Source organism: Arcticibacter svalbardensis MN12-7 (genome assembly GCF_000403135.1).
Lineage (GTDB): Bacteria > Bacteroidota > Bacteroidia > Sphingobacteriales > Sphingobacteriaceae > Arcticibacter > Arcticibacter svalbardensis.
On the sequence record NZ_AQPN01000106.1, the window covers coordinates 1 to 56,526 of the forward strand.

Genomic DNA, 56,526 nt, shown 5'->3' on the forward strand with positions numbered 1-56,526 from the left:
ATAGCGATAGAACTAAAGTTAGCAAAGCCACATAAAGCAAAACTAGTGATCACCAATGTTTTAGGTTCTATAACTCCTTGAACTTTAACAAGGTCTAAATATGCAACAAACTCGTTTATAACCATCTTGGTACCCATAAGCGATCCTGCAGTATGGATATCTTTAAAGGGTACACCCATTGCCCAGGCAAAGATCGAAAATAATGAACCTAGAATTTGATTCAGACTTAAGTGATTGATGTCTATTCCTACAAATGAAAGCGACAAACCAATACTGCCCAGCATAGAGCCAATTCCACCCAGTACATAATCTACCAAGGCGATGATGGCTATAAAACCGATTAGCATAGCAATTACATTTAAGCCCACTTTTAAACCATCACTGGCACCATGCGATATAGAATCAACCAGGTTAGCGCTAGTTTTTTTAATCTCCAATGATACTGCACCTTTCGTTTCTGATATTTCAGTTTCAGGCCATACAATCTTAGAGATTACCAACGCTGCCGGAGCTGCCATGATGCTTGCTGCTAATAAGTATTCGGCAGGTACACCAAATGATATGTAAATGGCCATCACACCACCAGCGATACAAGCCATACTTCCAGTCATGGAGGCCAGTAATTCGGACATGGTCATTCCTTTTAAATAAGGCTTAATCATGATTTGAGCTTCAACCTGTCCCACAAACGCACTGGCAATATTAGATAATGCTTCAGCACCTGATACACCCATAAGTTTGTAAACCCCAAAGGCAAGCACCTTCACGATCCTTTGCATGATACCCAGATAATAGGCCACACTAACCAGTACAGCCACAAAGATTATGGTAGGAACGATGTTAAAAAAGAATATCGTATTTACACCAAATGCAGTATTAAGCGCTAGTCTATTGGCTAAAGGACCAAAAACAAAATCTGCTCCAGCATGAGAGAAATCAAGAATCTTGGTCACACCTGCTCCAAGCCAGGAGAAAATTAATTTTCCTGCAGGAACTTTAAGAATAAAAATAGCCAGAACAAGCTGAATGGCTATACCAGAGAAAACTAAACGATAATTAATTGCCTTACGGTTGTTAGACATTAAAAAAGCAATGGCGAAAATTAGTAGTATACCAATCAAGCCGGTGAATCTTTCCATTTATTATTTGTATAAGGTTATTTTATGCTGTAGGAATTGGACTAAGTTATGAAGACTTTCTTTTGGATAGTTCATCTCTTATTTTTACTGCTTTTTCATAGGCCTCCTCCAATAAGGCTTGTTGAAGTTTCTCTTTTAGCTCTTCTACGCTGAAGGACGAGTATCCCTGGGGTGTTACTTCAGGTTTATCATCAGCCGTATTCGGATCAATATTTTCTAGAAAAACAAAATCATTTCCCTCAATCATGATTCCCGCAGTGGCCAAAATGAACTCATATGTATGTATAGGACATTCAAAACGAACGGCTAGAGCCACTGCATCCGACGTACGTGCATCAATTTCATGCAAATGTTCCCCGTCACTACAGATTAACTTGGCATAAAAGATCCCATCTACCAGATTATAAATAATTACTTCTTGTACATTGATATGAAAAGATAATGCAAAGGACTTAAACAAGTCATGAGTAAGAGGACGGGTAGGTGTCATCTTTTCAATTTCAACAGCAATAGCCTGAGCCTCAGATCCCCCAATAATAATAGGAAGGCGACGTCTACCGTTGACTTCCCCCAAAACCAAGGCATAAGCGCCAGATTGAGTTTGACTATACGATAACCCTACAATATCTAATTTTATTTTTTTCATTCCGTTTACCCTTAATCGCCTGTTTTGTTTTATTTTGCAAAAATAGATTAAAAAAGCATTTAATTATAATGAACAACGACCGATTACAAAAGCTTTTAGCTTTTTTAGATAATGATCCTGCTGACCCTTTCATAAAATACGCCCTTGCAACTGAATATATGAAACAAAAAGATCAGAAACAAGCTCTTATTTATTATGAAGATCTTTTAATGAATAATGAAAATTACGTGGGAACCTATTATCATGCAGGAAAATTATACGAAACGATGGGCAGACCTGCAGAAGCCATCAAAGTATATGAAAAAGGAATGGCTATAGCAAAGACGGCTAATGATATGCATGCATTTTCGGAGCTTCAAACCGTATATTTATCCGTAACAGGGCCAGATTACGAGAATGATTAAGCTTAGCGCAAAGAAAATTTTATTCCTCAGAGATGTAACACTTTTTACATTCACTGCCTTTGGTGGTGCTCAGGGTCATTTAGCAATTATGCTCAAAGACTTTGTTATGAAGCGGAGATATATTTCTGAATCGGAACTTTTAGAACTAAATGCCATGACGATGGTGCTTCCCGGACCATCGTCCACGCAAACACTCGTCGGAATTGCCTATAAAGTAGGAGGGTTTTGGTTATCCATATTGACCTTTCTGATATGGGTTACTCCTTCCGCCGCTGTACTATGTGGTGTAGCCACCATGTATTCTTTCCTGGGAGCTAAAAATGAGTTCAATCAGGTAATGACTTTCATTCAACCTATTGCGGTAGGAATTGTAGGGTCTGCCGCCATCACTTTAGGACTTAAACAGCTCAAATCCAAGCTTTCCCTATGGCTTGCCTTTTCTGCTGTAGTAGCTACACTGATCTTAAAAAATGCATTCGTTTTCCCTATCCTAATCTTGTTAGGTGGCATTTTATCCTCAGCGATTGAGGATACACAGGAAGAACCAAATCTTCAAAGCAATTTGTTTAAGAACATCAATCAGAAAAAAATCTTTTACTTTTTAGGCGTACTGCTTCTTTTTGCTTCCCTGGGAGCTATTATTAACCAAACATCGCCCTTTAGTTTACCAATAAGACTCTTTGAAAATTTTTATAGAAACGGTATTATTATTTTTGGTGGAGGACAGGTTCTCGTTCCTTTGATGTTTACGGAATTTGTGGAAATGAAGGAATACCTTACTGCCGACCAGTTTCTAAGTGGTTACGCATTTCAGCAGATCTTACCCGGACCAACCTTTTCTTTTACCTCATTTGTAGGTACTATGGCGATGCAAAATTCAGGTAGTGGACTTGGCGGACAGATTATGGGAAGCATTGTTGCCACTTTAGGAATCAATTTGCCAGGCGTAATTCTGGTTCTCTTCTTTGTTCCATTCTGGAATGATTTAAAGAAGATAGGAAGCATTAAAAGATCATTGTCGGGTATAAATGCAGTTGCGGTAGGTTTCGTAATAGCGGCCTTTATTTTCTTACTTCGGCCTTTACTGGCTAATTCTACTTCACACGCACTATTAGACCTGTCAATCGTTAGTGCTACCATCTTGATTTTACACTTCACCAAAATCAGAACCCCATGGCTAATCTTAGCAGGATTCCTTTTAGGTCTCCTGATTTAAAATGGTGCTTCATCTTCCATATCATCCATTCTTGATGGTCTGATGATGAAGTTTCCAGGCTTGTCGAAGTCAGCAGAAGGAGCCATACCCGCAAACTGATCATTGCTTTTAGCAGGGGAAGAGCCTACATTAAAATCATCTTCTAAATCGGTAAATTTCACATACTTACCTATAAATCGAAGTGGAACTGTACCTGTTTCTCCATTACGGTGCTTCGCGATAATTACTTCACCTACACCAATTGTTGATCGTCCTTCTTCATCTTCAGTCAACCCGTAATATTCAGGGCGATATAAAAACAGTACCATGTCGGCATCCTGTTCAATTGATCCAGACTCACGTAAATCGGATAACATCGGCTTTTTATTTGCACCCGGGCGACTCTCTACCGCTCTACTTAACTGAGACAGGGCAATCACAGGAACGTTAAGTTCTTTCGCAACAGACTTCAAAGCCCTGGAAATACTACCAATTTCCTGCTCACGATTTCCACCTTTACCTTCTCCTTTTCCATGCATCAGCTGCAAATAATCCACAATAACCATTTGTATATCATACTGAGCCTTTAATCGACGACACTTCGCTCTGAATTCAAAAATATTCAACGCAGGCGTATCATCTATAAATAAAGGAGCTTCAGTTAAGGTACCAATTTTTGAGTGCAACTGTTGCCATTCCCATTCAGCCAGACTTCCTTTACGTATTTTTTCCTGTTCAATCTCAGTTTCACCGGAAATTAAACGATTGACCAGCTGAACAGAGGACATTTCTAATGAAAAGACGACTACCGGTTTATTGAACTGAACAGCAGCATTACGGGCACAGCTTAACACAAACGCCGTTTTACCCATCGCTGGACGTGCGGCTATAATAACAAGATCGGATGGTTGCCATCCTGAGGTGATCCTATCCAAAGCGGTGAATCCCGATGGAACACCAGTTAAACCGTCTTCCTTATCGCGCAATTTTTCAAGAGAATCTAATGATTCACGAATGATATCATCCATTTTTCTTGAATCTCGACGCAGGTTATTTTGTGCAATATCAAACAGGTTTTTTTCTGCGTGATCTAATAAGTCAAATATGTCTGTTGTATCTTCATACGCGTTCTGAATGATCTCCGTAGAGATTCGGATCAATTCACGCTGAATAAATTTTTGAGATATTATACGTGCATGATATTCGATATTAGCAGCCGAAACAACACGATTTGTCAGTTCTGTTATATAATAAGCACCTCCAACAATCTCAAGCTCACCTTGTATTCTAAGCTGTGAGATGACGGTTAGAATATCAACTGGAGATGATTTTTGAAATAAAGTGGAGATGGCCTGAAATATTTTCTGATGCGTTTCTTTGTAAAAAAGCTCAGGTTTTAGAATATCAATAACGGCGGACAGAGCATCTTTTTCGAGCATTAAAGCACCAAGAACAGCTTCTTCAAGATCAATAGCCTGAGGAGGCAGCTTTCCAAGGCTACTCACTGTATTTGTAAGACGAGTTCGCCTGTCTGTACCAGTACCGCTTTTAAATCCTCCGTTCTCCATTTCTAAACTCATACTGCAAAAATACACAATCACGTTGTGTAATGTGGTATACAACTAATAAAGTCATTCAATTTTTTATATACATTTTTAATCACTGAGGTTTGAAAATTGATAATTAGTATGTTGATTCTATTCCTATTATTGCTTCGAAACTATTAGTTTAGCAGGATTTGAAATATGAATAAGATGTGTATAACTATTTCAGGATTATGATGGGGTATAGAGACAAGGGGAAGCGAGGGTGTCAGGCAAAGGAAGGGAAGCACTCTGTTACGTAATGTGTAGATATCTGCTGCGATGTTTGTTCGTTAGCACTCCCTTGGTGCACCCTTGCTCGTTCGACTCGAGGCGAAGCTTTGAGGGAGCACGAAGGAGCATGTAGCGAGCATGGTTAGACTTTTGGATACAGCTGGGCCGTTCTTAGGATACGGCCGTATGGAAACAATATAGTGTTACCTCTTATTAAAAGAGGGTTAATAAGGTGTTGAAGTAAAGCTCTTAAAAGGTATTCAGATGAAGCTTTATAGAAGTTGAAATATTATATTACAAGTTATTTAAGCGTTATATGGTCAAAAAATCGGTAATTTGTTCCATAATTATTTTTGAATGTATACAAATTCTGAAAAAGTCCGTAGAGAGCAAAATCAAATGATCTTTGGCATACGTGCTTTAATTGAAGCGATTAAGAGTGGAAAAGATATTGAAGCGGTTTATGTGCAGAGGGGCCTTACAGGGGCACTTTTTAATGAACTACGCGTACTGCTAAAGGAGGCGGAGATTACCTACCAGCAGGTTCCGGTCGAAAAACTAAACCGCATTACAACTAAAAACCACCAGGGTGTGGTAGGTATGATATCACCGGTTACCTATCAGAATATTGAAGATATTGTTCCTCAGATTTATGAAAAAGGCCAAATTCCACTATTGATTATTTTGGATGGAATAACGGATGTGAGAAATATGGGAGCTATTGCCCGTACGGCTGAATGCTCTGGTGTGCAAGCGATTATCGTTCCGGTTAAAGGCTCTGCCCAGATTAATCCGGATACTATTAAAACCTCTGCCGGTGCATTATTCAATATTCCTGTTTGTCGTCATGAAAGCCTTTTAAAGGTGGTTCGTTTTCTGCAAGCTTCAGGAATACAGATTGTTGCCTGTACGGAGAAAACAAATGACCTTTTATATAAAGTAGATTTTAAAGTTCCTACAGCTATTGTAATGGGATCGGAAGAAGATGGGATTTCTTCTGAAATCATTCGCATTGCTGACCATTTATCAAAAATACCAATGAGTGGTACAATTGGATCTTTAAATGTTTCTGTTTCGGCTGGAGTAATCCTTTACGAAGCAGTGAGACAGCGATTGGACTAAAACCTAAAGGCTTTATTGGAAGGATAGAGTCAATAAATTTTATTGAGTTGAAGGATTTTTATTTATTTATAGATACTGAAACGTCTGGGTTGCCTAAAAAATGGGATAAACCTTACTCGAAGATAGGCAACTGGCCTTATATTGTCCAGGTATCCTGGGTGGTATATACTAAAGATGGCCATGAAGTAATGCGCAAAGATCATTTTATAAGTGATGATGACTTTGTGACCTCTTCTGCGTCTTTTAAGATACATGGCTTCTCGGACGAGTACCGTAAGAAAAATGGTCAGCTGAGGAAAGAGGTAATGACTGATCTTTCTTCAGATCTGATGACTTATCAGCCAATGATCGTGGGGCATTTCACAGAACTGGATCTCCATATGATTGGATCAGACTTTTATCGCGCACATGTAAAGAATCCGGCACCGGATTTACCTGCATTTTGCACCATGATGGCGACAGTAAAACTGGTTAAAAATCCTAGAGCTAGTTTTTTAAGATTAGGTGAGCTGAATGAAACACTCTTCAATAAAAGTCTTGAAAACCCTCATAATGCCTTAGCCGATTCAATAGCAACGGCTAATTGCTTTTTTGAATTACAAAAAAGAGGACTGATTAATGATGAAATAATTGCATCACAGGAGGCTGGCTTGAATAAGGTGAAGTTGAATTCTAAACGATTTGCTTTTGTATTACCAGTTCTAATTGTATTTATTATTACCATACTAATATCTTTCCTTATATGACACGGGTCGAATTTTTAAAAAACGTTATCCCTTTCAACCTATTACCAGAAGAAGTTTTAGTTGGAGTTGCCGACTTATTTCATGAAGTGAAATATGTAAAGGATACGGTCATTTATCAGCAGGAACTGACTAAAATGAAAGGCATTGATATCATCGTTGAAGGTGAGTATGAGTCATTTTTTTACGATAGCTCACATTCCCGCCGACTGCTGGAGCACCATCATGGGGGATTTTGTTACGGGGGCGTGTCCGTTCTGCTGAACAGAAAAAGATCACTCCGCACAGTAATTGCAAAAAAAGGAACGGTTATTTACTTTTTACCACGAAAAGATTTCAGGGCATTATGCAATGGTTACGAAGACTTTTTCCATCATTTTACAACTGATTTTGGGAAAAGGATGCTCAATGAGGAGTTTGCACATTTTGCAAAACATCCTACCTCTTTTGAAGAAAGTTATATTGCATCCGAGCAGCTATATTCGCGTAAGATAGAAAGTATCGGGTATAAGGATATTGTGTATTGTGATTCGCTGACGCCAATTTTTGAAGCTGCATTAATAATGGCTGAACAAAAAACAAGTTGTCTGATTGTTAGAGATCAGGAAAATAAAGTTGCTGGATTTATTACCGACATCACCTTGCGCGACAAGGTCATAGCGAATAAGAAAGATCCAAACGGACTTGTAATTGATGTTGTAGATAACCCGGTTATGACCATAAACAGTCAGGCCTATGTGTATGAAGCCGTATTAATGATGTTTACCACCAAGACCAAGTATCTTCTTGTTGAAGATAAGGGTTCATTGAAAGGTATAATAAGTAGAAATAGATTATTAAGTGAGCAGGCACAGTCGCCATTGGTTTATATACAATCTGTTAAACTAGCCGTATCATTGGAGGAATTGAAGTCTAAGTGGGAACAGGTCCCTCAAATGATCACTCAATTACTCGGCAGGGGAGTAAATGCGGAGATTATCAATCAGATCATCTCCACTATTGCAGATACTATTGCTCAAAAGGTGATTGAAGAGGTGATCAAGGAAATTGGAACACCACCTGCGGAGTTTGTATTTATGGTTTTAGGAAGTGAAGGCCGCAAAGAACAAACACTTAAAACGGATCAGGATAACGCTATCATTTATGAAGATAAGGCAAATGAACAAAGGGAACTTGTAAGGGAATACTTCTTGAAATTTTCTACAATTGTTTCTGACCGATTGAATTTTATTGGATTTGTGTATTGTACGGGAGGTTTTATGTCAAGCAATCCAAACTGGACCCACTCTTTGTCGCATTGGAAACGTAATTACGAGAGCTGGATTGAAGATTCTTTGCCTGAGACTGTAATAAAATTTTCTACTTTTTTTGACTGCAGATATATTTATGGCAATAAGAAGATCATAGATGAACTTCAGGAGTTTCTGGATGAAAAACTGCAACAGCCAATGGGAAAATTATTTTTCTACATGGCAAATAATGCCGTTCAGTATCAGCCACCTTTAACGTTCTTCAAAAACATTAAAACGATAACCATTGGCTCGCATGAAGTGTTTGATATCAAAAAGTCAATGACACCCATAGTTGACCTGGTTCGGTTATACGCTTTAAAGAACAGGATCTTTAAAACCAATACAGGCGAAAGGATTAAAGCATTAAAGGATGCAGGTATATTTTCGGAAACGGAATATCACGAACTTACTCAGTCCTATTATTATCTGATGGCAATGAGACTAAGAAAACAGGCCAGTCAGATCATTCATGATAAATCTCTTCCCGAGAATTACATTGATCCGAATAACCTGACAAAAATTGAACAGGTAACACTAAAAGAAATATTTAAAACCATTGAAACTTTTCAATCTAAACTAAAAGTGGAGTACACAAACAGCCTGTTTGGCTAATAAAGAGGTTTATGATAACCATCATGACGATTCCTGATGACTGTCACTGAATATTTGCTTCTATAAAAATACCTTTATAGCACAAATTACTCATTGATTATTAAAACCAGTAATATCATGAAATTAACAAATGCAGAAAAGCTTCTTCAAAAAATTGAAAAAGTCCGTGAAGCACAACGATTATTCTCCACTTACACACAAGTACAGGTAGACGAAATCTTTAGACAAACTGCGATTGCAGCAAACAACGCCAGAATTTCTTTAGCTAAAATGGCCGTTGAAGAAACAGGGATGGGAATAGTGGAAGACAAAGTAATTAAAAATCACTTTGCCTCTGAATATATCTACAATCAATATAAAGACACATTAACTTGTGGTGTTATTGAAACAGACGAAGCATTCGGAATAACCAAAATAGCAGAACCAATAGGAGTTATTGCTGCCGTTGTACCAACAACAAATCCTACCTCTACAGCTATTTTTAAGGCGCTTATTGCTTTAAAAACCAGGAATGGAATTATCTTCTCTCCACATCCAAGAGCTAAAAACTCTACAATTGCAGCCGCTAAAATTATTTTAGATGCAGCAGTAGAAGCAGGGGCACCTAAGGACATTGTCGCATGGATTGATGAACCAACAGTTGAGTTATCTCAAATATTAATGGGAGCTTGTGACTTGATCTTAGCTACTGGCGGACCAGGTATGGTTAAAGCAGCATATTCATCAGGAAAACCTGCCATTGGTGTAGGAGCTGGTAATACACCTGCTATTATTGATGAAACAGCCCATTTAAAAATGGCTGTAAACTCCATTCTTCTTTCAAAAACTTTTGATAACGGAATGATATGTGCATCTGAACAATCTGTTATTGTTATAGATAGTATCTATGATGAAGTAAAACAGGAATTTGAAGATAGAGGTGCATACATCCTGAAACCAGATGAAGTAGAGAAAGTACGTAAGGTCATCGTTGTAAATGGTGCCTTGAATTCTCAGATCGTTGGACAATCAGCTTTTAAAATCGCACAATTAGCTGGTGTTTTAGTTCCCGAATACTCTAAAATTCTTATTGGAGAAGTAGAATCAGTAGAAAAAGACGAAGAATTTTCTCATGAGAAATTATCTCCGGTTTTAGCTATGTATAAGGCTGAAAGTTTCGAAAAGGCACTTGACAAAGCAGCGCGGTTAGTACAATTAGGTGGTTTTGGCCATACATCTGTTCTTTATACAGACGAAAATAAGTCTCATGACCGTATCGAACAATTTGGTGCAAGAATGAAGACCGGCAGAACAATCATTAACATGCCATCATCTCAGGGTGCAATAGGGGATATCTTTAACTTTAAGTTATCACCTTCACTTACATTAGGATGTGGTAGCTGGGGAGGAAACTCTGTTTCAGAAAATGTTGGTGTTAAACATTTATTAAATATTAAAAGCGTAGCAAGTAGAAGAGAAAATATGTTATGGTTCAGAGTTCCACCGAAGATCTACTTTAAATATGGCTGTATGCCTGTTGCTTTAAGAGAGCTTAAGGAACTTGGTCGTAAAAAAGCATTTATCGTAACAGATAAAGTGTTGTATAAATTAGGCTTCATCGATCCCGTAGTTAAGGTTTTAGAAAGTTTAGGTATTGAACATACCGTATACTTTGATGTAGATCCAGATCCAACATTGGATACTGCACGTAGAGGAGCTGCTGAGATGGCAATTTTCCAACCGGATACCATTATCGCACTAGGTGGTGGTTCTCCAATGGATGCTGCAAAAATCATGTGGGTATTGTATGAGCACCCTGAGGTTCGTTTTGAAGACCTTGCCATGCGTTTCATGGATATTAGAAAAAGAGTATATCATTTCCCTAAAATGGGCCAGAAAGCAATGATGGTGGCTATTCCAACATCTGCTGGTACTGGATCTGAGGTTACTCCATTCGCAGTAATTACAGATGAACATACTGGAATGAAATATCCATTAGCTGATTATGAGCTTACTCCTAATATGGCAATTGTGGATGCAGAGCTAATGATGAAAATGCCAAAGGGCTTAACTGCTGCTTCTGGTATTGATGCGATGACACATGCTCTTGAAGCGTATGTTTCTGTTTTAGCATCAGAATATACAAATGGCTTAGCACTAGAAGCAATCAGATTGATATTCAAATATCTTCCTCAGGCTTATAATGAAGGAACTACTAATGTTAAAGCAAGAGAGAAAATGGCTCATGCTGCAACTATTGCAGGTATGGCCTTTGCGAATGCATTCTTAGGTGTTTGTCACTCTTTAGCGCATAAACTTGGTGCAACTCACCATGTACCTCATGGTGTAGCTAATGCCATGTTAATTACTGAAGTGATCCGTTATAATGCTGTTGATAATCCAAGAAAACAAGCAACATTCCCACAATATAAATATCCGAATGCTAAATGGAGATATTCAAGGATTGCTGATTACTTGAACCTGGGTGGCAATACAGAAGATGAAAAGATTGAATTGTTAACTGCTGCTCTAGAAGATCTGAAAACTAAAATTGGTATTCCTACTTCAATTAAAGAGTTTGGTGTAACTGAAAAAGCTTTTTATAGTTCTTTAGATACCATGTCAGAACAGGCATTTGATGACCAGTGTACTGGTGCAAACCCTAGATATCCATTAATAAGCGAACTGAAACAGTTATATATTAATGCATACGAAGGAAAACAAAATGATTTGACTAAAGATGAGCTCAAACTGGAAACAGAAATTGTAGCCTAATTATTAATTATTAAGGAAAAAACCGGGAGCCTAGCTTCCGGTTTTTTTGTACCCTTTTTGGGCTTTTTTTTAAATTTTTTGTTCATTATATTTACTATAAATTAAATGAGCAAACAAAACTATATGGCCTACAACTTTTTCATTGTTCTTATTGATAACATACCAACAAAGTTTGAAAAGAACAGAATTATAGAAATAACCCCTCAGGATAACGGTGGTTCAAAAATCATAATGGACGCTTCTCATGAATCTGAAGAACCTATCATTTATTTCACTTCTGAGGCTTATGATGATGTAATGAAGTCTTTTTTGTCTTAAAAATTAGTAGTTTTATCTATCGTATGGATTTAAACTACAAAAGGATTGTAATAAAAGTTGGGTCAAATGTTCTTACTCAAGCAAATGGACTTCCGGACTTACATCGCATTGAACATTTAGTTGAACAAATTGCAGCAATTAAGAAACAAAATAAGGAAGTGATTTTAGTTTCATCGGGAGCAGTAGCCTTTGGAAGAAGTTTGCTTTCTGTATCTGATAAATGTGATGCTGTGGCAACACGCCAATTATTTGCATCAATAGGACAGGTTAAACTGATTAATACGTATTCAGATCTATTTAAAAAACAAAATCTGGTATGTGCCCAGGTATTGGTCACCAAAGAAGATTTTCGGGATAGACTTCACTACCTGAATATGAAAAATTGCTTTGACATATTAATTCAACATAATGTAGTCCCTGTTATAAATGAAAATGATGTCATATCTGTAACCGAACTTATGTTTACAGATAATGATGAACTTGCAGGGTTGATTGCCTCCCTGCTTAATGCAGATGCCTTAATCATTCTAAGTAACGTGGATGGAATTTTTAATGGTGATCCTAAAAACCCAGACTCCAAAGTAATAGAGCATATCGATCCTGATTTCAACAATTTCTCTGAGTTTATTTCGGCCAAAAAGTCGCAGTTTGGAAGAGGAGGGATGATTACTAAGTCAAGTATGGCTCATAAAATTTCGGGACTAGGCATCGCTGTTCATATTGCGAATGGTAGTACCGAAAACGTAATTGCTAAAGTTTTAAAAGAGAAGGTCATTAACACCCGATTTGCTCCACAGAAAATTGCTTCGGGTAAAAAGAAATGGATTGCCAACTCTGAAAATTATGTAACAGGTGTTGTTCGCATTAATGATGGGGCTAAACTTGCACTGACTTCTTCTAAAGCGAGTAGTTTACTGCCTGTTGGTTTGATTGGGATTGAAAAAGATTTTAAAAAAGGGGATATCATCCGCTTAATCGATCAGGACAACCTTGCTATAGGACTTGGCATTGCTGAGTATAATTCCGAAAAAGCGAAAGAAAGAGTAGGCTTAAAAAACCAAAAAGCTTTAGTACATTACGATTACTTATTTTTGACTCACTAAATTAATAACCATGAATCTTCAGCGTAATTTCGAAAATGCTAAATATGTCACCAAATTCTTATCTGAATTATCTGATGAAAAAATAGCTTCTATATTAGTTCAACTTGCCGATGAATTGCTGAAAGAGCAATCTTATATTATTGAAGAAAATCAAAAGGATCTTTTATTAATGGATCCGGAGGATCCTAAATTTGATAGGCTTAAACTCACAGAAAACAGGATAGCAGCTATATCAAAAGATTTGGTGAACGTTGCTAAGCTTAAAAGCCCTCTGCGAAAAGTATTGATGGAAAAAACATTACTCAATGGTTTGAATTTAAAAAAAGTGAGTGTTCCCCTTGGTGTGGTAGGTGTAATTTATGAAGCTCGTCCCAATGTAACTATAGACGTATTTTCTCTATGTATTAAAACTGGAAATGTTGCTATTTTAAAAGGTGGAAGTGATGCATACTTCACCAATCAAGCACTTATTTCAATGGTTCACTATATACTGGAACTAAATTATGTAAGTAAGTTTATAGTTCGATTACTTCCTCCAGAGAGGAGTTCTACTGAAGCTCTTTTAAATGCGGTTGGCCTTGTTGATGTGATTATCCCCCGAGGAAGCAATAGTTTAATAAAATACGTAAGGGAGCATTCAAAAGTACCGGTAATTGAAACAGGTGCTGGAATTGTGCATACTTTTGTTGATGAAACAGCCGATATTAAAAAGAGTCAGGCTATCATTTTCAACGCAAAGACAAGAAGGGTAAGTGTTTGTAATTCACTGGATTGTTTAATAGTTCATGAACAAAAGCTTAATGATCTTCCATTTCTAACCGAACCACTAAGTAGTGCCAACGTAATCATATATGCAGATGAACAATCTTTTGAAGCATTAAAAGATCATTATCCAACCCATTTACTTTTCCCGGCAAAGGAAGAGCATTTTGGTATTGAGTTTCTGGATTATAAACTTTCTATTAAAACAGTAACTGATTTGGAATCAGCTCTTGATCATATTGCAAAATACAGCTCCAAACATAGTGAAGCTATTCTTTCAGAAAATGAAGAGAACATTAACAGGTTTCTTTCTCGTGTAGATGCAGCGGCAGTCTACGCGAACGCATCAACGGGCTTCACAGATGGCGCACAGTTTGGACTTGGTGCCGAAATCGGTATAAGTACTCAGAAGCTACATGCAAGGGGCCCTATGGGCTTAGAAGAGCTCACAAGTTATAAATGGATTATTGTAGGAACAGGACAAATAAGGAATTAACTTGTTATTACATTCGAAAGAATTTGTATTGGACCTTAAAGATGGGATAAACAATAAGGGTTTTACTTCCTATTTTACAATAGCAAGTTTAGGATAACTTTTTTCCAGTAAATAGAAACTTCCAAACAATAGGGTTCCATAAATCGCATCAGCAATCAGCATGTTTCTTAAGAACGGCAAGCCCATGATATAAGATTGAGCAATTCCACTTAAGTTATGCGGATACCAAGGGTAAAGAAATGCAAAATTTGTGATTAAAAAGAATAGGATAGAACCTACTATTGAGGCGATAGCTATTTTCGCAGGAGTAACCTTATTTTTAATTGCTACTCCACAAAGCACCATAACGATGAAACCGATGTAAACAACGGCATTGAATCCACTACCTAGAAAAAAATCAGATATGGCCATTGCTGTTAATGGAACGATAAAGCCCATTGCCCTATTTTTAAATTGAGATCCAGCAAAGATAGCTAGAGCACCTACAGCAGTAAAATTCCAAATATGGGGAATATAAACAGGTAAAGCCCTTGTACAAGCGGCAAGTAAAATAAGAAGGCTTAGCACTATATATCTGGAAGAATGTACCTGTTTTATCATGTTCAAAGTTAAATGTAAAAAATCAAACAGAAAAGGGTATTCATGCATTTAGTGGTTTCATAGCGCAAATATCAACCGTATAATTGAATAATCGATCCTTTTTTAACCGGTTAATGAATTCTAATCGACCTTTTATAAGACAAATTTATATCCCTTTATTGTTTTAATTCCCTTTAATTAATAGCGACTATAAACTATTTTCAATCACCACTAATCGGAGCGTTTCAATCCATATTTCTCTATTTTACTATATAGATGACTTCTTTGAATATCAATATCGTCAGCTGTTTTTGACACATTCCAATTATTCTTTTGAAGCTTATATTTAATGTATTCTTTTTCTGATTGATCTTTATATTCTTGAAAATTGGAAAACTGATCAAAATTAACCTGAGGACTTTGTACAGAAACAGGAACTGCAACTACATCCTGAGGACCGGATGGATTAGCGAAAGTGCGCACATCATTTTCAGTGATTACCTTTTCACTCAGAATAATTAAGCGTTCAATCATATTCCTAAGCTCTCTAATATTACCGCTCCAGGGTAGATCCATTAATGCGTTCATTGCTCCGTCGCTAATCTTTTTAACAGGCATTCCATAATCAGAACAGATTTCATTACAAAAGCTATGCGCTAAGATTGGGATATCATCTTTTCTATCACTCAAAGGGGGAACATGAATCAGGATCACGCTAAGCCGATGATAAAGGTCCATACGGAAATTGTTGGCATCAATCTCTTTTTGAAGGTCTTTGTTTGTAGCAGCAATAACACGTACGTTTACTTCTATTTCTTTTTCGCCGCCAACACGTGTAATCTTATTCTCCTGTAAAGCCCGAAGAACTTTTGCCTGAGCTGAATGGCTCATATCTCCAATTTCATCAAGAAAAAGTGTACCACCATTGGCCTGCTCAAATTTTCCTATCCTTTGTTTTACGGCAGAAGTAAAAGAGCCTTTCTCATGCCCGAATAGTTCACTTTCAATCAATTCTGAAGGGATTGCAGCACAGTTGACTTCGATCATAGGTCCATTTAAACGTGAAGACTTTTCATGGAGCCATCGGGCTACGAGTTCTTTTCCACTACCATTAGCACCGGTAATTAACACGCGGGCATCAGTAGGAGCAACTCGCTCAATCGTATCTTTAATTTTTGATATGGCTGCTGAATCACCTAATATTTCGCGCACCTTACTTACCCTACGCTTCAGAACTTTAGTTTCGGTAACTAGGTTTCCTCTTTCTAAAGCATTTCTAACTGTAATAAGTAAACGGTTTAAGTCGGGGGGTTTAGAAATAAAATCATAGGCTCCCTTTTTACTGGCTTCAACAGCTGTTTCTATAGTACCGTGGCCGGATATCATGATAAAAGGCAGGTCAGGTCTTATGGAAAGCCCCTCAGATAGTACTTCCATACCATCCATTTTATTCATCTTTATATCACAAAGAACCAAGTCAAACTCTTCCTTTTTAATTAAAGAAAGACCATCAATTCCATTGTCTATATCCTCAACTTCATAATTTTCATATTCAAGTATTTCCCGTAATGTGTTACGAATAGCACGTTCATCGTCAATTATTAAAATCTTTGCCATAGTGTTCTTCTTTCGAACGTAGTAAAAATAAATTAGTTTGCTAATGTATACAAATATATACAGTTTAGATATGGATTTTTGCTATTAATTAAGAAGCTGTCCATGTGAGACAGCTTCTTAAAATTTAAGGTCTGTAAGCCGGGTTCTGTTCCTCAAGTAAATGAGGCTTCTATCATTTATCTAGCCTTGCCATCGCTGACAAGTTCAAACGACCTACCCACTGATGTATTCGCAAGAAGCAAATAAAGGACGAGCAGCCCTTAAACATCAGCATATTTGGTCTTTCAACTCCTGGGGTTTACCGCAATGCTTGTTACCAAACAAGGCCGTGAGCTCTTACCTCGCGTTTTCACCTTTTCCAACGATGCATAACACCTTTGGTAGTTTATTTTCTGTGGCACTTTCCGTTCATATTACTATGCCCTTCCCGTTAGGAAGCAGGATGCTCTGTGTTGCCCGGACTTTCCTCCTGATAATGTATCCGGCGATAGAACGACCTTAAGACACAAAGTTAGTTTATTTATTACTCATTTATACACTTCTTCACACTTCTTAAGATCAACTGATGCCTGATTTACCTCATATAAGCCTTGCTGATTTCCAAAGCTATTACTAATGTAGGTCACAAGAGCAGCAATATCAATATCGGCAAGCTGTGAATTTGGAGGCATTTGCTCCGCATAAGTAACTCCATGCACTTTAATTATATCGTTTATTCCGAATTTAATTGTGCAGGCAATACTGTTTATATTTTTCTGAATGTACAGGGTATCAGTTAGTGGCGGAATTAGCTGACCAAGCCCTTCACCATTTTTTCCATGACAATTCTGACAACTTATATCATACAGTTTTTTACCGTTTGTATAATATCGGGCATAGTTTAATTCACGTTCAGACTGGCAGGAGTATACCAAAGAACAAACCGCAGTAAACATGAATATTATAAATAAACCTCTATTTTTATTCATCTTTTTCTTTAAGAAGTATATCCATATCATCCATTAAAGTCGAAACCTGATCTTCTTGTGTGCCATCATAGGCCCCGCGTAACCTTCCTTTGCCATCTACTAATATGAACCAACCTTGATGAACGAAACCTCCAGGCGCATTTTTGTCTTCGTTTACAGCAACCAGATAGCTCTTTTCTGCCAAAGTATAAACTGAATCCCTGCTTCCCCTTAAAAATTCCCATTGAGTACCCTCAACACCTAGTTTAGTGGCATATGCCTTTAATTTTTCCGGAGTATCTGTTTTATAGTCGATCGTGTGAGAGGCAATTTTAACCTGATCGTTCCCTTTATATTTATCATAAAGCTTCAGCATATTTCGATGCATCACCGGACAAATAGAAGGGCAGGAGGTAAAGAAAAAATCAGCTACATATATTTTCCCTTTGAAGTCCTTCCCTGTTACCACCTTTCCATCCTGATTGATAAATCGAAAAGATGGAATCGTTTGGTAAACAGTATCCGTATACGATTTGCCATCAACAATTTTCGTAACTGCTTCCCGGTTTCCTAAAATTGGCAACCTGGTTGAATCTGAATTACACGATGTAAAAAAACTAAAGAAAATAAAGCACAGAAATGTAAAAGCAATGGAGGTACGATTATTCATATGAGCAAATTTAATGTATTTAACAACAATGCAGAATGATTGGTTTAGTTTATCTTTTCGATAAGTTCTACATTTGCATTATGTCAGCAACAATCAAAACAATCAGTCTGGAAGGGATTCGTTTCTTTTCTTTTCATGGATTCTTTCCAGAAGAGCAAATTTTAGGAACACCTTTTCTAGTTGATGTTTTAACAGAAATGAACAGTAAAGATGATGATTCAGATGATCTAAACCTAACGGTCAACTATGGGCGGCTTTTTGAGATCACTGAGGAAGAAATGAAAATACCCAGAAAACTATTAGAAAAAGTTGCATCATCCATCCTAAATCGCATCAAACATGAATTTCCGGAGTTAACTAAGATTAGCGTAATTATTAAAAAACTAACTTTACCTGTTAGAGGAGAAATGCAAAATGCCAAGGTCATGTTAACTTATACCAGGTAATTTAGTCATCGGGCCAAAGTGCACGATTGTTCCTATAGCTAAATTCAGAAAACAGAGGAAAAAAAGCTATTAATAGACTTAAACATATCTAACTAGATACTCCTAAAGTTATAATAATATTTCCCCTATTCCAGATACTGATTAAATAAAAATTTAAATTTTCAATTGTATAAATCACCTAATTCTCGTCAACTTGGCTCCTTATATGAACAAAAAATTATTAAACCTTATAAATATATAATAAGCTAATTCTCTTCAACTTGGCTCCTCATATGAATAAAAAGTTATTAAATTCTATAAATGTTCAATCAGATAGTTTTTGTCAACATGGTTCCTGATCTGGATAAAAAACTGTTAAACTTTATAAGTCTTCAATCAGATAGTTCTCTTCAACTTAGTTCCTGATCTGAATGAAAAACTGTTAACCTTTATAAGTCTTTAATCAGCTAGTTCCCATCAACCAGGTTCCTGATATGAATGAAAAATCAGTCAAATTTATAAGTCTTTAATCAGCTAGTTCTCGTCAACTTGCTGATTAACATAAATTAAAACATCTTACTCCCATAGTCAGCTAGTTTCCCCAATGAAATAGTTTAATAAATATACTTCAATTTTTGACTACAGCAGTCGGCAATCCTCATTTCTCTGCCAATCTTACCTCTTCGTAAACCTTAATAAACAAGAGCCTCAAAATCAATCATTTTCTGTCGTTCTATAGCAGGGATACGCTCAGGCTTGTTTGTATTATAATTAAAAAAAACACATACTGTCTTGCCCGTTGTACACACATCTTCTTCGCCTGCATGTAGAATGGTTAGAATATAGTCGACTTCAAAGCTGCAATTCCTCAGGTTTGATATCTTCACATAAGCAAATAACTCATCATTGAAACGAACCGGTTTTTTATAGTTAATCTCTGCATTCTGAATAATTATTCCTTTTGAAACACTTTTCCAATTGACTATTTGTCGCCAGTACCCCGAATGAGCCATTTCAAAATAAGTCAAAAAAACATCATTGTTCACAACGCCAAAGGCATTTAAATCACCAAAGCGGATAGGAATATTGGTTTTATAATGATATGAATCTATGTTCATAAAATTGAGATGAAGGGGGTTACACTTATATTTAATCAAATACGAATCATTTAATTGTGTAAATCATAAACGATAGATCATACCCCTTTGTTTCATTAGATTCATTTTCTTTTAAAAAATTAAAAACACTTCTCTTTTTTGCTTCTGATAAATCAAAAAGGTAATTTTGGGAATGCTGAATGATATTCCAGAAACAAAAAGAAAGGCACTTAAGATTAATTTAGACCCAACAATCTATGGCACATTTGCTGAGATTGGTGCCGGACAAGAAGTTGCAAGAAACTTTTTTACAGCAGGTGCAGCCTCCGGAACCATTGCAAAAACAATGTCTGCTTATGATATGGTTTTTAGTAATGAGATCTATGGTGCAGAATTATCAGGACGGTATGTAAGCAAATCGCGCCTGAACAGAATGTTAAGTCATGAGTTCGATCTGCTTGCTGAAAGATTGGACGGTAAATTATATGATAGAAGACGTTTTTTTTCATTTGCTAATACCGTTACCACTTTAAATTATAATAAAACAAACGACCCTCATGGTTGGGTAGGCATCCGGTTTCAATCAGAGCCTCATGGAGAAGCCAATGATATCATCATACATATCCGATTGCTGGACAGTGATTCAAGTTTACAGCAAAATGTACTTGGCGTTCTTGGTGTGAACTTGGTTTATGCTGCCTTTTTTTTAACAGATGATGTTCAACTCATGATTGAATCATTAGTGCACAACCTGTCAGTGGGATCAGTAGAAATTGATCTTATCAATTTAAAAGGACCTGTATTTAAAAATGTAAACGACTGTTTAGTCAACTTATACCTAATTGCCAAAGGTTTCTCAAGTGCTGCTATCTTTAATGAAATAGCAGAAATTCAGCAATCAAAAGATCTTTTGTACAAAAAGAATATTATGATTCTACGTACTAAGTTCCGACAAAAATCTATCCCTAACTTTGATCTTTTTAACCGTGCTGTAGAGCAATTCAAACGGACAGAAGGAATTGACGACTCCAACCTGATCGTATTAATTGAAGTGCTGATGTCTAACAGGTTCGATCAACAAACAGAAATAAGCAGATCAGATTTAGAGGAATTCGCAAAAAGAGCACAAGAACTGAGCGCAACGGGGAACCATGTCATCGTTTCTAACTTTTCCCGAAATCATAAACTAGCCCAATACCTTGCTAAATGCAGTCCTAGCAGTGTTGGAATCTCCACTAATATTGCCAATTTAAAAAAGATCTTTGATTCCAATCAATATGAAAAGAATTACACAGATGAACTTTTAAGTTACATAAGCGATCTGTTTAGTAAAAATGTGAAGCTTTACGCTTATCCCTACTTAAATAAAGACAATAAGGAAATCATTACAACCGCTAATATGCCGGTATCCCCACAGGCAAAACCCTTGTATGACTTTCTTATTCTGAATAATTACATCACTGATATTGAAAGCTACGATACCAAGGACGTGAAGACCATTTAAACTCAACTTCTTGGATGAAATTGCCTGATCGTATCTTGGAGATAGCTCTTTTCCAGGTGGGTGTAGATTTCTGTAGTGGTAATACTTTCATGCCCAAGCATATCCTGTACAGCTCTTAAATCTGCGCCACCTTCAACTAAATGCGATGCAAAGGAATGCCTGAAAGTATGCGGACTAATATTTTTATTTAAATTAATCTTCTTAGCCAAATCTTTAATCATAATGAAAATCATTACCCTACTCAGTGCTGCACCTCTTCTGTTTAAAAACACATAGTCCTCATAACCATACTTCAGTGTCTGGTGAACTCTATATTCATTGATATAGATTTGTAAGAACTTTATAGCTTCAGTGCCAATAGGGATGACACGCTGTTTGTCACCCTTTCCTATAACTTTAATAAATTCAATCTCCAAAGACAAATCTGAAAGCTTCAAATTAACTAGTTCAGACACCCTTAAGCCACAACCATACAACACTTCAATAATCGCTTTATTACGCATCCCTTCCGGTTTAGAAAGATCGATAGCTGCTATTAGGTCTTGTATTTCAATAATATTCAGGACATCAGGGAGCTTCCGTAATAACCGTGGACCTTCCATAAGTGCAGCAGGATCTGCAGTCAGGTTATTTTCAAATACCATGTATTGGTAAAATATTTTTATAGCTGATAGAATTCGGGCTTGTGATGACGCAAGTATGTCCAATTCGCTAAGCAAGCCAAAGAAAGACCTCAGATCATTTGTAGTAATAGATTCCGGTGTCTGATTCTTTAATCCCTTACAATATTGAGCCAGCTTCTTAACATCACCTTCATATGCTTCCAATGTATTTGATGATAATCCCCTTTCCAGCATCAAGTAGGATAAAAATCCTTTAATCGACGTATTCCAATCCATATGAACTTATTCTTACTCTATATTTCGATTAAACTAGTATGTTTGAAAATAATATAAATGTCAAAGGCGAAACAGCAATAGTAATGAAACTATACATCATTAATGGTCCCAATTTAAATTTACTGGGAATCCGCGAAAAAACAATCTATGGAGAATCAGGCTTTGAGCCTTTTTTCAATGGCTTAAAGGAACTATACCCTTCTGTGCAGTTTGAGTACTTTCAAAGTAATTCAGAAGGTGCCCTAATCGATAAAATACACGCTATAGGCTTTGAATATGATGGTATCATACTTAATGCAGGAGCTTATACTCACACTTCACTTGCTATTGCTGACGCAATTGCAGGCATTACTACCCCTGTAATAGAGGTACACATTTCCAATGTACATGCAAGAGAGCCTTACAGGCACCACTCTTACATGGCAAAAAACTGTAGAGGTGTCATATCAGGGTTTGGCTTAAACAGCTATCGCCTGGCTGTAGAAAGTTTTATTTATTAAACATACGACCAAACTGCCAGGCTAAATGTAAAATCAATTTAACAGGCATACACCCTGACTGTCAAGCTCAATGTGAAAGCTTTTTATTAAGCATACAGAGCAAACTATCTGGCCCAATTTGAATGGTTTCTTCTAAAATTCCGGTTAAGGAGGGTGCTTTTATGCCTTCCTGCCACAATTGAGCGCTTTTAAAGATCCTGGCTTCATCCCATAGATCAGCTTCTATAAATTGATTGATTACATGAACCCCTCCTTCAACAATCACCGATTGAATATCCATCAGGTATAACTGATAGGCAATCATCTGTACCAGATACAAATCAAATTCTTCGATATGCAAGTATTTAATCTTGTCCTTATATTCCGTTTTAATTGAATTAAATACAATCGTTTCCTGCGACTGATCTAAAATAGCGAGCTCATCTGTCAGTTCCAGATTCTTATCAATCACAATACGAACGGGATTACGGCCATTCCACAGTCTGACGTTTAATTGAGGATTATCCACTAAAGCAGTTGTTTTTCCCACCAGCACCGCATCTTCTTCAGTCCTCCATAAATGCGAAAGAACCTTAGCATCATAGCCACTAATCCACTTCTGTGCACGATCTAAAGGAGCAAAATAAGAATCTGCTGTCTGGGCCCATTTCAATATAATATAGGGACGCTGTTTCGTAACCCGTGTAAAAAAACGCCTGTTAATAAAGCTGCATGATTGCAATCCAAAGTTTTCAATCACCTCTATACCAGCATCCTTTAATTTCTGAACTCCTTTTCCATTTACGGGATCAAAAGGATCGGGAGCACCAATTACAACACGGCGAATCTGGTGCCTGATGATCAGATCTGCACAAGGAGGTGTTTTCCCAAAATGAGAACAGGGTTCTAAACTTACGTAAATAGTAGCCTCTTTCATTAACTCCGGATAGGAGTCAGGGTACTTACTAATCACCATGTTAACTGCATTTACCTCTGCATGTGCTTTGCCATATTGCTGATGATAACCCTCACCAATTATTTTATTATTGTAAACGATTACAGCACCAACCAGAGGGTTCGGACTAACATTCCCCTTTCCTAATCGCGCTAACTCTAAACACCGGTTTATATATTTAATCTCTGTTTTAAATTTCAATTTCAGCTTTATTTGAAAAACAAATTTAATAATTCAAATAGATAGGATTAAATAAAATACAATCCTTTATTTTGCGCTTGATATGCAAACAGGGGAAATAGAAACAATTTTTGTTCAATCATTAAACGGTATGTACGACGATAATGAGTCCAAAGCCCTTGCATCCATTGCTATTCAGGAAATCTGCCATCTAAGCTATGGGCAGCTTATGCTGCATAAACAAATCCTAATTTCGCCCGATCATCATGCAGAAATTCTCCATATTCTTGATGAACTAAAGAAAGGCATTCCCTTACAGTATATCTTGCAGATTGCTGATTTTTATGGACACCGTTTCATCGTTAAACCTGGTGTTTTGATACCTCGCCCTGAAACCGAAGAGCTGGTAGACTGGATTTTAAAGGAAATTCAATTCCGTAAATGGACTAACTTCAAATTAGTAGATATCGGCACCGGAACAGGCTGTATTCCAATAAGCATAAAGATTAAAAATCCGCACAGCAGTATACTGGGAATTGATATTTCAGATGTAGCATTGGAAATTGCCAGACAAAATGCAATAGCATTAAATGCTGATATTCAATTCCTTAAAGTCGATATACTAAATGAAAATATCAATTTTGAACCTCAATCATTTGATATCATTGTAAGCAATCCACCCTATATCACAACATCCGAAAAAAGCTCCATGCACATGAATGTCATTCAAAATGAACCACACATTGCTCTTTTTGTAACTGACGAAGATCCATTATTATTTTACCGCAGCATTATTCAATTTGCGCTACAGTATCTGAAACCTACAGGATTGTTGTTTTTTGAAATTAATGAACATCTGGGAGATGAAACGATCCAATTATTGAAGCAGTATAATTTCACAGCGGTGCTAAGAAAGGATATTTCAGGGAAAGATCGGATGATAAAAGCTCAAATAAGCTAAACGATTTAATTTACTTCTCTTATTTCTTCCCAATACATGCTTTCCAGGTAATCCTGTCTTTGGATTGCTAGTTTACAACGCTCTCTTTCAAGAAAACTCTTCAATTGATTCTCATCCTTCATGTTATCCACTGTCAGGTATGCAATAACACTCCCGTTTTGCACATTAAGAAATCTGAAATGTTTTGATTTACTCTTCATGGCGATATTATTAATTGTTTAAAATTAGCAAGCAAAAATATATCTGCCTGCTTAAATCATTAATCTATCATCAAGGTATATTGAGATAACACATTCAATTTAAATAATGTTATCAACAACTGTGATTATCTTTACTTTACATAGAATCAATGTCCACTAATTCACACAATGTACGAAAAAACGGACAAATTTTCACACAGCTAATTCATCTAAATAATTTGAAAGTAGCGGAAGATGAATCACATTACTATGCAGAACTGATTCCATAGACCAAAATGATCCAGCTAATTTAAAGATTTTAAAAAGTTGAGTCGACTCATGAAGCAGAAAAAACTCAGACCATTGGTCTATTGTCATTCTACCCAAAACTTCGTGAATCCCAATACGGGCGAAATCTTCTGATGGAATGGCTTGTAAAAAACCACACAATTCATCCCTCACCCGATACATTTCGTGCAGTAAGGAACCAGTTGATTTCGCACAAGTAAATCTAAACTCAGGATCCCGATCTGGCTTATAGACCTCAAAATAAGGATTTATATCCTGTATAATCATATGAAGCCTGTTCATAAACACATGATGATACCGTGTTAAATAAGCGATGGTTTCATGTATCGAGAATTTATCCGGATTGAGCCTTCGGTATATAGCTTCCGGTGGAAGATCATCGATATAATTTTTAATCGTTTTATGTTGATTACAAAAACGCTCTATGGTTTGCTGATACATAGTTTTAAGAATAACTTAGGTCTTATCTATTTTTACAAAATTTATAACGCATAATATATGCCATATATTTTACCAAAAATAAAACCACCCTGTTAAATTCTTACATCCTTACCGTTAAGCTTTTAACCACCCTTCAAATAGGCTAAGAAACCCGTAATACTATTTTACCAATATGTTTGCTACTTTCTAAAACAGCATGAGCATCAGCCGCTTCATCCAGTGGAAAAACTGCGAAAATTACGGGTCTGAAAGTCCTGTCACGAAGCAAAGGCCATACCTTAAGTTCTATTTCTTTCGCCAGAGCCGCTTTAAAAGAAGTGTCCCTACCACGCAATGTACTTCCCGTAATAACCAGTCGTTTTTTCATAACCTGCATTATATCGATCTCTACTTTCGATCCTTTCATTGCATTTATAAAAACAAGACGGCCATCATCATTTAAAAGCTGCAAATTTTTACTCATATAATCACCGCCAATCATGTCCAGAATCACATCAAATTTCAGGTCACTCAACACAGTAGAAAAATCTGCCTCTTTATAATTGACGCAAATCTCAGCACCAAGTTGTTCACAAAAAGCACATTTTTCCGCTGTTCCTGCTGTAGCATATACCTTGGCACCCATAGCAACAGCCAGCTGTATAGCAGTAATACCTATTCCACTACTTCCACCATGAACCAGAAAATGCTCATTTTCCAGCAGTTTCCCGCGTTGAAATACATTCTGCCACACCGTAAATACAGTTTCTGGTAGAGATGCAGCCTCTTCAAAACTCCAGCCATCCGGAACAGGCAGACAGACCTCAGCGTCGGCCACCACATATTCGGCATAACCACCACCAACTAACAGCACACATACGGCATCGCCAACAACCCATCTGCTCACACGCGCCCCACAAGACTCAATAATCCCCGAAACTTCCATTCCTGGAATGTCAACTGGCGCACCGGGAGGAGCAGGGTAGAGCCCCTTCCTTTGCATCACGTCAGGCCAATTCATACCCGCAGCAACTACTTTTATTAAAACTTGATTATCAGCACAGACAGGCAATGGTCTTTCGGCCACCTGTAGAACCTCTGGCTCACCTGGCTTAGTAATGACTACAGCTTTCATTTTCCTAAAATTATAGTGTTTCTTTAAGCCACTTAAAAAACTCGGTTTGCCATACCAGCGCATTTTGCGCACTCACTACCCAATGATTTTCATCAGGCAAATAGAGCAAACGACTTTTAATTCCTTTAAGCTGAGCCAACTGAAACGCCTCAAGTCCTTGTTCAATAGGCACTCTATAATCTTTTCCTCCCTGAACAATCATAATAGGTGTATTCCACTTACCTGCATATTCAATAGGACTGAATGTCTTGTATCCTTCAGGTACATTAGCACCCCAGTATGGGCCCCCTATATCCTTATTGGCAAACCATAATTCTTCTGTCGTTCCATACCAGCTTCTCAGGTCAAAAAGCCCATCATGTGCTATAAACGTTTTAAATCTTTTTTCATGGATCCCGGCAAGCATATATACCGAATAGCCTCCATAACTAGCACCTACAGCACCTAGTCTATCCTTATCTACATAAGGCTCTTTGGCTATATCATCAATTGCAGCAAGATAATCGCGCATAGGTTGTCCGCCCCAATCCCCACTAATTTGTTTGTTCCATTCCACACCATAACCCGGCATACCTCTTCGGTTCGGAGCAATAATAATATAACCGTTTGCTGCCATCAACTGAAAGTTCCACCTGAAAGAATAGAATTGACTAAGAGCCGATTGTGGTCCCCCCTGACAATATAATAGAGTAGGGTACTTTTTAGAAGGATCAAAATCAGGCGGATAGATTACCCAGGCAAGCATATCCTTGTTATCGGAAGTACGTATTGTCCTTTCAGTAATCTTACCCATGGCTAGCTTATCATAAACCGCCTTATTAACTGTTGTTACAGCTGCAAGCAACCCAGTCTTCAGATTTAATTTAAACAGTTCTGAAGCATGATTCATGTCCTCCTTGCTCAGTACCAGCTGATTGCCTGATTGACCAATGATTGACGTAATATCAAATTGCCCCTTCGTTACTTGTTTCAATGACTTTGCAGATGCGGCATCCACCTTACTTATTTCAAATAACTGTTCTGTTCCCTTTATCGCCGCTAAAAAATAAATCTTCGTTCCCTTTTGATCCCATTTAAAGGAAGCAACTGTACCGTCCCAATCCTTTGTTACATTGACTGTACTTTTACTCTTGAAATCATATACAAGCAGATCGTTTTTATCCGATTCATTACCATCTTCCGACATGCTCAACCAGCTTATTTTGGAACCAGCTTTATTGAACTCCGGACTAGTATCATATCCTTTTAAGTTTGGAGTTAAATTTACTGTATTTCCTGCCGCAATCGAATACAGATATAAATCAGTATTGGTACTCTGGGCATATTCCTTTCCCACTTTCTTTTTTGATACATAAACAATTGACTTGCTATCCGGACTCCATATCGCGTCTTCAGAACCTCCAAAAGGCATTTGAGGACAATCATGAGGCTCATTAGGCATAATATCAACAGGACTACCTATTTTCCCCTCAGCGTAATCAGCAACGAAAATATGCTGATACTTACCATCTTCCCATGTATCCCAATGCCTGTAATTCAAATCGTCAAACACATAAGCATTCGACTTTTTCAGTTCAGGATAACGGTCCGGACTGTGGACTTTAGAAATTAAAACCTCTTTTGAAAATAAGATATGTTTACCATCGGGAGAGATCCTGAGGTTGCTTAACTCTGATTCAGAACTAGTCAGCTGAGATTTAGATCCACCATCACTGTTCATCACCCAGATTTGTCCTTTATACAAATACGTAATTTTTCCAGACGCATCATCAACAGCAATCGCACTTTTGGCACCTTCTTCTCCATTTAATTCAACAGCAGGTCCACCAGAAAAAGGAATCCGATATAATTTTTTATTGCTTTTGTTCTCCTCAATATTATAATGAGTCACCCCATATAAGATACTTTCACCGTTATCTGATACCAATTCACCAGATACCCTACCTAAACCCCACAACAATTCAGGAGTCATTCGCTCTTGAGCAATTGCAGCATGAGATGCCATAATAATACTCATTATAACTAATTTTTTCATTTTAAGTATTTAATACACCCCTTAAAGTGTGCTTTCTTTCTCTTCTATAATTCCAAGGAGAAGGTATCTCGCTGAAGCCGGATTTGTAGCCAAGGGAACGTTATGTACATCACAAACCCGCAATAACATTTGAATATCAGGCTCATGCGGATGCATACCTAAAGGATCTCTGAAAAAAATAATAGCATTCAATTTTCCTTCCGCAGCCATAGCTGCAATCTGAGCATCACCACCAGCCGGACCACTTAATTTTCGGGTCACATCCAATCCGGTTGCCTGAATTCTGGATCCCGTGGTTCCAGTAGCAAACAGGTTCATTGGTTTTAAAATATCATGATATGCTGTAACAAAAGCCACCATTTCATCTTTTTTACCATCATGAGCAATAAGAGCAATCGTTTTTTGAGACATAATTTTAATCTGTTTATAAATCAAGGTCTATTTAAAAAATATGTAGCCGATAAAGATAGCAGCTATAAGTCCTACTAAATCAGCAATTAATCCACATGCAAGCGCATATCTGGGTCTTTTAATGTTCACAGACCCAAAGTATACGGCAAGAACATAAAATGTAGTTTCTGTCGATCCCTGAATAATACTAGCCAGGCGACCTTGAAATGAATCCGGTCCGTAAGTAGTCATCACATCAACCATAAGACCACGGGCACCACTGCCACTCAATGATTTCATGATCCCTACAGGAAGGGCAGGAACAAAAGCAGTATCCAAACCACATGCTGCCACAACAGTACCAATACTGTTGACCAGGTAGTCCATACAGCCAGTAGCCCTGAACGCACTGATAGCAACCAGAATAGCAATTAAAAAAGGAATGATCATCACCGATGTTGTGAATCCCTCTTTAGCACCATCAATAAAAGATTCATATACATTGATCTTCTTCAGAGCTCCATATCCAATGAATAAAGCGATGATAGAAAAGATCACAATACCCCCTAACAGGCTGGTGTACGTTTGAATTTGTGCTGGAGGCATTCCTCCAAGCCAAAAGTACAAACCTGCCATCAAGGCAATGAACCCGCCGATAAAAGTTAATATAGGCAGTTTAAAGAGGTTTATTTTTTGATACATAGCCACCGCTATCATTCCCGAAACAAAGGAAATAAACGTACCTATAAGAGAAGGAATAAAAATGTCCGCAGGATTTGCAGCACCATTTGCCATCCTTAACGCAATGACTGAAGTGGGTATAATGGTTAATCCGGCGGTATTCAACACCAAAAACATGATTTGGGCATCACTTGCTGTATCCTTATCCGGATTAAGCTCCTGAAGTTCTTTCATGGCCTTAAGTCCCATTGGTGTAGCCGCATTATCCAATCCCAGCATGTTAGCCGAAAAATTCATAATGACCGATCCTGAAGCAGGGTGGCCTTTAGGTATTCCAGGAAATAACTTGCTAAAAAAAGGACTCGCTGCTTTGGCAAACTTGTTGATCATGCCTGCTCTTTCACCAATTTTAAGAATTCCAAGCCAAAAAGACATGATCCCAATAAGTCCTATTGAAATCTCAGCACCAGTTTTTGCACTATCAAACATTCCATTCATTACGAGAGTAAATACTGTCGTATCTCCAAAGAATATCATTTTTATCAGTGCAACAACAAAAGATATTATAAAAAAAGCAATCCAGACGTAATTGAGGGCCATATAAAATAAAAATTCACATTTTAAACGGTTAAATCTACTAAATTTCCAATCATTCTATTAAATATTGTCATACTTTTACTGCGAAGCGCTAAAAATTAAAAGAAATCCAATTCTTACATAAATTTCAAATAAATTTACGGATGAGCAATAGAATACTATTAATTATCCGAACTAATATTTAAAATGTTCATAATATAAGAGCCAGGTCTATTGCGATATTTATCAAAAATAATACAGTTTCTCATTGAAATTACATCAAATAATGACCTGCGTCATTTGCTAACCAGCAAAGAATAGTTACACTTGTATTATAAAACATGGTTAGTTTATTAACCTGTGATAACGCATATGGAAAAATCCCTATTTAAAAAGTTTATTCTACCCCCAGAGCTCGAGCGGATTGTAGAAAACAAAGAAGTTATCCTTGCAGAAAGCAGAGAGGACCTTAGCGATTTATCTCTAGGAAGAATTGAAGGAAATACTTTTGAAGTTGCATACGATACTCCAGGAATTGGAAGAGTTGTTGAAGCTACAGTAATTCGTTGCAAGAATGGAATATCAGTTAATTATGCCGATCCATATCTACGACGAAGAGATCCTGATTGCATGGTAATTGCGGATCACAGACCCACTGATAAACCAAAATTTATAGATAAATACGGTACTGAGTTCACAGATTTACGTAAGGCAACTTTCGATTGGCTCGAAGAACAAGACGAACTAATCATTGTTCCTTTTATGTCAGGCGGCGATGAAACAGGTTATCCATCTTTACTTGTTGCTCCCGCTAATGCAGGTTTCTTTGCTGCAGGTTTAGCAGATTTACAGGGATTTATTCCAAGAAGTAAGATACCTCAGGATTTCACTCCACGTGCAGTAATTTATCTTGCACCACCATTCAGACATACGCATTTTAATGGAAAACAAGTAGTTGTTCACAACAGGTTAGATAAAATGCATGAAATGTTTGCATACAATCTATATCCCGGACCAAGTGCTAAAAAAGGCATCTATGCTGTATTGCTTGATATAGGCGAAGAAGAGGGATGGACAACACTTCATGCCTCTGCTGTAAAAATCACCACTCCTTACGAGAACGTATTCACCATCATGCATGAAGGTGCTAGTGGAAGCGGAAAAAGTGAAATGACAGGTGCTATACAAAGAGAACAAGATGGCAGGGTATTATTAGGTACTAACATTAAAAGTAACGAGAAATACTACCTTGATATTAAAGATTCATCCGAATTACAGCCGGTTACTGATGATATGGCAATCGCTCTTCCAAGTTTTCAAAATGGAAAGAAGCTTGTTATAAAAGATGCTGAACATGGCTGGTTCTTAAGAATCAATCACATTACAGAATATGGCACTGATCCAGCTATAGAGCGTGCAACCATACATCCTAAGGAACCATTAGTGTTTTTTAACATCGATGGAAAACCGGATGCTACCTGCTTAATCTGGGAACATACACTGGATGCTCCAGGAAAACCATGTACAAATCCAAGAGTAATCTTACCTCGTAAATTTGTTCCAAATACTGTTGATGAACCAGTTGAAGTTGATATCCGTAGCTTTGGAATAAGATGTCCTCCTAGTACAAGGGAAAACCCTAACTATGGTATCATCGGAATCTTCCATGTATTACCTCCTGCTTTGGCTTGGATCTGGAGACTTGTTGCTCCACGTGGACATGCTAACCCAAGTATTGTAAGTGCTGAAGGAATGATTAGTGAGGGCGTAGGTTCTTACTGGCCTTTTTGTACCGGACGTCGTGTTGATCAGGCAAACATATTGTTAGAGCAGATCTTGAACACTCCACTAACCCGTTATATTCTAATCCCCAATCAGCATATTGGTGCTTACGAAGTTGGGTTCATGGGTCAATGGATTGCAAGGGAATACATTTCACTAAGAGGAAATGTGAGTTTCAAAAAAGAACCATTAGTTCCTTCAAGATCTCCATTATTAGGCTATGCGCTTGAATCTTTGAAAATTGACGGTCAGGTGATTCCTAAACATTTCTTACAGGTTGAGTTACAAAAAGATAATGGTATTGAAGGTTATGACGCAGGTGCTAAACTTTTAACAGACTTCTTTAAGGTGACTTTGGAACAATATTTAGTTCCTGACTTGCATCCTTTAGGAAGAAAGATCATTGAAACTTGTTTAAACGATGGTACACTGAATGATTATGTTGATTTAATTCAATATCCTATAGAAAGTAAAATTAAAGAAGGTCCTATAGCTTAATTAATAGCTAAATATGGGATTCCATATATAAGATCATTTAATCCCCCTTAAGCATAATAGTGGTAAGGGGGATTTTTTTTACTATAATCTAACTACCTGGAATGCCCCTAATTGGAGCATGCTGTATGATGTCCGGTCTTTTGCTTCGTTGCTCCTTCGATACTGCACCTTTGGTCGTTCGACTTCAGGCGAACAACCAAGCCACAGTAAAGCATGATAGAAGCTGCAATGCTCGATCAGGTATCCTACATTACTCCTGAATAGTATAAACTTGCCATCTTCATTTTAAGAAACAGACAAAGATATTCTGATACTTAATTATAATTTCGCAACACTTCGCAATTATTTAATAAATAATTCACATTTTTGTCATAATAATTAAAAAGAGTTAGCGTTAACATTTTAGAAGAGCAAAACTATACGTGCTAATCTTTTTTTACGCAACGCGTACGTATCAAGCGATTCGTATATTAGCTCCATCATTTTAAGGCAGACACCTGATTTTTTTTGAAACATCTGGTTTGTTAGCAAAATTCCGCAAACAGTAAAAATCAAATGAATCAAAAATTAAAGTTCTCCAGTAACTCAAAATCTCAATTTCTTTCTACCGTACGCAAAAGAGTTGATAGCTATTTTAAAGAAAATAAAATAGGCCGAAATGCAAATAGTGCCATGTGGTTCAAAACATTTGTATTTCTTAGCGGATACATCACACTTTACTTGCTGATCATTTTAAATATTTTCAGTCCCCCTGTCATGCTCCTCCTTTGTGTGCTACTAGGAGTTTGTTGTGCATTTGTAGGATTTAATATTTGTCATGATGCTATTCATGGCTCATTTTCCGGCAACAAAACAGTTAATAAAGTATTTAGCTTCCTGTTTAATTTTGTTGGCGCCAACCCCTATGTGTGGAGTATAACGCACAATATTGTGCATCATACCTATACCAATATACCGGGACACGATGAAGATATAGAAGTAGCGCCCGGACTTATACGCATCTCAGAGGAAGAAGAAGTAAATAGCATCCAACGTTTCCAGCATCTTTACGCACTTCCTTTATATAGCCTGGCTTCCATTTCATGGGTATTCAGAAAAGACTTTAAAAAGTTTTTCCAGGCAAAAATAGGGGAGCACGTAATGATTCATCCCCGGGTAGAGTATTTCAATCTTTTCTTTTATAAGGCTGCTTATTATTTCATGTTTATCATCTTGCCACTGCTTGTGCTGGATGTAACCTGGTGGCAATTCATTATTGGCTTTTTAGCACTTCATTTAGCTGAAGGTTTAACAATGGGGTTAGTTTTCCAGCTGGCGCATGTGGTAGAAGGCACCCTTTTTCCTGTACCGGATGCTAGCGGCAATATGGAAGAAGCGTGGGCCGAACATCAGATGCATACCACTGCTAATTTTGCCACAAACAGTAAATTGGCTGCTTTCTTTTTAGGCGGTTTGAACCGGCAGATTGAGCATCACTTATTTCCTAAAGTTTGCCATATTCATTATGGGCCTATTTCTGCAATTGTTAAAAAGACTGCAAAGGAGTTTAACCTGCCTTATATCGAAAGTAAGACTTTTATTTCTGCGCTCCGCTCACATTTGTTTATGCTTAAAAAGTTCGGGAAACAAGCGGTAGCCTAAATTGGCACATCATCCCAACATGAAGTTTATGTTAAGCTTAGGTTAATAAATTGTGCTTCATTTATCACTATGCCTCATCTTAAGCAGGTTATACCCCTAATTTTCAAATTAACATTCCAATTCCTTACGGGATGGACCTTGCAAAGTTGTTTCGGCATCTACCTTCCATGTATTCTAAGTACATTTGCACACAGCAAGGGCATCTGCTTCAAGAAAAACTTATAATAATGATGAACAAGTTTAGATTTGAATATTGTTTATTGATAGGTACACTCTTTTTGTGTTCATGTTTTAAAGAATATAAGGGGAAAATTAATATTGATGGATCCAGTACTGTTTATCCATTAACTGAGGCTGTAGCAGAAGAGTATAGAAAGGTTGATCCTGACATTAGGGTTACCGTAGGGATTTCAGGAACCGGTGGAGGATTTAAAAAGTTCTTACGAGGCGAAACTGATATCAGCAATGCCTCACGTCCTATCAGTAAAAGCGAATTAGAAATAAGTAGACAAAACGGCATTGAGTTTATAGAAATACCTGTATCTTATGATGGTATGGCAATAGTAGTAAGTCCTAAAAACACTTTTGTTGATTATTTTACGGTAGATGAATTGAAAACAATGTGGTCTCCGGAAAGCCAGGGTAAAATCAATACATGGAAACAGGTGAGGGCTTCATGGCCTGATACTCCACTGAAGTTATATGGTGCGGGAACTTCTTCCGGAACGTATGATTATTTCACTGAAGCCATAAATGGTAAAGCAAAAGCATCAAGGGGGGATTATACAGCTAGTGAGGATGATAATGTTTTGGTACAGGGTGTATCTTCTGATGTGAATGGAATGGGTTACTTTGGACTTGCCTATTATATCGAAAATAAAAATAAGCTTAGATTGGTTCCGGTTAAATTAACAGCAGATGCTAAAGCTATTTTGCCTAGTGAAAAAACAGTTCAAGACGGTACTTATCAGCCTTTATCCCGGCCTGAATTTATTTATGTCAATGTGAAGTCTGCTTCTAAACCTTTTGTAAAAGATTTTATTAAGTTTTATTTAGCGCATGCAGCTCCCTTAGCTACAGAAATTGGCTCTGTTCCATTACCTACTGAAGTGTATCAACTATCCTATAAAAGATTCTTGAAACATACAACGGGATCTATGTTTGAAAACAAGTCCACTGTTGGCGTTAATCTATTTAAACTATTATCAGATAAAAATTAAAATGTCGGGCATAAAATTCAAGTCGGAAAAAGTAATAGAACTTGTCATGCTGTTATGCAGCTTAGTTTCTGTGATCACGACCATAGGTATTATCCTGGTGTTATCCATTGACACCTTTAAATTCTTTCAGGAAGTTTCTTTGTTCGACTTTCTTACCGATACACAATGGACACCTCTTTTTGAAGACAAACATTTTGGAATACTATCCCTGCTTTCAGGCACTTTGCTCACTACGACAATTGCCGTCATTATTGCCGTACCGGTGGGGATCACCATTGCCGTTTACCTGAATGAATATGCATCCAAAAAGTTTACATATCTCGTTAAGCCATTGCTAGAAATTCTGGCCGCCATACCTACCGTAATCTATGGTTTTTTTGCCTTGCAGTTTGTGACCCCTTTGCTTCAAAAGTTCATTCCGGGTCTATCTGGTTTTAATGCTTTGTCCCCAGGTATTGTGATGGGTGTAATGATCATCCCTTATATTACTTCTTTAAGTGAAGATGCTTTAAGGGCAGTTCCTAAATCGTTAAGAGAAGCTTCATACGGATTAGGTGCAAACCGTTTTCAAACCGCATTTAGTGTACTGGTTCCAGCAGCCAACTCCGGAATTATCGTATCCGTGATCCTGGCTATCTCCAGAGCTTTAGGGGAAACCATGATTGTAGCTATAGCAGCGGGACAGGAACCAAAACTCACATTTAACCCATTGGAATCAGTGGAAACGATTACGACCTATATTGTGCAGGTCAGTATGGGCGATGTTCCACAGGATTCAATGGAGTACAGGACAATTTTTGCAGCAGGTATCACACTTTTTATGTTTACCTTTTTGCTCAATAACATCAGTTTTTGGATAAGAAAAAAATACGAGCAACGTTATGAATAAAGAACTATTTTCCGCCAATGTGAAAGATAAAGTCTTTAAGATCTTTGCTATTACCTGTACAGGTATGGCACTATTGACCCTTTTAATCTTAATTGTTGATATTCTGATTAAAGGTCTTTCCAGAATAAACTGGTCATTTTTTGTTAACCTTCCATCCAGGCATCCTGAACAATCAGGAATCTACACGGCATTGGCAGGTATGGTTAGTTTGTTATTTATTACCTTAATCATTGCCTTGCCCATAGGTATACTTTCAGGAATTTACCTGCAGGAGTATGGCAAACGAAATAAACTGGCTAAATTTATAGAAATTAACATTTCAAATTTAGCGGGAGTACCTTCCGTTATATATGGGATCCTTGGTTTGGAGTTATTTGTGCGGATGGCTGGCTTTGGAAACAGCATCCTTTCAGGAGCATTGACCTTAGCTTTATTGATTATGCCAGTGATCATCGTTTCAACAAGGGAAGCGATTAAAGCGGTGCCCGACACGATGAGGGAAGCGGCATTCGGATTGGGGGCTACTAAATTGCAAACCATTTGGCGGGTTGTATTGCCAGCCTCTTTTGGGGGAATCCTTACAGGAGTCATATTATCCATTTCGCGTGCGATTGGCGAAACGGCTCCATTAATTGTGGTAGGAGCATTAGCGTATGTTCCATTTATTCCTGAAGGACCTATGGATCAGTACACTTCATTGCCAATCCAAATATTTAACTGGACATCCCGGCCACAACAGGGTTTTATTGATAACGCAGCTGCAGGTATTATTGTATTACTTGTATTTACATTTTTATTAAACGGCATAGCCGTAGTATTAAGAAATAGATGGTACAGAAAAACGACAGCTTAGCAAAGCAAAATTATGGAATGTATAAACTGAGGGCAAAAGACCTGAATTTATATTACGGTAAAAAACAGGCATTAAAAGATGTTACTATCAATATTACAGCGAATACGGTAACTGCTTTTATTGGCCCATCCGGTTGTGGCAAGTCGACCTTTCTACGTTGTTTCAACAGGATGAATGATCTTATTCCCGATGTTACCATCAAGGGCGAAGTGATGATTGATGATGTTGATATTTATAAAAATATCATTGATGTATATGCTTACCGGAAACAAATTGGGATGGTATTTCAGAAACCGAATCCTTTTCCTAAATCTATATTTGAAAATGTAGCGTTTGGATTAAGGATCAATGGAGAGAAATCTAAATCGGTATTGGACGAAACGGTTGAAAATGCATTGAAACAAGCGGCATTGTGGGATGAGGTGAAAGACAATCTTCAAAAATCCGCAATGGCTTTATCTGGTGGTCAGCAACAAAGACTTTGTATCGCCCGTGCTATTGCAGTACAACCATCTGTTTTATTAATGGATGAACCTGCTTCAGCTTTGGATCCTATTTCAACTGCTAAAATTGAAGAATTGATATATGAGCTAAAAAATAAGTTTACGATCGTAATTGTGACTCATAACATGCAACAAGCTGCCCGTATCAGTGATAAAACCGCTTTCTTCTATCTGGGTGAATTAATAGAGTATGATAATACAGATAAGATCTTTACTAATCCGACTAAGAATGCGACACAAAACTATATTACAGGAAGATTTGGGTAGTTAAAAAAACCTGAACTCATCTATATAAACCTATTACACTATGACACATTTAGAATCTGAACTTAAGTCATTAAAAAAAGATACCACAGAAATGTGGGAGCTTGTTATTAGCCAACTAGAAAAAGCATATCACTCACTTAAAACTTTTGACAAGGATTTTTCCAGGGAAGTTGTGGCGAATGAGAAAAGGGTCAATTCCATGGAGCTTAAAATTGACCGGGATTGTGAGAATATTATTGCGCTGTATAGTCCGGTGGCCATTGATTTAAGATTTGTATTGGCGACTTTAAAAATAAATAATAACCTGGAGCGGATCGGTGACATTGCCGAGAGTATTGCCAAATATATCATCAGTGAAAAGGAGCCATTTGATGCAGAATTATTAAAATCTACTGAGTTTCTTGAAATGTACCAGGGCGCGCATAATATCGTACGGGATGTACTTCTTTCCTTTGAAAGAGAAGATACCAAATTGGCCAGAAGTATCTTTAAAAAAGATGAGGTCCTTGATGACATTAATGGAGACGTCAATGATAATATAGTCGCTTTTATAAGTAAGTATCCAACTAAAATGGAACAAGCTTTAAACGTTCATTCTATAATACGTAAGCTGGAACGGGTAGGGGATCAAAGTAAGAACATAGCGGAAGAAATAATTTTTTATATGGAAGCTAAAGTTTTAAAGCATCGAAAATAATTTATTTTTATAATTTATAGGTGATACCTCTTTTAGGGTACCTTGGCAAGCAATAAAATGGCGTTTTATCTGCAAAACATAAAATAATTCAGAAATAGTACATGATATTTGATTGAATAAAATTATTTTAGCACTCTAGTCAAAAAATTCTCCTAATTGAGAGCGCTTTCTTTTTTTTATGTAAGCAATAAATGACCTGACCTTAAGTATGAACAAGCTGTTATTTTCAATTATTTGTTACTTTTCATTGCAAAGTGCCTTTTCAGAAATCCAACAATATACAGGAATAATTAAAGGAAGTATAGTTGATTCAGCTAAGAATATGCCGCTAAAATATGCTACCATTTCATTATTTGAAGATACTAAACTGAAACCTATCAAGAATGTATTAACCAAAGAGGATGGGACTTTTCAAATCAGTCAGCTTCCAATTAAATCCTATTCCCTATCCATATCCTGTGTAGGTTTTAAAACAAAAATCATATCTATTGCGACTATTCCTGCTACGAAAACACCCTTATTAAATTTAGGATTAATCTATTTGTCCGCTTCTTCGAGAGAACTAAACGAAGTGACGGTGAATGTATCGAAACCATTAGTACGACAGGAAGTAGACCGGATAAGTTATGATGTGGCGTCTGATCCTGAAAAAGAAGCGCTTAATGCGCTTGACATGCTCAGAAAGGTTCCTCTACTTTCTGTAGACGGTACGGATAACATTAAATTAAAGGGAAGCGGCAACTATAGAATACTGATTAATGGCAAGACATCTGCAATGATAACCAGGAACCCATCGGATGTATTTAAATCAATGCCTGCCAGTAACATTGTAAAAATTGAAGTAATCACCATTCCTCCAGCAAAATATGATGCAGAAGGCTTAGCTGGTATCATCAATGTAATAACTAAAAAAGCGGCTGATGAAGGGTATAACGGTAATGTGAGTGTTCGGTATAATACAGTAAATGGTCCGGGAGTGAACTTGAATGGTACAGTCAAACAAGGAAAGTTTGGATTTAGTGGATACCTGGGAAGTAACGATCAAACCAGGCAAACTGTGGCTACAGGTTCTACCAATACCACAGGCGATCCTATATCATCGATTTTAGAGCAGGATGGCAAACGTACCATACACAATATAAACACCTATGGAAGTGCCGAGTTAAGTTATGAAATAGACAGCTTAAATTTGTTAACAGGCACCATTGAACATTCGGAAGGCAGTTATGATCAGAGCAACAATCAGCTGTCTACGCAGCTAAATGGAGATCATTCTTTAAATCAATTGTTCCGTTTAGTAAATCAGATGGACAATGATAACCAATCAACAGATCTGGGAGTAAACTATCAGCTTGGATTTAAAACAAATAAGGATCGCCTGCTTACCGCTTCCTATAAATATAATTCATCAGGGAGCAAGCAAAATCTGGATGCAGCCTATGCCGAACAGATCAATTATCCGTATCCTGATTATCGGCAATATAACAGTTCGGGAACTAAAGAACAGACCATTCAAATGGATTATATCCATCCTTTAAAAGGATTAAACATTGAGATGGGGGTAAAGGCCATATTAAGGGATAACTATAGTGATTTTAAAAACGACAATTTAAGCGCAAATGGTCAATATACTAACGATCCGGCCCAGACCAACAAATTCAACTATCAGCAAGATGTATATAGTATTTACAATTCCTATCAATTTAATCTGAAAAAATGGGTGGCTAAAGCTGGTTTGCGATTGGAGCGTACAGAAGTAAAAGCAGATTTTATTTCCTCAGACCGTTATGCCGACCAAAACTATAACGACTTTATCCCTTCCTTTTCCCTGCAATATAAAATGAATAAAAAAAATAGTGTAAACGCAGGTTTTACAGAACGGATTCAGCGTCCCGGAATATGGCAATTGAATCCATTTATTGATAAATCAAATCCGAAGTTTATCAGTACTGGTAATCCGGATTTAAGCCCTGTTATCAGCCATTCACTTGAATTGAATTATAGCAACTTTTCTAAAGGAACCGTAACCTTTGGATTAACCTATTCTTTTGCCAATAACACCGTTGAGAATTTAATTAGCCCTAATGCTGACGCTGTTTTATCATCTACTTATTTAAACATTGGGAAAAACAGAGGATTGGGTGTATTAATAAATGCCAACTACCCTGTAACAAAAAAGTTAAGTATGAATGTCAACGCCCTGCTTTTACATGTTTGGTTGACAGGAAGCTCGGAAGGCCAATTGTATAATAACAATGGCTATCAAGGAAATATATTTGGAAACTCAAGCTATAAATTTGAAAAAGGATATAGCATGGGATTCGATTTTGGCTTTGATAGCAGATATGTTATGCTCCAGGGCAGAGACAATTATTTCATATATACATCATTAAGCGGGTCAAAAAGTTTATTAAAAAATAAAGCTACTATCTCTTTATCAACTAGTAACCCTTTTAGTAAATATAAAAAAATAGACTTTTATAGTGCCTCAGCTAATTTCAGTCAGAGCAATTATTATGATATCTATTATAGAAGATTTAATTTGCGGTTTAATTATAAATTTGGAAAATTAAAAAGCAGTATAAAGAAAAATCAAAGGGGCATAACCAATGATGATACCAGTACGAATAGGAATAGCCAGCCCTAATTGATACTTAAATTTACAACTACAACACGTACTGACCTATTCATTCTAACCAATTGCTTGCAAATATTAATGGGGTCTATGTATATTTGCACCTTCTTTCGAATACAGAGGTATAAATACAGGTATGCAGATAAAACGAGTTGTTATAACAGGAATGGGCGCAATTACTCCGCTTGGAAATGATGTCAAAACTTTTTGGAATAGTCTCATTGAAGGTAAAAGTGGTGCTGGACGCATTACTAAATTCGACCCAAGTGCTTTCAGGACTCAAATAGCATGTGAACTGAAAGATTTCGATCCAACTGTATACATGGATAAATCCGAAATTAAAAGAACAGATCCTTTTACGCAATATGCCCTTGGAGCTGTGGAGCAAGCAGTTGCAGAATCAGGATTAGATTTCTCTAGTATGAATCCCTATGATACGGGCGTAATATGGGGATCAGGTCAGGGTGGAATGCTTACCTTTGAAGAGCAGGTTAAAGAATATGCGGCAAATAATTTCGTTCCACGCTTCAGTCCTTTTTTTGTACCCAAACTAATTTCTAACATGGCCGCCGGATTAATTTCTATTAAATACGGCTTAATGGGTATAAATTACACGACTGTTTCGGCCTGTTCCACATCCAACACAGCCATTATGGATGCATTAAATTATATCCGATGGGGAAAGGCTAAGGTGATTATAACAGGTGGATCAGAAGCACCTATTACTGAAGCATCCATTGGAGGATTTTGTGCTTTAAAAGCAATGACCGTTCATAATGAAAATCCTCAGACTGCCTGCCGGCCTTTCGATATTGATAGAGATGGATTTTTAATGGGCGAGGGTGCAGGTGCATTGATTTTAGAAGAATATGAACATGCAAAGGCAAGAAATGCATTTATTTATGCAGAAGTTGCAGGTGCAGCTATGACCGCAGATGCGTTTCATATGACGGCAACGCATCCTGAAGGTGAAGGTGCTTATATGGCTATGCGTTTTGCTTTAGAAGATTCGGGCATTGCTCCGGAATCTGTTGATTATATAAATGCCCATGCGACATCTACTCCAGTAGGCGATATTAGTGAATTCAAAGCATTGAGCAAGCTTTTCAATGGCAAAAATGACCATTTACATATCAGCGCTACTAAATCTATGACGGGTCATTTACTTGGTGCGGCCGGTGCAATTGAAGCTATTGCGAGTGTTATGAGTATTTGTAATTCAATTATTCCTCCGACAATTAATTTAGTCACGCTTGATCCAGCCATATCTTCCGATTTCCATATTGTCAAGGATCATGCTTTTGAGAAGGATATTAATGTAGCCATGAGTAATACATTTGGGTTTGGCGGTCATAATGGAATTGTAGTTTTCAAGAAACTGATATAATCTTAAACAAATTCCCATGCACTCTGATAGCCATTGATCTGCTCAGCATAAGTAATTAAATTAGCATAAAAAGGCAATCGGGCCAACGTTGCACTGTCGCCTATAATAACCAATTTCTTACGTGCCCTTGTCATGGCAACATTCATACGCCGTATATCAGAAAGGAAGCCTATTTCACCTTCGTTATTGCTTCTGGTCATGCTGATATACACTATATCGCGTTCCTGGCCCTGGAAACTATCAATTGTATTGACTGAAATTTTACCCAGACCCAATTGCATTGCTGGAGAATGAATCAGCTGCTCATTCAATAACCTGATTTGTTCCTTGTAGGGAGAAACAACAGCGATTGTTGGGAAATTCTCCATGTTATACTTCGTATTCAATTCAGCAATAAGCTTTTCTAAATGTCTGAATAAAAACGCAGCTTCTTCAGGATTAGATGAACTTGTACCCTGCAGTTTCTCATCAAAGCCACAGCCTGCGGTATCAATAAAAGTGAATGGTTTGTCGCCCTCAAATAACAGATGCTCTGCTACAGAAACATGAGCTTTTAATTTATTTTGATAAAAGACTTGGGAGGAGTAATTCATAATGGCATTATTCATCCGGTACTGCTCCTCTAATAGCACAACGGCATTTGGATGATACGCTACATTTTTTTCAAGCAAAGTCACACTTAAACCTTCTTTAGCAGCCTCCCGGGATTTAATAGTAGGGGATAGCTGGAAATGATCGCCAGCTAAAACAACCTTTTGTGCTTTCAATATAGGAATCCAGCAGGCAGGTTCTAAAGCTTGTCCAGCTTCATCAATCACCACGGTATGGAACTTCACATCCCGTATGGTATAATGGTTTGACCCAACCAAAGTAGCCGTAATTACCTGAGCAGTAGATACCAATGCATCAATAATATACTGCTCCATTTTACTTACCTCTTTCATTATCTTATGAGCTTCATCAAAAAGCGCTTTTCGCTGATCATGTTCAGCTTTACCAAAGTTCCGCTTGTACTTATGAGCCATATTCTTGTATTCAGCAGCCTGCTTTTTAAGCTTTTTCATATCTTTCATCAAGCTATGTTCGGTCATTTTACTGTCCAGCGTTAAAGACATCAACTTGTCTGACACTCTAGCCGGATTACCTATTCTTAATACACTTAATCCCTCATTCGTTAGTTTTTCACTGAGTAAATCTACCGCTGTATTGCTGGGAGCCACGACCAGGATTTGTTTGTTATCCAAACCGATCATGGCCTTTATAGCTTGTACCAGGGTTGTTGTTTTACCTGTTCCCGGTGGCCCATGAACAATAGCTACATTCTGAGCTGTAGTAATTTTTAACACTGCTTCCTGTTGCGAGCTATTTAAACCTGTTGGATGGAGATAAGGGGGCTCACTATAAAAAGAAGGACTTTTACTCCCGGTTAAGATTTGTATTAATCGCCCTTTTTCATCATCCGCCATAAGCATGGAAGCAGATTTAATGGCATTTTTCATTTCATCGTAACTATTATTATCAAAAAGCAGATCAATGCCAAGTTTACCATCACGACACCAATCAGGTAATTCGTCAGCGAATAGCGTAATTTTTAAGTTATTTCCACTTTGATGAGAAATGGTTCCCTCCAGACGATTATTTTTAATATCATGGTTGGAGAAAAGAGCGATTGAGGCACCAAAGCGAAGCTGATGAGCAAGATCCTGATGTGTAGTGCGCTCAATTTCAACTGTTAAATAATCGCCCCGACCTGGTTCTGTACCTCTGATTGCAATAGGATACCAGGTGATACCGGAGGCCCTTCGTTCGGCAACTGAACTGGATTCTGTTAATTTGCTATAAGAAATTCGGTCTTCTTCACGCTCTATTTTCAAAAGAGACAATAGCTTATTAAAATAATCCATATGTAAAGGTAATAGGTTCAGGAGTCAATGAAGAAAATCGTTAAAATAAGCTTAATTTGCGTTCATATTAATTCAAAAATGAACAAATTAATTTTTTCAGCCTTTATTATATTATTGGCTACTTCCTGCAGCAACAAGGTACGACAAGCTCAACTGTTTAACGGTACAACACTTGATGGCTGGTATGCCTACGTGCAAGGAGAGAAGCATGAAGACGCTTCCACTATTTTTAATGTAATGGATAGCATGATCCGGTTGAATGGCGAAAGGCCAGGCTATCTGATGTCTAAGCAATTATACTCCAATTTTGAGCTGACACTGGATTATAAATGGAACACAGAGCCAAAGTACGAACGAGGAAAAGGGAATAAGAACAGTGGGGTGATGTATCAGGTTCCAGTTAGAGCTGATAAACTTTGGCCAGAGGGTATTCAGTATCAGATTAAGGAAGGAGCAACCGGCGACTTTGTGTTATTAGACAGTGTAACGCTGGAAGTAAGGGGCGAACGTAACCTACCCGGCAAAAGTGTAGTGATACCCCGCTTATCCGAAAATGAAAGGACAGTAGGTGAATGGAATCAACTGGTAATAAAATCGTATAAAGGGAAATGTTCCCAGTATCTCAATGGAAAATTAGTAAATGAAGGAATAGCATCATCATCTCTTTCTGGAAGGATCTTATTGCAATACGAAGGTTCACCTATCGACTTCAGAAGATTGATCATCAGGAAACTATAAAGATTAAAAGGTGTTTTAACTGAAAAATTTCAGCTGAAGTTTTAGTAACAAGGCCTGATAGAATTATAAAGAAAGCTTAAATGAAATTAAAACTCCTGAAGGAGTTTAATTTCATTGCGGTATAAAAGTATTTTTCCATCATTTTCTAATTGTTTTAAAAGACGTGATACCACTACCCTTGAGGTAGCCAGGTCATCAGCAATCAAATAATGAGAAGCTTTAATTAAGTTTGAACCTGAAAGACGTTGTTTTTCCTTCAGGTAAGCAATAAGACGCTCATCCAATTTATGGAAAGCGATACTCTCAATAGATTTTAGCAATTCTAAAAACCGCTCATTAAAACTCCGCATAATATAGTTTTTCCAGCTTGGATATTTACACAGCCATTCATCCAGTTTAGCATGAGGAATAGCTATAATATCCACATCTTCCTCTACAATAGCCTTCACTTCACTTTTTTTAGCCTCTAAACAACAGCTATAAGCCATGGAACAACTTTCATTACTCGATAAATAATACAACAGAATTTCATTCCCTGTATCATCTTTACGAAGCACCTTAAGGGTTCCTTTGATTACGATGGGCATCATACGGATATACTTACCGTAATCCATCACCACATCGCCTTCTTTGAAGTGTTTCAACTCTCCATACTGATGTATTTCCTGTATTAAAGCGGGTTCGAATGTTGAATCGAAATTAGTGATCTTTTCCATGTAAACGGCTATTTTCCCTTTAAAAGAGGATGACAAATATAAAGTTTATATCTGCCTTAGCTTTAATAAAGCTATAATAGAATGAGACAAAAGGACACTATTGACTTTTTGAACCATATTGTTAATATATTCGTATAAGTAACATGATCTGTATACGTGAAAAAACACCCGGTTCCCTATAATGAGCAAGAAAGACTTAATGCACTCCAGAATTATGAGATTCTTGATTCATTAAGCGAAGAAGAATTTGACAGGGTAACAGAGTTGGCCTCTATAATATGTGATGTTCCCGTTTCATTGATTTCATTAATTGATAAACACCGGCAATGGTTCAAATCAAAGGTGGGTTTAAATATTACTGAAACTCCAAGGGATCTTGCTTTTTGTCAATATGCAATTATGGACGTAGGGATCTTTGAGATTGAAGATGCCACAAAAGATCAGCGATTCATGGAAAATGAGCTGGTCACGGGTTTCCCGAACATTCGTTTTTATGCTGGTCAGCCTTTAATTGATCCTAATGGTTACGCGCTGGGAACCTTATGCGTCATAGATCATGAGCCCAAGAAACTTTCTGATACTCAAAAAAGAGCATTGCAATTACTGGCGCAAAATGTCATTACGCTTATTGTAGAAAGACGACAAAAAATTGAACTTAAAAACTTTCAAAAGCTGTTTCATCTTTCTAATGATTTAATTTGCATTGCAAGTGTAGACGGTTTTTTCAAGAAAGTTAATCCTGCCTTTGAAAAAGTAATGGGGTGGAATGCCAATTTATTAATGAACACCTCTATTTTTGATTTGATACATACAGATGATATAGAAAATACGAAACACGAAATAGAACGGTTAATACAAGGACACGATACCATAAACTTCATTCATCGCCTTAAAACAAAAGAAAATTGCTATAAAACTTTACAATGGGCAATCAGTCCTGAACCTTTAACCGGTAACCTTTTTGCAATTGCGCGTGACATTACCCTGGAAAGATCGAAAGAATTAGCGCTGATTCAAAGTGAAAAAAAAGCCAATGCCTTTTTTGATAATTCACAAGGATTTATGTGTACACATGATTTAAAAGGAAATTTTTTATCGGTTAACAGTGCGGGAGCATCAATATTAGGATATACCCAGGAGGAGATCTTAAAAAGCGGTTTATTTGACATTATTCCTGTAACGCGTCACGCATTTTTGCAAAATTACCTGGCAGAAATAGAACAAGAAGGAAGTTCAAAGGGTCAAATGGTTACTCAACATAAAGATAAATCTTTTCGAATCTGGATGTACAATAATATACTGGAAAAGAATCTGAATGGCGAGAGTTATGTGATTGGGAATGCAGTAGATATCACAGAAAGACATTACCTGGAAGAAGACCTTCGACATACTAAAGATATGCTGGAACAAACCAACAAAGTAGCACGTGTAGGTGGCTGGGAAATGAATGTTCAAAGTCAAAAAATTTCATGGACTTCAGTAACCCGTGAGATACATGGTGCTGATCCAGGTTTTGAACCTGATCTGACTAGCGGCATCAGTTTCTACAAAGAAGGAAAGAGCAGGGATGACATAACAAAAGCAGTAAACGAGGCTATAACAGAGGGAAAATCATGGGACCTCGAACTTCAAATCATTACTGTACAAGGAAAAGAAATATGGGTTAGAGCTTTAGGCGATGCCGAAATAGAAAATGGCACTTGCAAAAGAATCTATGGCACTTTTCAGGATATTAATCTTAGCAAACTCATTGAACTTGATTTAATGAATGAAAAGGCCCGCCTATCTGCATTTGTACAACATGCACCCGCAGCGGTAGCCATGTTGGACAATAAGATGTGCTATATCGCAGTAAGTAACCGTTGGTTGGAAGATGCCAATGCAGTTGGCCAGAATATTATCGGCACCTCTCATTATGACTTAGCGCTGGGTATGACAGATGAAAGAAGAGAAAGGCATAAACGCGTATTAAATGGGGCAATAGAAAAAAAGGAAGAAGATACTATTTCACTTGTTGGCGTAGCGGAAAATCAATATATCACCTGGGAAATGAGGCCCTGGTATCAATATAATGGTCAAATTGGTGGCATGATGATATTTACCCAAAATATAACATCAATCATCAGGCAAAGGGAAGAACTTAAAGTTGCCAAGCTATTGGCAGAGCAAGCAAGTGTAGCCAAGTCTGAGTTTTTGGCCAATATGAGCCATGAGATCCGAACTCCTCTAAATGGAGTGATCGGTTTCACTGACTTAGTGCTGAAGACCAATTTAAATGAAACACAGCAGCAATATTTGTCAATTGTAAATCAATCTGCAAACGCCTTATTAAGTATCATCAATGACATTCTTGATTTCTCTAAAATAGAGGCCGGTAAATTGGAACTGGATATTGAAAAATGCGACTTATATGAAATGAGCTGTCAGGCTACTGATATTATTTCTTATCAAGTGCAAAAAAAGGGTTTAGAAATGTTGCTTAATATATCACCTGATTTGCCTCGTTTTATCTATGCCGACACCATGCGGTTGAAACAAATTCTAATTAACCTTTTAGGTAATGCATCGAAGTTTACCGATAAAGGTGAAATTGAATTGAAAATAGAAACCTTAATTGCACAAGCAAATCAGACCATGATACGGTTTGAAGTACGGGATACAGGTATTGGTATTAAACCCGAAAAGCAAAGTAAAATATTTGAAGCATTTTCTCAAGAGGATGGATCTACGACAAAGAAATATGGAGGTACAGGACTTGGGTTAACGATATCAAACAAATTATTAGGGTTAATGAATAGTCGGCTTCAAATAAAAAGCTCGCCAGGGAAGGGGAGTATATTTTATTTTGATGTGAGTTTTAAATCTGAACAAGGTGATGCCATAAACTGGGAAAACATCGACCAGATAAAACAAGTATTGGTTGTTGATGACAATGACAATAACCGATTGATCATCAGTCAAATGTTGTTATTAAAGAACATTCGAACTACGGAAGCCAGGAATGGCTTTGAAGCCCTGCAACTCCTTTCAAAGGGGGGAAAGTATGATGTAATTTTAATGGATTATCATATGCCATTTATGGATGGATTGGAAACGATCAAAAAGATTCATGATAGTTTCCATACTTCCCCTACAGAGCAATCAATAATCCTCTTGCATAGTTCGTCAGATGACGGAAAGATTATTAAAGCTTGTGAAGGGCTCCAAGTGAGTCACCGCCTGGTTAAGCCAGTCAAAATGCAGGACATCTATAATGCATTGTCACGGCTCCATAAAAAGGAAATTAAAATAACTCCTGTTAAGGACCAGTTAGCTGAGATATCAGAGCACTATTTCAATGTGTTAATTGCAGAGGACAATATGGTAAATATGCTACTTACTCGAACTATCATTCATAAATTTGCCCCTAATGCTATTATTACCGAGGCTAATAATGGAATAGAAGCCTTGAATATTTTTAGGCGAAACACCCCTGACCTGATTCTAATGGATGTTCAAATGCCTGAAATGAATGGCTATGAAGCGACAAAAGCAATCAGATTAATCGAAAATGGGATTCATACACCAATTGTTGCTTTAACTGCAGGAAATGTTAAAGGAGAAAAGGAGAAATGTCTGGCGGCTGGTATGGACGATTTTGTTGTAAAGCCTATTGTGGAAGAGATGCTTATTGCTGTATTTAACAAGTGGTTGAAAAATACCCATCAAATAGGTAATAAACCTAAGCTGGAAGAAGATATAGATGAAGCTTTACATTTTAACATCAATAAACTCATTAGCTATGTTGGCGATGATGAATCGATATTAAAAGAAGTACTATCTCTGGTTAAGGAAGAACTGATCGTTTCAATACAAGTGATGGAGAAGTGTATACATGCAAAAGATCTGAAAGGCATTAATGAAGCAGGGCATAAACTCTATGGAACGGCAGTATCATCTGGTTTGAATGCGCTCTCAAAAATAGCAAATGAGTTTGAGCATCTTGATACTTTTTCCTTGCCTGATTTACAGATCCTGGTAACCAAAGCACAGGATGAGATTAAAATAGTGTTAAAACTGGTCAATAAATTTTACCACAATAAATAGGTATGCTGGCCGGGTTGATATTTATTCCTATATTAAAAAACTAAATATTTTCAATATTTACTAAATTATTATCTTTATCACGGCTTTAGGGGTATTCTGATATAGAATTGAGATAGTCCCTTTGAACCTGATGCGGCTCATACCGTCGAAGGGAAAAGCGTAGCAATACACTTTATTCAACTCTGATCCGGAGACTCTTTAGCCCTATTTTATCAATAAATTAAAAATATGGAAAAATCGCTTTGGAAATCAATCCTATCTGTTAGGACGGATGCTCCTTTAATACATAATATCACCAATTATGTGGTGATGAACAATACCGCTAATGCTTTGCTTGCTATTGGTGCCTCTCCAATTATGGCACATGCACATCCTGAAGTAGAGGAGATGGTGAATATTTCAAATGCTTTGGTCATTAATATTGGCACACTGGATGAATATTGGTGCGAGAGCATGGATCGTGCTGCAAAAAAAGCGAATGAACTTCATAAATCATGGATCCTTGACCCTGTAGGTGCCGGTGCAACGCTATTTAGGGATCAGACGGTGATCAATCTGATCAACTATAAACCAACAGTGATAAGAGGTAATGCCTCTGAAATTATGGCTATAGCCAAAGTGAGTCGACTACATACAAAAGGTGTCGATAGTGTATATCAAAGTGAGGAAGCAATTGAAGCGGCACAATGGCTGAATAGCAGCACGGGTAGCATTATCTGTGTATCAGGGGCTGTTGATGTGATCATTTCAAGAAAACAAAAAGCATTTATACGAAACGGGCACCCGATGATGCAACAGGTTACCGGATTAGGCTGCACAGCCACTGCAATAATTGCGGCCTTCTTGGGCAACGATGCGAGTGATCCATTTCATGCCACAGTCTCGGCTATGTGTTTATTGGGCATTGCAGGTGAAATTGCACAGAAAAACTCCAATGGTCCCGGTAGCTTACAGATGAACTTACTGGATAAATTATATAACCTAACTGAGCAAGAGTTCTCCAGCTACCTTAAAATAGATTTTCAAAATGATTGAGTGTTTTTCAAGTCGTTTGTACCTGGTTGTATCTGAGGATGCCTGCATGGGAAGAGATTTGGTATTGGTTACTGAAATGGCTGTTAAAGGAGGTGTAGACCTTGTTCAGATCAGGGAAAAACACAAAGACTTTGCTGCCTTTCAATCCGTCACATTGCGTTTAAAAGAAATGCTCGATCACTATGGGGTTCCTTTAATTGTTAATGACAATTTAGCTGTTGCACGATCCTGCTGTGTTTCAGGGATCCATGTTGGCAATTCAGATATGCTGCCTGCTGACATTAAAAAGCTATGGCATAATGATGTCTTATTGGGTTATTCGATCGAATATGAAGAACAGCTATTCAATTCACAAATTCAACATACTGATTATTTAGGCGTCAGCCCTGTGTTCAATACCCTAACTAAGAATGATACGGTGACAGCATGGGGACTGGATGGCATCTCGAAGATTAGAAGCCTCACTGACAAACCACTGGTTGCAATTGGAAATATACATGCAGAAAATACTTATGATGTGATACGGGCAGGTGCAGATTGCCTGGCGGTAGTATCAGCTATTTGCGGAGCAGAAAATCCGGAGCAAGCCGCAGCGGAAATAAGAAATCAAATTGAAAAGGCAATATGACTACAAAGTATAAATATACCACTGTATTAACTATTGCAGGTTCGGATAGCGGGGGAGGTGCAGGCATACAAGCCGATTTAAAAACCTTTTCCGCTTTGGGCTGCTATGGCATGTCGGCTATAACTGCCTTAACTGCACAAAACACCTGTGGTGTCAGGGCAATCCATGCTATTCCTCCTGCATTTGTACAATCTCAGATACAAGCCGTAATGGAGGATATATTACCGGATGCTATAAAAATAGGTATGGTACATACGACAGCACTCGTAGATGTAATTGCAAAAATCTTACAACAATACCCTAAAATCCCTGTCGTATTTGATCCTGTTATGGTAGCCAGTAGTGGCGACAGGCTAATTGAAGAAGATACTATACAATCGATCATTAAAAAGTTATTTCCGCTTGCCACTTTGATCACACCCAACCTGGACGAGGCCTCCTTACTGACTGCTTTACGCATTGAAACCCTTGAACAGATGTATGAAGCGGGTTCTGAAATTATGAGAATGGGGTGTAATGCCCTGCTGCTAAAAGGCGGGCACCTGCAATCAGCCCAGCTCAGTTCCATATTATTCAGGCGAAATGCTGAGATAGGAGTTTATATGTCAGAAAAAATAGATTCCAATAATACGCATGGTTCTGGATGTACGCTATCATCAGCCATAGCTTGTTATTTGGCTGAAGGGATTGAGCTAACGGATGCTATTACACTGGCTCAGGATTATGTGCATAACGCCATTTTTTACGGGAAGGATGTAATTACAGGCAAGGGCCATGGCCCATTAAACCATTTTTATAATCCATATAAACTGACACAACATGAACTGGACTGACAAAGCCTGGGAAAAGGCAAACCCCATATATGAAAAAATCATCGGTATGCCCTTTGTTAAAGAGCTACTGAAAGGCACACTGGATCCTGAAAAGTTTAAGTTTTATATTGAGCAGGATTCCCGTTACCTGGAGTACTTTGCAAGGGCCTTATCCATCATTGCCGCAAAAACTGAGGATGTAAACATCATGCTTGATTTTATTCGCTTTGCCGAAGGAGCTATTGTGGTTGAAAGATCTTTGCATGATTCGTACTTTAAACAGTATGAGGTAAAGGGGCAGATTAGTATGTCGCCTACCTGTCACCATTATGTCCACTTTTTGCAGAGTACTGTATATATGTCACAATCTTCCGTAGGAATTGCTGCTGTACTACCTTGCTTTTGGGTATATAAAAAAGTAGGGGATTATATACTTTCGAATCAAAACGCGGATAACAATCAATACCAGAACTGGATTGATACCTATGCAGGCGAGGAGTTCGGTTTACTGGTTAAAAAGGCCATTTCAATTTGTGATAAAGCAGCGGCAAGTAGTACTGTAGAGCAACAGGAAAGCATGACTGAAGTTTTTCTTACTGCCTGCAAGTTGGAATATAATTTTTGGGACAGCGCATATTTACTTGAAAGATGGAATAGTGATTGAGTTAAAAAGCATAAAATCTCGAATTAATGATCTTGCTTACTAATTCAGTTTTTATCATTATAAAGATTCATATTTGATGACATAAACCAAAAGAGGCTGAATCTATTGATTTCAGCCTCTTTTTTTTAAATTAAAGAAATTATGAAGAGGGTTTTATTGAAAGCCATCAATCCTTTAAGGATTTTAATTAATGATACCCGTTTTATAGGTTTAATGCTAATTACGTGTACCTTAATCTCCATTTACCTGGCTAACACTGTCATGTTTGCTTCTGATTATAAGCAGCTCTGGAATCGATCCTTTCCTATATTTTCTTCATTATCCCTCCCAGAAAGCTTTTTAAGCTGGATTAATAATTTTCTGATGGCATTCTTCTTTCTGATGGCTGGAATGGAAATCAAAAGAGAACTAATCAAAGGTGAATTATCCTCCTTTAAAAAAGCTGTTTTACCATTTGGTGCAGCCTTAGGGGGAATGATTGTTCCTGCTTTAATATTCGTTGCTTTTAACATTCATACCAGTTACATCCATGGATGGGGGATACCTACTGCTACGGATATAGCATTTTCTATTGGAATAGCCTCTTTATTGGGTAAACGCATTCCTGATGGCCTTAAAATATTATTAATGGCTTTAGCAATTATTGATGATTTGGGTGCAATAATTGTAATTGCCCTATTCTATGGGGGACAGGTGAATTGGCTATTTCTAGTTGTTGGTGTTATTTTTTTCCTGGGTCTTTTTGCCTTAAATTACTTCAAGGTTAAATTTGGACTCATACAAATTGCAATGTCACTTTTCTTATGGTATGTTGTATTTAATTCGGGTATTGAGGCCAGCATCACAGGTGTATTGGTCGCATTCGCTATTCCAGCTACTAAACTACCTAAAATTGTAAGAGCCATTCACCGTTATGTTAATTTTTTAATTATTCCTTTATTTGCATTGGCCAATACTGCTATATTATTGCCAGACCATATTATGAGTGCTTTAGGTACCACAGTAGGATTAGGAATCATCGTTGGGTTAGTATTAGGAAAACCTATAGGCATTTACTTATTTAGCTGGATATTAGTCAGATGCAAAGTAGCTAGTTTACCCAAAAACGTAAATTGGAAGCAGATATTTGGAATGGGAACATTAGCTGGTATCGGTTTTACCATGTCTATATTCACTACTATGCTAGCCTTTAAAGATGAGGCTATTCGGGATATTGCTAAAGTATCCATCCTTGCCGGCGTTGCAATATCCTTAGTATTCAGTTTAAGCTATTTCCTATTGATTAGTAAACATAAAAAGCAACATGCGAAATTAGATCATAAGTCATCAAAATCGGAAGGTAAGCTAGAACTGGATGTAAGATAAGAGATTGCGACTATCGTTTTCTGATGAGCTCTAACAAGCCATTGATAAAGGAAAGCGGGTGTATCGGGTTTCCAGGAATGTATAAATCAATAGGATAGAGGTCGAGAAAGCTTCGGTTAACAGCGTCGCTATGGTTAAACATACCACCGCTTATTGCATCCGTTCCTGCCAAAATAATGATTTTAGGGTCGGGGATTGCCTCATAACATAGCTTAAGAGAGGCAGCCATATTTTCAGTAACCGGACCAGTAATTACAATTCCATCAGCATGTCTGGGTGATGCTACAAACTCAATACCAAAGCGACTCATATCAAAATTCACATTTGATGCTGCATTTAACTCCAGTTCGCAACTATTATCACCTCCTGCACATACCTGCCGTAATTTTAAAGACCCTTTAAAATAAGTAGAAATTTCTTTACGGATTAACTCCGCATGAAGAAGTATAGGTTGATCTTCACTTTCTTTTATGATAAGAGCATTCCTATCATTTGTAGCCATTTTATAATCGTTGCTGAACTTAATTTTCTCAGGACAGGCAATCGCGCACTGCCCGCAAAAAACACATTTCCCTAAGTCTATACTAAAGGGCATATTGCTAATAGCTCCCGTAGGACATAGATTTATCAAATGCTGTTCATCGACCTGCAGTTTAGAAATGAGGGGACGCCCACGAAATGTATCTGAGATGACCACCTTGGTTACATCCGGAATATATTGTTTACCCTGATGGAATAATATTTTTAAATGATCAATCATAATCAGTTCAATAAAATTTGATTCAGCTGCATCATATTATAAATCATGTCCGCTGTAACTTAAATTAAAGCTTTTATTACAAATCGGAAAGTCAGAGATCTCATTATTCCTTACGGATAAAGCTACTGCAAGCCAGTTATGAAATGAAGGGTCTTTAATCTTATAATGCAAAAGATCGCCATTATCATCAGTAACCGCACAATGACAGATTTCACCACGCCAGCCTTCAACCAATGAAATAGTAAATGTATTTGCTGCAGGCAGAGGCAATGCAGTGGGTTGCTTTTCTTGTTCAGGAATATTTTTCAACCATTCCCGAATGTATTTGATAGATTGTATAATTTCCTCTTTACGGATTTGAATGCGAGATGACACATCCCCATGATTCTTAATGACCGGCTCATGCGATATACCTGCATATAAACCAAATGGATGAGAGCTACGCAAATCACGAGAGAGTCCGGAAGCCCTTGCTGCCATTCCCACCAGTCCTATTCTATGCGCTTGTTTTTGAGTAATTACTCCGGTTTTTTCTAAACGTGCAAGCACAGTAGGAAGACTTTTCATTTCTTTATACATCTCCATAAAATCAGGCTCGTAAGCATCTAGAAGCTGTGTTAATTCATTTGCCAGAGCCGTAGTAAAGGGAAAATTACTTTCTCCAACACGAATTAAACCTTTAGACAAACGACTTCCACACCAATGCTGCATAAAGTTAATAATAGGGGTACGTAAGCGGCCATAAACCGCACCGCCTAACTGATAAGCGATATCGGTACAAACAGCGCTTAGATCGCCTGTATGCATCGCTAAACGCTCCAGTTCCAGAGCCAGTGTTCTTTCGTAAATCAATTTATCTCCCGGATGAAAGCCAATAAGACTTTCCCAAAGCTGTACAAAAGCAGTAGTATGCCCAACTACGTTATCACCTGCTATCGATTCAGCTAATATATTTCGTTGCAGTAGTTTTTTACTGCTTACAAAAAGGTTTTCCATACCACGATG

The 56,526-nt window shown here is 37.5% G+C and carries 49 protein-coding genes, 1 other RNA gene and 1 riboswitch; of the genes, 29 read left to right on the top strand and 21 right to left on the bottom strand.

All coding sequences use genetic code 11. The features are described from left to right. A partial coding sequence (locus ADIARSV_RS14535) for a NupC/NupG family nucleoside CNT transporter (protein WP_040300212.1) occupies positions 1–1,139 on the bottom strand: 1,139 nt, incomplete at its 3' end. Positions 1,140–1,185: 46 nt separating this feature from the next. After that, a complete protein-coding gene (locus ADIARSV_RS14540; RefSeq protein WP_016196342.1) occupies positions 1,186–1,785 on the bottom strand; it encodes a bifunctional nuclease family protein in 600 nt (199 codons plus the stop codon). Positions 1,786–1,853: 68 nt separating this feature from the next. Between ADIARSV_RS14540 and ADIARSV_RS14545 the strand changes: the two genes are divergently transcribed. Together ADIARSV_RS14545 and chrA are read left to right on the top strand one after the other, a co-directional pair. After that, positions 1,854–2,189 (top strand): tetratricopeptide repeat protein, encoded by a 336-nt coding sequence (locus ADIARSV_RS14545; RefSeq protein ID WP_016196343.1) that lies wholly within the window; start codon positions 1,854–1,856, stop codon positions 2,187–2,189. Next, positions 2,182–3,405 carry a chromate efflux transporter gene (gene chrA / locus ADIARSV_RS14550; protein WP_016196344.1) on the top strand — a complete coding sequence of 408 codons (1,224 nt, stop codon included), beginning with the start codon at positions 2,182–2,184 and terminating at the stop codon, positions 3,403–3,405. The genes ADIARSV_RS14545 and chrA overlap by 8 nt, the downstream gene beginning before the upstream one ends. On the opposite strand, the gene dnaB is transcribed toward chrA, so the two are convergent. Beyond that, positions 3,402–4,964: a replicative DNA helicase gene (gene dnaB / locus ADIARSV_RS14555; RefSeq protein ID WP_016196345.1), complete on the bottom strand. Its 1,563-nt coding sequence runs from the start codon at positions 4,962–4,964 to the stop codon at positions 3,402–3,404. The two genes, chrA and dnaB, sit on opposite strands and share 4 nt — an antisense overlap. Before the next feature lie 594 nt (positions 4,965–5,558). Here dnaB and rlmB point away from each other — a divergent pair. The 7 genes from rlmB (at position 5,559) to ADIARSV_RS14590 (ending at position 14,403) form a co-directional block, all read left to right on the top strand. Beyond that, positions 5,559–6,323, top strand: a complete 765-nt coding sequence (gene rlmB / locus ADIARSV_RS14560) for a 23S rRNA (guanosine(2251)-2'-O)-methyltransferase RlmB (protein ID WP_016196346.1) — start codon at positions 5,559–5,561, stop codon at positions 6,321–6,323. A 47-nt stretch (positions 6,324–6,370) separates the two neighbouring features. After that, positions 6,371–7,069, top strand: a complete 699-nt coding sequence (locus tag ADIARSV_RS14565) for a 3'-5' exonuclease (protein ID WP_016196347.1) — start codon at positions 6,371–6,373, stop codon at positions 7,067–7,069. After that, positions 7,066–8,970 (top strand): DUF294 nucleotidyltransferase-like domain-containing protein, encoded by a 1,905-nt coding sequence (locus ADIARSV_RS14570; protein WP_016196348.1) that lies wholly within the window; start codon positions 7,066–7,068, stop codon positions 8,968–8,970. Before ADIARSV_RS14565 ends, ADIARSV_RS14570 begins: the two co-directional genes overlap by 4 nt. 117 nt (positions 8,971–9,087) lie before the next feature. Continuing rightward, the gene (gene adhE / locus ADIARSV_RS14575) at positions 9,088–11,724 is read left to right on the top strand and encodes a bifunctional acetaldehyde-CoA/alcohol dehydrogenase (RefSeq protein ID WP_016196349.1); all 2,637 of its coding nucleotides are present in this window, start codon (positions 9,088–9,090) and stop codon (positions 11,722–11,724) included. A gap of 105 nt (positions 11,725–11,829) precedes the next feature. Beyond that, a complete protein-coding gene (locus ADIARSV_RS14580; RefSeq protein ID WP_016196350.1) occupies positions 11,830–12,042 on the top strand; it encodes a hypothetical protein in 213 nt (70 codons plus the stop codon). A 23-nt stretch (positions 12,043–12,065) separates the two neighbouring features. Further along, positions 12,066–13,145: a glutamate 5-kinase gene (proB, locus tag ADIARSV_RS14585; protein ID WP_016196351.1), complete on the top strand. Its 1,080-nt coding sequence runs from the start codon at positions 12,066–12,068 to the stop codon at positions 13,143–13,145. Positions 13,146–13,155: 10 nt separating this feature from the next. Beyond that, the gene (locus ADIARSV_RS14590; RefSeq protein WP_016196352.1) at positions 13,156–14,403 is read left to right on the top strand and encodes a glutamate-5-semialdehyde dehydrogenase; all 1,248 of its coding nucleotides are present in this window, start codon (positions 13,156–13,158) and stop codon (positions 14,401–14,403) included. Positions 14,404–14,472: 69 nt separating this feature from the next. Here ADIARSV_RS14590 and ADIARSV_RS14595 read toward each other — a convergent pair whose 3' ends face one another. From ADIARSV_RS14595 to ADIARSV_RS14610, 5 genes are all read right to left on the bottom strand, one after another. Then, the gene (locus ADIARSV_RS14595; RefSeq protein WP_040300230.1) at positions 14,473–15,003 is read right to left on the bottom strand and encodes a DUF6580 family putative transport protein; all 531 of its coding nucleotides are present in this window, start codon (positions 15,001–15,003) and stop codon (positions 14,473–14,475) included. A gap of 210 nt (positions 15,004–15,213) precedes the next feature. After that, positions 15,214–16,599, bottom strand: a complete 1,386-nt coding sequence (locus ADIARSV_RS14600) for a sigma-54-dependent transcriptional regulator (RefSeq protein WP_016196354.1) — start codon at positions 16,597–16,599, stop codon at positions 15,214–15,216. Positions 16,600–16,717: 118 nt separating this feature from the next. Then, positions 16,718–17,103, bottom strand: an RNA gene (rnpB, locus tag ADIARSV_RS20740) — RNase P RNA component class A. Between the two features lie 23 nt (positions 17,104–17,126). Continuing rightward, entirely contained in the window at positions 17,127–17,567 is a 441-nt protein-coding gene (locus ADIARSV_RS14605; protein WP_152439902.1) for a c-type cytochrome, read from the bottom strand. After that, entirely contained in the window at positions 17,560–18,216 is a 657-nt protein-coding gene (locus ADIARSV_RS14610) for an SCO family protein (protein WP_083936594.1), read from the bottom strand. The genes ADIARSV_RS14605 and ADIARSV_RS14610 overlap by 8 nt, the downstream gene beginning before the upstream one ends. An 80-nt stretch (positions 18,217–18,296) precedes the next feature. Between ADIARSV_RS14610 and folB the strand changes: the two genes are divergently transcribed. After that, positions 18,297–18,662 carry a dihydroneopterin aldolase gene (gene folB / locus ADIARSV_RS14615; RefSeq protein ID WP_016196357.1) on the top strand — a complete coding sequence of 122 codons (366 nt, stop codon included), beginning with the start codon at positions 18,297–18,299 and terminating at the stop codon, positions 18,660–18,662. 671 nt (positions 18,663–19,333) lie between these two features. Here folB and ADIARSV_RS14620 read toward each other — a convergent pair. After that, positions 19,334–19,759 carry an acyl-CoA thioesterase gene (locus tag ADIARSV_RS14620; RefSeq protein ID WP_016196358.1) on the bottom strand — a complete coding sequence of 142 codons (426 nt, stop codon included), beginning with the start codon at positions 19,757–19,759 and terminating at the stop codon, positions 19,334–19,336. A gap of 172 nt (positions 19,760–19,931) precedes the next feature. Here ADIARSV_RS14620 and ADIARSV_RS14625 point away from each other — a divergent pair, with 172 nt between their 5' ends. Then, positions 19,932–21,242 carry a hypothetical protein gene (locus tag ADIARSV_RS14625; protein WP_040300215.1) on the top strand — a complete coding sequence of 437 codons (1,311 nt, stop codon included), beginning with the start codon at positions 19,932–19,934 and terminating at the stop codon, positions 21,240–21,242. Between the two features lie 2 nt (positions 21,243–21,244). Here ADIARSV_RS14625 and xerD read toward each other — a convergent pair whose 3' ends face one another. Continuing rightward, positions 21,245–22,141 (bottom strand): site-specific tyrosine recombinase XerD, encoded by an 897-nt coding sequence (gene xerD / locus ADIARSV_RS14630; protein WP_040300217.1) that lies wholly within the window; start codon positions 22,139–22,141, stop codon positions 21,245–21,247. 38 nt (positions 22,142–22,179) lie between these two features. Here xerD and aroQ point away from each other — a divergent pair, with 38 nt between their 5' ends. Further along, positions 22,180–22,641: a type II 3-dehydroquinate dehydratase gene (aroQ, locus tag ADIARSV_RS14635; RefSeq protein ID WP_016196361.1), complete on the top strand. Its 462-nt coding sequence runs from the start codon at positions 22,180–22,182 to the stop codon at positions 22,639–22,641. 67 nt (positions 22,642–22,708) lie between these two features. Here aroQ and ribD read toward each other — a convergent pair whose 3' ends face one another. Next, positions 22,709–23,776: a bifunctional diaminohydroxyphosphoribosylaminopyrimidine deaminase/5-amino-6-(5-phosphoribosylamino)uracil reductase RibD gene (gene ribD / locus ADIARSV_RS14640; protein ID WP_016196362.1), complete on the bottom strand. Its 1,068-nt coding sequence runs from the start codon at positions 23,774–23,776 to the stop codon at positions 22,709–22,711. An 82-nt stretch (positions 23,777–23,858) separates the two neighbouring features. Here ribD and prmC point away from each other — a divergent pair, with 82 nt between their 5' ends. Beyond that, on the top strand, positions 23,859–24,716 hold the full coding sequence (gene prmC / locus ADIARSV_RS14645; protein WP_016196363.1) for a peptide chain release factor N(5)-glutamine methyltransferase: 858 nt from the start codon (positions 23,859–23,861) through the stop codon (positions 24,714–24,716). Positions 24,717–24,721: 5 nt separating this feature from the next. Here the strand turns inward: prmC and ADIARSV_RS14650 are convergent, their stop codons facing one another. The 6 genes from ADIARSV_RS14650 to ADIARSV_RS14675 form a co-directional block, all read right to left on the bottom strand. After that, entirely contained in the window at positions 24,722–24,916 is a 195-nt protein-coding gene (locus ADIARSV_RS14650) for a hypothetical protein (protein ID WP_040300219.1), read from the bottom strand. Between the two features lie 192 nt (positions 24,917–25,108). Beyond that, the gene (locus ADIARSV_RS14655; RefSeq protein ID WP_016196365.1) at positions 25,109–25,645 is read right to left on the bottom strand and encodes a DinB family protein; all 537 of its coding nucleotides are present in this window, start codon (positions 25,643–25,645) and stop codon (positions 25,109–25,111) included. Between the two features lie 142 nt (positions 25,646–25,787). Further along, positions 25,788–26,759: an NAD(P)H-quinone oxidoreductase gene (locus ADIARSV_RS14660; protein WP_016196366.1), complete on the bottom strand. Its 972-nt coding sequence runs from the start codon at positions 26,757–26,759 to the stop codon at positions 25,788–25,790. Between the two features lie 10 nt (positions 26,760–26,769). Continuing rightward, the gene (locus tag ADIARSV_RS14665; RefSeq protein ID WP_016196367.1) at positions 26,770–28,794 is read right to left on the bottom strand and encodes an alpha/beta hydrolase family protein; all 2,025 of its coding nucleotides are present in this window, start codon (positions 28,792–28,794) and stop codon (positions 26,770–26,772) included. Between the two features lie 21 nt (positions 28,795–28,815). Further along, positions 28,816–29,205 carry a methylglyoxal synthase gene (locus ADIARSV_RS14670; RefSeq protein ID WP_200864761.1) on the bottom strand — a complete coding sequence of 130 codons (390 nt, stop codon included), beginning with the start codon at positions 29,203–29,205 and terminating at the stop codon, positions 28,816–28,818. 27 nt (positions 29,206–29,232) lie between these two features. Beyond that, positions 29,233–30,465, bottom strand: a complete 1,233-nt coding sequence (locus ADIARSV_RS14675; RefSeq protein WP_040300221.1) for a nucleoside recognition domain-containing protein — start codon at positions 30,463–30,465, stop codon at positions 29,233–29,235. A 348-nt stretch (positions 30,466–30,813) separates the two neighbouring features. Between ADIARSV_RS14675 and ADIARSV_RS14680 the strand changes: the two genes are divergently transcribed. The 9 genes from ADIARSV_RS14680 (at position 30,814) to fabF (ending at position 42,813) form a co-directional block, all read left to right on the top strand. After that, the gene (locus ADIARSV_RS14680; protein WP_016196370.1) at positions 30,814–32,721 is read left to right on the top strand and encodes a DUF4914 family protein; all 1,908 of its coding nucleotides are present in this window, start codon (positions 30,814–30,816) and stop codon (positions 32,719–32,721) included. Between the two features lie 555 nt (positions 32,722–33,276). Beyond that, entirely contained in the window at positions 33,277–34,362 is a 1,086-nt protein-coding gene (locus tag ADIARSV_RS14685) for a fatty acid desaturase family protein (protein WP_016196371.1), read from the top strand. A gap of 227 nt (positions 34,363–34,589) precedes the next feature. Further along, the gene (locus tag ADIARSV_RS14690; protein ID WP_152439903.1) at positions 34,590–35,582 is read left to right on the top strand and encodes a PstS family phosphate ABC transporter substrate-binding protein; all 993 of its coding nucleotides are present in this window, start codon (positions 34,590–34,592) and stop codon (positions 35,580–35,582) included. A 1-nt stretch (position 35,583) separates the two neighbouring features. Then, entirely contained in the window at positions 35,584–36,471 is an 888-nt protein-coding gene (gene pstC / locus ADIARSV_RS14695; protein WP_040300223.1) for a phosphate ABC transporter permease subunit PstC, read from the top strand. Continuing rightward, entirely contained in the window at positions 36,464–37,324 is an 861-nt protein-coding gene (gene pstA, locus ADIARSV_RS14700; protein ID WP_016196374.1) for a phosphate ABC transporter permease PstA, read from the top strand. Before pstC ends, pstA begins: the two co-directional genes overlap by 8 nt. Beyond that, on the top strand, positions 37,300–38,094 hold the full coding sequence (gene pstB / locus ADIARSV_RS14705; protein WP_016196375.1) for a phosphate ABC transporter ATP-binding protein PstB: 795 nt from the start codon (positions 37,300–37,302) through the stop codon (positions 38,092–38,094). The genes pstA and pstB overlap by 25 nt, the downstream gene beginning before the upstream one ends. Before the next feature lie 40 nt (positions 38,095–38,134). Continuing rightward, positions 38,135–38,791 carry a phosphate signaling complex protein PhoU gene (gene phoU, locus ADIARSV_RS14710; RefSeq protein ID WP_016196376.1) on the top strand — a complete coding sequence of 219 codons (657 nt, stop codon included), beginning with the start codon at positions 38,135–38,137 and terminating at the stop codon, positions 38,789–38,791. Between the two features lie 208 nt (positions 38,792–38,999). Further along, positions 39,000–41,438, top strand: coding sequence for an outer membrane beta-barrel family protein (locus tag ADIARSV_RS14715; protein ID WP_052017028.1), 2,439 nt, complete (start codon positions 39,000–39,002; stop codon positions 41,436–41,438). A 124-nt stretch (positions 41,439–41,562) separates the two neighbouring features. Further along, positions 41,563–42,813 carry a beta-ketoacyl-ACP synthase II gene (gene fabF / locus ADIARSV_RS14720; protein WP_016196378.1) on the top strand — a complete coding sequence of 417 codons (1,251 nt, stop codon included), beginning with the start codon at positions 41,563–41,565 and terminating at the stop codon, positions 42,811–42,813. A gap of 2 nt (positions 42,814–42,815) precedes the next feature. Here fabF and ADIARSV_RS14725 read toward each other — a convergent pair whose 3' ends face one another. Further along, on the bottom strand, positions 42,816–44,717 hold the full coding sequence (locus tag ADIARSV_RS14725; protein WP_016196379.1) for an AAA domain-containing protein: 1,902 nt from the start codon (positions 44,715–44,717) through the stop codon (positions 42,816–42,818). A 78-nt stretch (positions 44,718–44,795) separates the two neighbouring features. On the opposite strand from ADIARSV_RS14725, the gene ADIARSV_RS14730 reads away from it, so the two are divergent. Next, entirely contained in the window at positions 44,796–45,455 is a 660-nt protein-coding gene (locus ADIARSV_RS14730; RefSeq protein WP_083936596.1) for a 3-keto-disaccharide hydrolase, read from the top strand. An 86-nt stretch (positions 45,456–45,541) separates the two neighbouring features. On the opposite strand, the gene ADIARSV_RS14735 is transcribed toward ADIARSV_RS14730, so the two are convergent. After that, entirely contained in the window at positions 45,542–46,171 is a 630-nt protein-coding gene (locus ADIARSV_RS14735; RefSeq protein WP_040300226.1) for a Crp/Fnr family transcriptional regulator, read from the bottom strand. 156 nt (positions 46,172–46,327) lie between these two features. Between ADIARSV_RS14735 and ADIARSV_RS14740 the strand changes: the two genes are divergently transcribed. From ADIARSV_RS14740 to nhaA, 6 genes are all read left to right on the top strand, one after another. Beyond that, entirely contained in the window at positions 46,328–50,257 is a 3,930-nt protein-coding gene (locus tag ADIARSV_RS14740) for a response regulator (RefSeq protein ID WP_016196382.1), read from the top strand. Positions 50,258–50,334: 77 nt separating this feature from the next. Further along, positions 50,335–50,428: riboswitch (TPP riboswitch) on the top strand. 57 nt (positions 50,429–50,485) lie between these two features. After that, complete coding sequence (gene thiM / locus ADIARSV_RS14745) at positions 50,486–51,292, top strand: hydroxyethylthiazole kinase (protein ID WP_016196383.1); 807 nt, start codon at positions 50,486–50,488, stop codon at positions 51,290–51,292. Then, on the top strand, positions 51,285–51,920 hold the full coding sequence (thiE, locus tag ADIARSV_RS14750; RefSeq protein WP_040300228.1) for a thiamine phosphate synthase: 636 nt from the start codon (positions 51,285–51,287) through the stop codon (positions 51,918–51,920). Before thiM ends, thiE begins: the two co-directional genes overlap by 8 nt. Continuing rightward, complete coding sequence (gene thiD, locus ADIARSV_RS14755; protein WP_016196385.1) at positions 51,917–52,753, top strand: bifunctional hydroxymethylpyrimidine kinase/phosphomethylpyrimidine kinase; 837 nt, start codon at positions 51,917–51,919, stop codon at positions 52,751–52,753. The genes thiE and thiD overlap by 4 nt, the downstream gene beginning before the upstream one ends. Next, positions 52,740–53,396, top strand: a complete 657-nt coding sequence (tenA, locus tag ADIARSV_RS14760) for a thiaminase II (RefSeq protein ID WP_016196386.1) — start codon at positions 52,740–52,742, stop codon at positions 53,394–53,396. Before thiD ends, tenA begins: the two co-directional genes overlap by 14 nt. Positions 53,397–53,537: 141 nt before the next feature. Beyond that, positions 53,538–54,761 (top strand): Na+/H+ antiporter NhaA, encoded by a 1,224-nt coding sequence (gene nhaA / locus ADIARSV_RS14765; RefSeq protein WP_016196387.1) that lies wholly within the window; start codon positions 53,538–53,540, stop codon positions 54,759–54,761. A gap of 10 nt (positions 54,762–54,771) precedes the next feature. Here the strand turns inward: nhaA and ADIARSV_RS14770 are convergent, their stop codons facing one another. Together ADIARSV_RS14770 and ADIARSV_RS14775 are read right to left on the bottom strand one after the other, a co-directional pair. Continuing rightward, positions 54,772–55,521, bottom strand: a complete 750-nt coding sequence (locus ADIARSV_RS14770; RefSeq protein ID WP_016196388.1) for an NADH-quinone oxidoreductase subunit B family protein — start codon at positions 55,519–55,521, stop codon at positions 54,772–54,774. 36 nt (positions 55,522–55,557) lie between these two features. Then, the coding region (locus ADIARSV_RS14775; RefSeq protein WP_235048427.1) for a hydrogenase large subunit at positions 55,558–56,526 on the bottom strand (969 nt) is incomplete at its 5' end.

Coding starts and splice junctions, on each gene's coding strand:
- ADIARSV_RS14665 (WP_016196367.1), bottom strand. CDS start 28,794: ATGAAAAAATTAGTTATAATGAGTATTATTATGGCATCTCATGCTGCA.
- xerD (WP_040300217.1), bottom strand. CDS start 22,141: ATGGATTGGAATACGTCGATTAAAGGATTTTTATCCTACTTGATGCTG.
- ADIARSV_RS14660 (WP_016196366.1), bottom strand. CDS start 26,759: ATGAAAGCTGTAGTCATTACTAAGCCAGGTGAGCCAGAGGTTCTACAG.
- ADIARSV_RS14650 (WP_040300219.1), bottom strand. CDS start 24,916: ATGAAGAGTAAATCAAAACATTTCAGATTTCTTAATGTGCAAAACGGG.
- tenA (WP_016196386.1), top strand. CDS start 52,740: ATGAACTGGACTGACAAAGCCTGGGAAAAGGCAAACCCCATATATGAA.
- ADIARSV_RS14620 (WP_016196358.1), bottom strand. CDS start 19,759: ATGAACATAGATTCATATCATTATAAAACCAATATTCCTATCCGCTTT.
- ADIARSV_RS14600 (WP_016196354.1), bottom strand. CDS start 16,599: ATGGCAAAGATTTTAATAATTGACGATGAACGTGCTATTCGTAACACA.
- adhE (WP_016196349.1), top strand. CDS start 9,088: ATGAAATTAACAAATGCAGAAAAGCTTCTTCAAAAAATTGAAAAAGTC.
- nhaA (WP_016196387.1), top strand. CDS start 53,538: ATGAAGAGGGTTTTATTGAAAGCCATCAATCCTTTAAGGATTTTAATT.
- ADIARSV_RS14595 (WP_040300230.1), bottom strand. CDS start 15,003: ATGATAAAACAGGTACATTCTTCCAGATATATAGTGCTAAGCCTTCTT.
- thiM (WP_016196383.1), top strand. CDS start 50,486: ATGGAAAAATCGCTTTGGAAATCAATCCTATCTGTTAGGACGGATGCT.
- ADIARSV_RS14610 (WP_083936594.1), bottom strand. CDS start 18,216: ATGAATAATCGTACCTCCATTGCTTTTACATTTCTGTGCTTTATTTTC.
- ADIARSV_RS14735 (WP_040300226.1), bottom strand. CDS start 46,171: ATGGAAAAGATCACTAATTTCGATTCAACATTCGAACCCGCTTTAATA.
- ADIARSV_RS14655 (WP_016196365.1), bottom strand. CDS start 25,645: ATGTATCAGCAAACCATAGAGCGTTTTTGTAATCAACATAAAACGATT.
- ADIARSV_RS14675 (WP_040300221.1), bottom strand. CDS start 30,465: ATGGCCCTCAATTACGTCTGGATTGCTTTTTTTATAATATCTTTTGTT.
- ADIARSV_RS14680 (WP_016196370.1), top strand. CDS start 30,814: ATGGAAAAATCCCTATTTAAAAAGTTTATTCTACCCCCAGAGCTCGAG.
- ADIARSV_RS14545 (WP_016196343.1), top strand. CDS start 1,854: ATGAACAACGACCGATTACAAAAGCTTTTAGCTTTTTTAGATAATGAT.
- prmC (WP_016196363.1), top strand. CDS start 23,859: ATGCAAACAGGGGAAATAGAAACAATTTTTGTTCAATCATTAAACGGT.
- ADIARSV_RS14715 (WP_052017028.1), top strand. CDS start 39,000: ATGAACAAGCTGTTATTTTCAATTATTTGTTACTTTTCATTGCAAAGT.
- ADIARSV_RS14685 (WP_016196371.1), top strand. CDS start 33,277: ATGAATCAAAAATTAAAGTTCTCCAGTAACTCAAAATCTCAATTTCTT.
- ADIARSV_RS14625 (WP_040300215.1), top strand. CDS start 19,932: ATGCTGAATGATATTCCAGAAACAAAAAGAAAGGCACTTAAGATTAAT.
- ADIARSV_RS14580 (WP_016196350.1), top strand. CDS start 11,830: ATGAGCAAACAAAACTATATGGCCTACAACTTTTTCATTGTTCTTATT.
- chrA (WP_016196344.1), top strand. CDS start 2,182: ATGATTAAGCTTAGCGCAAAGAAAATTTTATTCCTCAGAGATGTAACA.
- ADIARSV_RS14605 (WP_152439902.1), bottom strand. CDS start 17,567: ATGAATAAAAATAGAGGTTTATTTATAATATTCATGTTTACTGCGGTT.
- ADIARSV_RS14590 (WP_016196352.1), top strand. CDS start 13,156: ATGAATCTTCAGCGTAATTTCGAAAATGCTAAATATGTCACCAAATTC.
- aroQ (WP_016196361.1), top strand. CDS start 22,180: ATGTTTGAAAATAATATAAATGTCAAAGGCGAAACAGCAATAGTAATG.
- ADIARSV_RS14570 (WP_016196348.1), top strand. CDS start 7,066: ATGACACGGGTCGAATTTTTAAAAAACGTTATCCCTTTCAACCTATTA.
- ADIARSV_RS14690 (WP_152439903.1), top strand. CDS start 34,590: ATGATGAACAAGTTTAGATTTGAATATTGTTTATTGATAGGTACACTC.
- rlmB (WP_016196346.1), top strand. CDS start 5,559: ATGTATACAAATTCTGAAAAAGTCCGTAGAGAGCAAAATCAAATGATC.
- thiE (WP_040300228.1), top strand. CDS start 51,285: ATGATTGAGTGTTTTTCAAGTCGTTTGTACCTGGTTGTATCTGAGGAT.
- fabF (WP_016196378.1), top strand. CDS start 41,563: ATGCAGATAAAACGAGTTGTTATAACAGGAATGGGCGCAATTACTCCG.
- ADIARSV_RS14770 (WP_016196388.1), bottom strand. CDS start 55,521: ATGATTGATCATTTAAAAATATTATTCCATCAGGGTAAACAATATATT.
- thiD (WP_016196385.1), top strand. CDS start 51,917: ATGACTACAAAGTATAAATATACCACTGTATTAACTATTGCAGGTTCG.
- pstA (WP_016196374.1), top strand. CDS start 36,464: ATGAATAAAGAACTATTTTCCGCCAATGTGAAAGATAAAGTCTTTAAG.
- dnaB (WP_016196345.1), bottom strand. CDS start 4,964: ATGAGTTTAGAAATGGAGAACGGAGGATTTAAAAGCGGTACTGGTACA.
- phoU (WP_016196376.1), top strand. CDS start 38,135: ATGACACATTTAGAATCTGAACTTAAGTCATTAAAAAAAGATACCACA.
- pstC (WP_040300223.1), top strand. CDS start 35,584: ATGTCGGGCATAAAATTCAAGTCGGAAAAAGTAATAGAACTTGTCATG.
- pstB (WP_016196375.1), top strand. CDS start 37,300: ATGGTACAGAAAAACGACAGCTTAGCAAAGCAAAATTATGGAATGTAT.
- ADIARSV_RS14725 (WP_016196379.1), bottom strand. CDS start 44,717: ATGGATTATTTTAATAAGCTATTGTCTCTTTTGAAAATAGAGCGTGAA.
- proB (WP_016196351.1), top strand. CDS start 12,066: ATGGATTTAAACTACAAAAGGATTGTAATAAAAGTTGGGTCAAATGTT.
- ADIARSV_RS14540 (WP_016196342.1), bottom strand. CDS start 1,785: ATGAAAAAAATAAAATTAGATATTGTAGGGTTATCGTATAGTCAAACT.
- ADIARSV_RS14730 (WP_083936596.1), top strand. CDS start 44,796: ATGAACAAATTAATTTTTTCAGCCTTTATTATATTATTGGCTACTTCC.
- folB (WP_016196357.1), top strand. CDS start 18,297: ATGTCAGCAACAATCAAAACAATCAGTCTGGAAGGGATTCGTTTCTTT.
- ADIARSV_RS14670 (WP_200864761.1), bottom strand. CDS start 29,205: ATGTCTCAAAAAACGATTGCTCTTATTGCTCATGATGGTAAAAAAGAT.